Annotated in this window: 46 protein-coding genes, 4 tRNA genes and 3 pseudogenes (2 of these 53 cut by a window edge); 32 read left to right on the plus strand and 21 right to left on the minus strand. The window is 48.8% G+C overall.

The genetic code is table 11. The annotated features are described in order from the left end of the window. Window positions 1-755, minus strand: the 5' end (the start) of a protein-coding gene (gene ettA, locus ACESTD_RS07275; RefSeq protein WP_005828098.1) for an energy-dependent translational throttle protein EttA. 943 nt of this gene lie to the left of the window's left edge; the window shows 755 of its 1,698 coding nt (coding positions 1-755); the start codon lies at window positions 753-755; its stop codon lies beyond the left edge, outside the window. Between the two features lie 138 nt (window positions 756-893). On the opposite strand from ettA, the gene ACESTD_RS07280 reads away from it, so the two are divergent. Continuing rightward, a tRNA-Lys gene (locus ACESTD_RS07280) sits at window positions 894-966 on the plus strand. 343 nt (window positions 967-1,309) lie between these two features. On the opposite strand, the gene ACESTD_RS07285 is transcribed toward ACESTD_RS07280, so the two are convergent. Beyond that, entirely contained in the window at window positions 1,310-3,514 is a 2,205-nt protein-coding gene (locus ACESTD_RS07285) for an alpha-galactosidase (RefSeq protein ID WP_057097951.1), read from the minus strand. Window positions 3,515-3,614: 100 nt separating this feature from the next. Continuing rightward, complete coding sequence (locus tag ACESTD_RS07290; RefSeq protein ID WP_005836294.1) at window positions 3,615-4,376, minus strand: SDR family oxidoreductase; 762 nt, start codon at window positions 4,374-4,376, stop codon at window positions 3,615-3,617. Between the two features lie 213 nt (window positions 4,377-4,589). On the opposite strand from ACESTD_RS07290, the gene potA reads away from it, so the two are divergent. The 7 genes from potA to mtgA all read left to right on the plus strand — a co-directional run bounded on the left by potA (window position 4,590) and on the right by mtgA (window position 11,877). Next, window positions 4,590-5,996 (plus strand): polyamine ABC transporter ATP-binding protein, encoded by a 1,407-nt coding sequence (gene potA, locus ACESTD_RS07295; protein WP_005828085.1) that lies wholly within the window; start codon window positions 4,590-4,592, stop codon window positions 5,994-5,996. 16 nt (window positions 5,997-6,012) lie between these two features. Then, entirely contained in the window at window positions 6,013-6,786 is a 774-nt protein-coding gene (locus tag ACESTD_RS07300) for an ABC transporter permease (protein ID WP_035457908.1), read from the plus strand. Then, window positions 6,783-7,574 (plus strand): ABC transporter permease, encoded by a 792-nt coding sequence (locus ACESTD_RS07305; RefSeq protein WP_008663130.1) that lies wholly within the window; start codon window positions 6,783-6,785, stop codon window positions 7,572-7,574. The genes ACESTD_RS07300 and ACESTD_RS07305 overlap by 4 nt, the downstream gene beginning before the upstream one ends. A gap of 44 nt (window positions 7,575-7,618) precedes the next feature. Beyond that, a complete protein-coding gene (locus tag ACESTD_RS07310; RefSeq protein WP_171030130.1) occupies window positions 7,619-8,956 on the plus strand; it encodes an ABC transporter substrate-binding protein in 1,338 nt (445 codons plus the stop codon). Between the two features lie 32 nt (window positions 8,957-8,988). Beyond that, complete coding sequence (locus ACESTD_RS07315; protein WP_057097953.1) at window positions 8,989-10,317, plus strand: MATE family efflux transporter; 1,329 nt, start codon at window positions 8,989-8,991, stop codon at window positions 10,315-10,317. Between the two features lie 100 nt (window positions 10,318-10,417). After that, window positions 10,418-11,092 (plus strand): OmpA family protein, encoded by a 675-nt coding sequence (locus tag ACESTD_RS07320; protein ID WP_005828077.1) that lies wholly within the window; start codon window positions 10,418-10,420, stop codon window positions 11,090-11,092. A gap of 80 nt (window positions 11,093-11,172) precedes the next feature. Further along, window positions 11,173-11,877: a monofunctional biosynthetic peptidoglycan transglycosylase gene (mtgA, locus tag ACESTD_RS07325; RefSeq protein WP_005828075.1), complete on the plus strand. Its 705-nt coding sequence runs from the start codon at window positions 11,173-11,175 to the stop codon at window positions 11,875-11,877. A 75-nt stretch (window positions 11,878-11,952) separates the two neighbouring features. Here the strand turns inward: mtgA and ACESTD_RS07330 are convergent, their stop codons facing one another. The 3 genes from ACESTD_RS07330 to ACESTD_RS07340 form a co-directional block, all read right to left on the minus strand. Beyond that, on the minus strand, window positions 11,953-13,101 hold the full coding sequence (locus tag ACESTD_RS07330) for a cytochrome d ubiquinol oxidase subunit II (RefSeq protein WP_005828073.1): 1,149 nt from the start codon (window positions 13,099-13,101) through the stop codon (window positions 11,953-11,955). A 20-nt stretch (window positions 13,102-13,121) separates the two neighbouring features. After that, window positions 13,122-14,696 carry a cytochrome ubiquinol oxidase subunit I gene (locus tag ACESTD_RS07335; RefSeq protein ID WP_061412888.1) on the minus strand — a complete coding sequence of 525 codons (1,575 nt, stop codon included), beginning with the start codon at window positions 14,694-14,696 and terminating at the stop codon, window positions 13,122-13,124. Between the two features lie 109 nt (window positions 14,697-14,805). Further along, window positions 14,806-15,027: a DUF4492 domain-containing protein gene (locus ACESTD_RS07340; protein WP_005836288.1), complete on the minus strand. Its 222-nt coding sequence runs from the start codon at window positions 15,025-15,027 to the stop codon at window positions 14,806-14,808. A gap of 210 nt (window positions 15,028-15,237) precedes the next feature. Between ACESTD_RS07340 and ACESTD_RS07345 the strand changes: the two genes are divergently transcribed. The 9 genes and pseudogenes from ACESTD_RS07345 to ACESTD_RS07385 all read left to right on the plus strand — a co-directional run bounded on the left by ACESTD_RS07345 (window position 15,238) and on the right by ACESTD_RS07385 (window position 25,130). Next, window positions 15,238-16,638 (plus strand): TolC family protein, encoded by a 1,401-nt coding sequence (locus ACESTD_RS07345; RefSeq protein ID WP_120137555.1) that lies wholly within the window; start codon window positions 15,238-15,240, stop codon window positions 16,636-16,638. A 12-nt stretch (window positions 16,639-16,650) separates the two neighbouring features. Beyond that, window positions 16,651-17,880, plus strand: a complete 1,230-nt coding sequence (locus ACESTD_RS07350) for an efflux RND transporter periplasmic adaptor subunit (RefSeq protein WP_373158748.1) — start codon at window positions 16,651-16,653, stop codon at window positions 17,878-17,880. Between the two features lie 15 nt (window positions 17,881-17,895). Beyond that, window positions 17,896-18,642, plus strand: coding sequence for an ABC transporter ATP-binding protein (locus tag ACESTD_RS07355; RefSeq protein WP_098032068.1), 747 nt, complete (start codon window positions 17,896-17,898; stop codon window positions 18,640-18,642). A gap of 53 nt (window positions 18,643-18,695) precedes the next feature. Next, window positions 18,696-19,916 carry an ABC transporter permease gene (locus ACESTD_RS07360; protein ID WP_005836280.1) on the plus strand — a complete coding sequence of 407 codons (1,221 nt, stop codon included), beginning with the start codon at window positions 18,696-18,698 and terminating at the stop codon, window positions 19,914-19,916. A gap of 245 nt (window positions 19,917-20,161) precedes the next feature. After that, window positions 20,162-21,229: a sensor histidine kinase gene (locus ACESTD_RS07365; RefSeq protein WP_005836278.1), complete on the plus strand. Its 1,068-nt coding sequence runs from the start codon at window positions 20,162-20,164 to the stop codon at window positions 21,227-21,229. Further along, on the plus strand, window positions 21,226-21,927 hold the full coding sequence (locus tag ACESTD_RS07370) for a LytTR family DNA-binding domain-containing protein (protein ID WP_005836276.1): 702 nt from the start codon (window positions 21,226-21,228) through the stop codon (window positions 21,925-21,927). The genes ACESTD_RS07365 and ACESTD_RS07370 overlap by 4 nt, the downstream gene beginning before the upstream one ends. A gap of 412 nt (window positions 21,928-22,339) precedes the next feature. Further along, window positions 22,340-23,026, plus strand: coding sequence for an energy transducer TonB (locus tag ACESTD_RS07375; protein WP_009036874.1), 687 nt, complete (start codon window positions 22,340-22,342; stop codon window positions 23,024-23,026). Between the two features lie 316 nt (window positions 23,027-23,342). Further along, window positions 23,343-23,987 (plus strand): annotated as a pseudogene (gene pdxH, locus ACESTD_RS07380) (pyridoxamine 5'-phosphate oxidase). 99 nt (window positions 23,988-24,086) lie between these two features. Further along, the gene (locus ACESTD_RS07385) at window positions 24,087-25,130 is read left to right on the plus strand and encodes a DUF2776 family protein (protein WP_005828056.1); all 1,044 of its coding nucleotides are present in this window, start codon (window positions 24,087-24,089) and stop codon (window positions 25,128-25,130) included. Here ACESTD_RS07385 and pgl read toward each other — a convergent pair. The 3 genes from pgl to gnd are packed head-to-tail and all read right to left on the minus strand — an operon-like array spanning window position 25,123 to window position 28,825. Then, complete coding sequence (gene pgl, locus ACESTD_RS07390) at window positions 25,123-25,839, minus strand: 6-phosphogluconolactonase (RefSeq protein WP_005828055.1); 717 nt, start codon at window positions 25,837-25,839, stop codon at window positions 25,123-25,125. The genes ACESTD_RS07385 and pgl overlap by 8 nt on opposite strands. After that, window positions 25,836-27,332, minus strand: coding sequence for a glucose-6-phosphate dehydrogenase (zwf, locus tag ACESTD_RS07395; RefSeq protein WP_034525610.1), 1,497 nt, complete (start codon window positions 27,330-27,332; stop codon window positions 25,836-25,838). The genes pgl and zwf overlap by 4 nt, the downstream gene beginning before the upstream one ends. Before the next feature lie 17 nt (window positions 27,333-27,349). Continuing rightward, window positions 27,350-28,825: a decarboxylating NADP(+)-dependent phosphogluconate dehydrogenase gene (gene gnd, locus ACESTD_RS07400; protein ID WP_034523384.1), complete on the minus strand. Its 1,476-nt coding sequence runs from the start codon at window positions 28,823-28,825 to the stop codon at window positions 27,350-27,352. Window positions 28,826-28,953: 128 nt separating this feature from the next. Here gnd and ACESTD_RS07405 point away from each other — a divergent pair, with 128 nt between their 5' ends. The 7 genes from ACESTD_RS07405 (at window position 28,954) to ACESTD_RS07435 (ending at window position 39,460) form a co-directional block, all read left to right on the plus strand. Continuing rightward, window positions 28,954-30,114 carry a dicarboxylate/amino acid:cation symporter gene (locus tag ACESTD_RS07405; protein ID WP_005837656.1) on the plus strand — a complete coding sequence of 387 codons (1,161 nt, stop codon included), beginning with the start codon at window positions 28,954-28,956 and terminating at the stop codon, window positions 30,112-30,114. Between the two features lie 74 nt (window positions 30,115-30,188). Next, window positions 30,189-31,265 carry a GDP-mannose 4,6-dehydratase gene (gene gmd, locus ACESTD_RS07410; RefSeq protein ID WP_005836261.1) on the plus strand — a complete coding sequence of 359 codons (1,077 nt, stop codon included), beginning with the start codon at window positions 30,189-30,191 and terminating at the stop codon, window positions 31,263-31,265. Between the two features lie 26 nt (window positions 31,266-31,291). Beyond that, on the plus strand, window positions 31,292-32,368 hold the full coding sequence (locus tag ACESTD_RS07415) for a GDP-L-fucose synthase (RefSeq protein WP_005836259.1): 1,077 nt from the start codon (window positions 31,292-31,294) through the stop codon (window positions 32,366-32,368). 20 nt (window positions 32,369-32,388) lie between these two features. Next, window positions 32,389-34,803 (plus strand): TonB-dependent receptor, encoded by a 2,415-nt coding sequence (locus ACESTD_RS07420; protein WP_005836257.1) that lies wholly within the window; start codon window positions 32,389-32,391, stop codon window positions 34,801-34,803. 100 nt (window positions 34,804-34,903) lie between these two features. After that, window positions 34,904-36,562, plus strand: coding sequence for a long-chain fatty acid--CoA ligase (locus ACESTD_RS07425; RefSeq protein ID WP_005828046.1), 1,659 nt, complete (start codon window positions 34,904-34,906; stop codon window positions 36,560-36,562). Window positions 36,563-36,617: 55 nt separating this feature from the next. Then, window positions 36,618-38,165, plus strand: a complete 1,548-nt coding sequence (locus ACESTD_RS07430) for a sulfatase (protein ID WP_005828045.1) — start codon at window positions 36,618-36,620, stop codon at window positions 38,163-38,165. An 8-nt stretch (window positions 38,166-38,173) separates the two neighbouring features. Beyond that, complete coding sequence (locus ACESTD_RS07435) at window positions 38,174-39,460, plus strand: LA_2272 family surface repeat-containing protein (protein WP_005836256.1); 1,287 nt, start codon at window positions 38,174-38,176, stop codon at window positions 39,458-39,460. 1 nt (window position 39,461) lies between these two features. Here the strand turns inward: ACESTD_RS07435 and ACESTD_RS07440 are convergent, their stop codons facing one another. The 9 genes from ACESTD_RS07440 to ACESTD_RS07480 form a co-directional block, all read right to left on the minus strand. Further along, window positions 39,462-41,450 (minus strand): fructose-1,6-bisphosphatase, encoded by a 1,989-nt coding sequence (locus tag ACESTD_RS07440; RefSeq protein WP_005828043.1) that lies wholly within the window; start codon window positions 41,448-41,450, stop codon window positions 39,462-39,464. A 54-nt stretch (window positions 41,451-41,504) separates the two neighbouring features. Beyond that, window positions 41,505-43,175 (minus strand): putative transporter, encoded by a 1,671-nt coding sequence (locus tag ACESTD_RS07445; RefSeq protein ID WP_005828042.1) that lies wholly within the window; start codon window positions 43,173-43,175, stop codon window positions 41,505-41,507. A 93-nt stretch (window positions 43,176-43,268) separates the two neighbouring features. Beyond that, on the minus strand, window positions 43,269-44,282 hold the full coding sequence (locus ACESTD_RS07450; protein WP_005828041.1) for an inorganic phosphate transporter: 1,014 nt from the start codon (window positions 44,280-44,282) through the stop codon (window positions 43,269-43,271). 12 nt (window positions 44,283-44,294) lie between these two features. Then, window positions 44,295-44,942, minus strand: coding sequence for a DUF47 domain-containing protein (locus ACESTD_RS07455; RefSeq protein ID WP_195288693.1), 648 nt, complete (start codon window positions 44,940-44,942; stop codon window positions 44,295-44,297). Between the two features lie 28 nt (window positions 44,943-44,970). Continuing rightward, entirely contained in the window at window positions 44,971-45,618 is a 648-nt protein-coding gene (locus tag ACESTD_RS07460; RefSeq protein WP_005828039.1) for a DedA family protein, read from the minus strand. A 95-nt stretch (window positions 45,619-45,713) separates the two neighbouring features. Continuing rightward, window positions 45,714-46,127: a hypothetical protein gene (locus ACESTD_RS07465; RefSeq protein ID WP_005828038.1), complete on the minus strand. Its 414-nt coding sequence runs from the start codon at window positions 46,125-46,127 to the stop codon at window positions 45,714-45,716. A gap of 99 nt (window positions 46,128-46,226) precedes the next feature. Next, a tRNA-Glu gene (locus tag ACESTD_RS07470) sits at window positions 46,227-46,298 on the minus strand. Between the two features lie 15 nt (window positions 46,299-46,313). Continuing rightward, a tRNA-Lys gene (locus ACESTD_RS07475) sits at window positions 46,314-46,386 on the minus strand. A gap of 3 nt (window positions 46,387-46,389) precedes the next feature. Further along, window positions 46,390-46,479 (minus strand) — tRNA-Ser (locus ACESTD_RS07480). Between the two features lie 228 nt (window positions 46,480-46,707). Here ACESTD_RS07480 and ACESTD_RS07485 point away from each other — a divergent pair. The 7 genes and pseudogenes from ACESTD_RS07485 (at window position 46,708) to ACESTD_RS07515 (ending at window position 55,682) form a co-directional block, all read left to right on the plus strand. Then, window positions 46,708-48,051: an MATE family efflux transporter gene (locus tag ACESTD_RS07485; protein WP_005836251.1), complete on the plus strand. Its 1,344-nt coding sequence runs from the start codon at window positions 46,708-46,710 to the stop codon at window positions 48,049-48,051. 54 nt (window positions 48,052-48,105) lie between these two features. Next, complete coding sequence (locus ACESTD_RS07490; RefSeq protein WP_005828036.1) at window positions 48,106-48,690, plus strand: Crp/Fnr family transcriptional regulator; 585 nt, start codon at window positions 48,106-48,108, stop codon at window positions 48,688-48,690. A 144-nt stretch (window positions 48,691-48,834) separates the two neighbouring features. After that, window positions 48,835-49,761: a tyrosine-type recombinase/integrase gene (locus ACESTD_RS07495; protein ID WP_373158747.1), complete on the plus strand. Its 927-nt coding sequence runs from the start codon at window positions 48,835-48,837 to the stop codon at window positions 49,759-49,761. A 502-nt stretch (window positions 49,762-50,263) separates the two neighbouring features. Next, on the plus strand, window positions 50,264-51,667 hold the full coding sequence (locus ACESTD_RS07500; RefSeq protein WP_005836137.1) for an undecaprenyl-phosphate glucose phosphotransferase: 1,404 nt from the start codon (window positions 50,264-50,266) through the stop codon (window positions 51,665-51,667). A 38-nt stretch (window positions 51,668-51,705) separates the two neighbouring features. Further along, window positions 51,706-52,536, plus strand: a complete 831-nt coding sequence (locus tag ACESTD_RS07505; RefSeq protein ID WP_022401529.1) for a polysaccharide biosynthesis/export family protein — start codon at window positions 51,706-51,708, stop codon at window positions 52,534-52,536. 45 nt (window positions 52,537-52,581) lie between these two features. After that, a pseudogene (locus tag ACESTD_RS07510) lies at window positions 52,582-54,978 on the plus strand (GumC family protein). Window positions 54,979-55,142: 164 nt separating this feature from the next. Further along, window positions 55,143-55,682, plus strand: a complete 540-nt coding sequence (locus ACESTD_RS07515; RefSeq protein ID WP_329779310.1) for a UpxY family transcription antiterminator — start codon at window positions 55,143-55,145, stop codon at window positions 55,680-55,682. Here the strand turns inward: ACESTD_RS07515 and ACESTD_RS07520 are convergent. From ACESTD_RS07520 to ACESTD_RS07530, 3 genes and pseudogenes are all read right to left on the minus strand, one after another. After that, window positions 55,672-55,899: pseudogene (locus ACESTD_RS07520) on the minus strand (N-acetylmuramoyl-L-alanine amidase); the annotation flags it as partial. The gene ACESTD_RS07515 and the pseudogene ACESTD_RS07520 sit on opposite strands and share 11 nt — an antisense overlap. Before the next feature lie 101 nt (window positions 55,900-56,000). Further along, complete coding sequence (locus ACESTD_RS07525) at window positions 56,001-56,582, minus strand: hypothetical protein (protein ID WP_005837373.1); 582 nt, start codon at window positions 56,580-56,582, stop codon at window positions 56,001-56,003. 46 nt (window positions 56,583-56,628) lie between these two features. After that, window positions 56,629-56,928 (minus strand): hypothetical protein, encoded by a 300-nt coding sequence (locus tag ACESTD_RS07530; protein ID WP_005837374.1) that lies wholly within the window; start codon window positions 56,926-56,928, stop codon window positions 56,629-56,631. Window positions 56,929-57,662: 734 nt separating this feature from the next. Between ACESTD_RS07530 and ACESTD_RS07535 the strand changes: the two genes are divergently transcribed. Continuing rightward, window positions 57,663-57,671, plus strand: the 5' end (the start) of a protein-coding gene (locus ACESTD_RS07535; protein WP_005837375.1) for a hypothetical protein. 174 nt of this gene lie beyond the right edge of the window; the window shows 9 of its 183 coding nt (coding positions 1-9); it begins with the start codon at window positions 57,663-57,665; the stop codon falls past the right edge of the window.

Below are 57,671 nucleotides of genomic sequence, written 5' to 3' on the forward strand. Positions count from 1 at the left end.
TTCCAGGGAATGCCTTCACCACGGTCCAGCTCAAGAATCCAGCCGGCAACGTGGTCGAGGAAGTAACGGTCGTGCGTTACGGCAATCACCGTACCCTCGTACTGCTGCAAGTGTTGTTCCAGCCAGTCAATGGATTCGGCATCGAGGTGGTTGGTGGGCTCGTCAAGGAGAAGCACGTCAGGCTTCTGCAACAATAGGCGGCAGAGAGCCACACGACGGCGTTCACCACCGGAAAGATGTTCTACGGACTGGTCTTCGGGCGGACAACGGAGGGCGTCCATGGCGCGCTCCAGCTTGCTGTCGAGGTTCCAGGCATCGGTCGCGTCGATGATGTCCTGCAACTCGGCCTGGCGGGAGAAGAGCTTGTCCATCTTGTCCTGGTCCTCATAATATTCGGGCAAGCCAAACTTCTGATTGATTTCCTCGTATTCTGCCAGCGCGTCCACAATAGGCTGCACGCCTTCCATTACAATTTCCTTTACGGTCTTGGTGGGGTCGAGGTACGGTTCCTGGGCCAGATACCCCACAGAATATCCCGGCGAGAACACCACTTCGCCCTGATAGGACTTATCCAATCCGGCGATAATCTTCAGCAGGGTCGATTTACCCGAACCGTTCAGACCGATGATACCGATTTTTGCCCCGTAGAAGAACGAAAGGTAAATGTTCTTCAGTACCTGCTTGTTGTTCTGCTGAATGGTTTTATTCAGCCCAACCATAGAAAAGATAATCTTTTTATCGTCTACTGTTGCCATGTATTTAATGATTAATGTTCAGTGATAATGATTAATATCAAGGATTGATGGGGACAAAGATAAGAAAAAAGATGATATTATTTTGCAAATTTCAAAAAAGTATCTATCTTTGCACCCGCTTAACAGCAATGAAGGATTGAATCGCTAGCTCAGCAGGTAGAGCACAACACTTTTAATGTTGGGGTCTTGGGTTCGAGCCCCAAGCGGTTCACATAGAAACAAAGCCAGAAGGCGACAAAAAGAAAAAAGTCCTACAATATCAATGTATTGTGGGACTTTTTTTATGTTTCCATCTTACCTGAAAGTCCCAAAAGGGTACGAAAAGAAAAGTTGGACATCCAAACAGTGGTACAATTGGTACAGTGGGTACAGCGCCTCTTCTGCTTCACACACATGCGCTTATGTACATTACTTCATAACGCGTACATTATTTATATACATGCGTGTGTGAGATAGAAGAGACGCTGTACCCACTGTACCAACTGTACCCATAAACCTCACCTTTACGCCGCTCAAGTTCACCTTTACACGGCCCAACCTCACCTTTGCTTATGTCACTTCACCTCTTCCAGATAAAGCACACGGCTCGAATAGTCGTTCTGCTTGTGATAGTCCACCTTATGGTTGTAGGGAATCTCCAGCCCGTTTGCCATGAGGTAGGCACCACTGAAACTCTTTCCTTCGTAGTTCAAGGGAACATTATCTATACGGTTCAGTTCATGCACCCGGTATTGCTTGTCGGCACAGAGCCCTGCCATCTTCACACGCGGCAGGTGCTGGTTACAGAAATGTTCCGTCTTCCACCAATAGAAGACTGCCTTGTCCTTCTCCGGAGCCACGTACATCAGAGAAGCCACACCTTGCTTGTCATAAGGAGAGAGCAGGCGGTAAATGTCTCCCAACTGTACTACGGGACGAATGGTCTTGTACTCGGCAATGGCATTCTTGCAAAGAGCCTTTTCTTCTTCCGTCATATTTTTGGGCTGGATTTCCATACCCAAACGACCACTCATGGCAACGTCTATCCGATATTTCAGAGGGATGGTGCGGAACGTCTGATGATTGGGGGCAGCACTGATATGCGATGCCATAGCGATGGCGGGGAAGAAATAGGAAGTTCCCCACTGCATATAGACACGTTGCAGGGCATCGGTATTGTCGCTTACCCAGAACTCGTCGAAGTAAGGCAGCACTCCGTAGTTGGCACGACCGCCGCCACTGGCACATGCCTGGATGGTAAGGTCGGGATATTTGGCACGGATGCGCTGGCAGATTTTCTCGAAGCCGCGGTGGAATTCGATGTACATGTGGCTCTGATTATCCTTCGTCAGATATTGCGAACCGTGGTTCTGGACAGACATATTGGCGTCCCACTTGATGTAATCTATTTCAGGATAAGAGGTCATCAGGTTGTCTACCACACCGAAAACGAAGTCCTGCACGGCAGGATTGGCAAGGTCAAGCACTACCTGCGTGCCGCCGCGTCCCAACACAACGTCACGTTCGGAAGCTTTAAGTACCCAGTCGGGATGCTTCTCGTAGAGTTCGCTGGTAGTGTTCGCCATCTCCGGCTCAATCCAGATGCCAAACTTGACGCCATGTTTCTTGGCATCACTCAGCAAGCCTTCAATACCGTTCGGAAGCTTGTTCTTGTCCACCACCCAGTCGCCGAGTGATGAGCTGTCGTTCTTACGGGGATACTTGTCGCCAAACCAGCCATCGTCCATCACGAACAACTCGCCACCCATGGAGGCAATGTCCGCCATCATTTGGTCCATACCTTGCTGGTTGATGTCAAAGTACACGCCTTCCCAACTATTCAAAAGAATCTTGCGGGGGGTAGTGCCGTGCGCCAGTTTGTGCAGGCGTGCCCAGCGATGGAAGTTACGGCTGCCGCCACTCAAGCCTTCATTACTATAAGTCAGGGCAAGTTCGGGAGTGCGGAAAAGCTCGTCCTTCTTCAAGGAATAAGTAGAGTTCTCTTCGTTGATTCCGGCAAAGAAATGGTGGTATTCATCATCGTGTGTCTCAATGCGGAGTTTGTAGTTGCCGCTGTAACAGAGGGCTGCACCAATCACGTTGCCCGTGTTCTCCTGCGGACGACCGTCAAGGGAGAACATCACTTCGGCATGGTCAGTATGGGAATTGCGCACACCGTCCTTATTCTTGATAACCTTCATGCCCGGAGTGAGAGGTTCCTGCGTCAAGACCCCTTCATTGGCCCAGGAACCGGAGAGATGGGACAGCCATACATCGCCACGGCGGATGGGCAGATAGCCGGAAGCAAACTGATTGAGCACCACCGGCTTCTTCTCCTGATGGGAGATTTCAGTCCAGGATTCTATCACGTCGGCATCCTGCCAGGCACGGTAACAGACGTTGACGAAGAAGGGATACACCTTATCCTTCAGTGCCACGACAGTCGTCACGGCATTCCCTTCCTTTTCGGTAGTCACGTTCAATACTTCGAGCTGGAGGGTCATGTTACCGTCGGCATGCTTCACAGCGAGGGCCGTCTCCACGGGAGCATTCAATCCATATTCGGGATAGGCTGCATGGTTCGCTTCTGCCGCAGAGATATTCTGCAAGTCGGCTTCAGAAAGTCTATTACCATAATACAAGTGTCTCAGTGTACCGCCTTCAGGAACCGAAAGCACCAAAGAGGTTTTCGGAGTGGATACACATACGTTTTGAGCCAACAAACTGCCGGTCAGCAGCAGTGCTCCAAAGAGAAAATTTGTTCGTTTCTTGAAATTCATGCTTTTCTTGTTTAGATTCTATATTCATTTAGCTGTGAGCAAATGTAGGCGTTTCCCCGAAGATAAAATAGTATCATTTTATCATATCCTTATACAAATTCTATTTCCGGCTGACAATTGTCCCCGTGGCTTGGTTGGCAGGCATCACCAGCACTTCCGCAATCTGGATATGCTCGGGGACGGCAGCGGCGAAATAGACCACTTCGGCTATATCGTCGCCGGTCAGCGGGCGTATACCTTTATATACATTATCGGCCGCCTCCCGGTTACCACGGAAACGGACGACGGAGAAATTGGTTTCCACCAACCCCGGCTTGATATTCGTTACGCGTATCGGGGTATCCACCAGGTCGATGCGGAGTCCGTCGGAAAGGGCCTTGACGGCAGCCTTGCAGGCACAGTACACACTGCCTCCCGGATAAGCGTAATCTCCGGCAATGGACCCCATATTGATAACGTGACCACGGCCTCGCTCCACCATACCGGGAACCACGAGGCGGGTCATGGCAAGCAAGGCTTTCACGTTAGTGTCGATGACAATGTCCCATTCATCCAGGTTACCTTCATGTTCCTTGTCCACCCCAATGACGAGTCCGGCATTGTTCACCAGTATGTCTACCGCCTTCCATTCCTCCGGAAGGGATTCGAGGGCGGCACGGGCAGCCTGCCGGTCGCGGACATCGAAAGGAAGCAGATACACATCGGCTCCATATTTCTCCAACAATTCTTTCTTTACAGCATTCAGTTTCTCCACATTACGGCCATTGAGTATAAGCCGGTAACCGTTCATGGCAAATTTACGCGCGCAGCCTTCCCCTATTCCCGAGGAGGCTCCGGTGATGAGTACAATCTTCTTTTCCATCATGTTATTAAGTTTTAATATCAATACTGCCAACAAAGGTATTACTTATTATTTTAACTTCATAGGAATAATGAATTTTAGAGTAAGGCGAAAAATCCCGATAAATTATGTAACTTTGCACCCGCTTTTTGAAAGCCCGAGAAACTGTTTTGATTTTATTTCAGCTTTCTTCTGAGATTTGTTTAATTCGTTTGGATAAAGTAAAAGACGCTTATGCAAAAGTCCGATTGCATCATCGGTGTGGAGCACGTATCGAAATTTTTCGGAGATAAGGCCGTGCTGAATGATGTGAATTTGTCTGTCCGTAAGGGCGAGTTTGTAACAATACTGGGACCGTCCGGCTGCGGAAAGACAACTCTGTTGCGCCTCATTGCAGGCTTTCAGACAGCCTCGGAAGGAGTGATAACCATTGCCGGAAAGGACATCACGCAGACACCGCCGCACAAGCGTCCGGTGAACACCGTGTTCCAGAAGTACGCCCTCTTCCCCCACCTCAACGTGTTCAACAACATTGCTTTCGGGTTGAAGCTGAAGAAGCTGCCCGGTGCCACCATCGAGAAGAAGGTAAAGCAAGCCCTGCGCATGGTGGGCATGACGGACTATGAGGACCGCGACGTAGACTCCCTCTCCGGCGGGCAACAACAGCGCGTAGCCATTGCCCGAGCCATCGTCAACGAACCCGAAGTGCTGCTACTGGACGAACCCCTTGCCGCCTTGGACCTAAAAATGCGCAAGGACATGCAGATGGAGCTAAAGGAGATGCACCAGAAGCTGGGCATCACCTTCGTATATGTGACCCACGACCAGGAAGAGGCACTGACCTTGAGCGATACCATCGTCGTGATGAGCGAAGGACGCATCCAGCAAATAGGCGTGCCAACGGACATCTACAATGAACCCATCAACTCCTTCGTAGCAGACTTCATTGGTGAAAGCAACATCTTGAACGGAGTTATGATAAAGGATAAAGCCGTCACCTTCTGCGGACACGAATTTGAATGCGTGGACACGGGATTTGGCGAGCAGATGCAGGTAGACGTAGTGATTCGCCCCGAAGACATCTACATCTTCGATGTATCCGACGCCGCACAGCTGACGGGGACCGTAACCAGCTGCATCTTTAAAGGCGTACACTACGAAATGCTGGTGCAGACGCGCGAAGGCTACGAGCTGATGGTGCAGGACTACCATGCCTTCGAGGCAGGACGCGAAGTCGGCCTGCTGGTGAAACCCTTCGACATCCACGTGATGAAGAAGGAACGCACCTGCAACACCTTCGAGGGAAAGCTGGTGGACGAGACGCACGTAGACTTCCTGGGCTGTAACTTCGAGTGCCTCCCCGTGCAGGGCATCGAGCCGGGCAGCGCCGTGCAAGTGGAAGTAGACTTCCAGCACGTCATCCTCGAAGACAACGAAGAGGACGGCCGTCTGACGGGTGAAGTGAAATTCATCCTCTACAAAGGGAACCATTACCACCTGACCGTGTTTACGGACTGGGACGAAGACATCTTTGTCGACACCAACGACGTGTGGGACGACGGCGACCGCGTAGGTATCACCATCGCCCCTCAAAATATACGGATTGTTCAATCTCTTAATAAGGAAGGAAGTGCTCAATAAGTTATCCCATTTCTTCATGCGCCGGCGCAACTGGACGGTACCCTACGCGCTGTTTCTGCTTGTATTTGTCATAGTACCGCTACTGCTCATCGTGCTCTATGCCTTTACGGACGAAGGGGGAGCGTTTACGTTGGCCAACTTCCGCAAGTTCATGATGCACCCCGAAGCGATGAACACGTTTGTCTACTCCATCGGAATAGCCGTTATCACCACGCTGGTCTGCCTGCTGCTGGGCTATCCGGCAGCGTATATCCTGAGCCAGAAGCAATTCAACACCTCACGCACCATGGTGGTGCTGTTCATCCTCCCCATGTGGGTGAATATCTTGATACGTACGCTTGCCACAGTGGCGCTGTTCGACTTCCTGAACCTGCCGCTGGGCGAAGGTGCCCTTGTGTTCGGTATGGTCTACAACTTCCTGCCGTTCATGATATACCCCATTTACAACACCCTTCAGAAGATGGACCACAATCTGATTGAGGCTGCGCAGGACTTGGGAGCCTCTCCTACCCGCGTATTCGGCAAGGTGATTCTGCCGCTCTCCATGCCGGGAGTGATGAGCGGCATAGTGATGGTGTTTATGCCTACGGTTTCTACCTTTGCCATTGCCGAGTTGCTGACAATGAACAACATCAAACTGTTCGGCACCACGGTGCAAGAGAATATTTACAACGGAATGTGGAACTACGGTGCCGCCCTCTCGCTCATCATGCTGCTGCTGATAGGCATCACCATCCTCTTTACCAACGAGGAGGACGGGGCATCGAATGAAAGCGGAGGTGTGATATGATGACACGAATCTTAACCCGCGGCTACTTGTGGCTGCTGCTGGCGTTGCTCTACTCGCCCATCTTAATTATTATGATATTCTCCTTCACGGAGGCAAAGGTGCTGGGCAACTGGACGGGATTCTCCACCAAGCTGTACAGCTCCTTGTTTACGGGCGGGATGCACCACTCGCTGATAAATGCCATCTGGAACACATTCGCCATTGCCCTGCTTGCCGCCACCGCCAGTACGGCGCTGGGCAGCATTGCAGCCATCGGCATCTTCAATCTGCGCTCGCGCACACGGCAGGTAATGAACTTCGCCAATGCCATCCCGATGATGAATGCAGACATTATCACCGGTGTGTCGCTGTTCCTGCTGTTCGTCAGCTTCGGCATATCGCAAGGATTCACCACAGTGGTACTGGCACACATCACTTTCTGCACGCCCTACGTGGTGCTCAGCGTAATGCCCCGGCTCAAAAAGATGAACCAGAATGTCTACGAGGCGGCACTCGACCTGGGCGCCACACCGTTCCAAGCACTGCGCAAGGTTATTCTTCCGGAGATATTTCCGGGTATGATAAGCGGATTCATCCTTGCTTTCACGCTCTCCATCGACGACTTTGCCGTGACCATCTTCACCATCGGCAACCAGGGGCTGGAAACGCTCTCCACCTACATCTACGCCGATGCGCGCAAAGGTGGACTGACGCCGGAACTGCGGCCACTCTCCACCATCATCTTCGTGACGGTGCTGGTGCTGCTGATTGTAATCAACAAGCGGGCCGAACGGACGAAAAACGATTGATGTGAGTGATGAGTTATAAGTTATCAATTGTCAAGAACAAGATGATGAAAAGGATAATAAACATACTGATTCTACTGTGCTGTATCGCATCCCTCTCTTCTTGTGGAAACTCCACAGAAGAGCGCAGCCGTGTACTGAAGATATACAACTGGGCGGACTACATCGATGAAGATGTGCTTGCCGAATTTCCCGACTGGTACAAGCAGCAGACGGGCGAAGACCTCCGTATCATCTACCAGGTGTTCGATATCAACGAAATCATGCTCACCAAAATTGAGCGCGGGCACGAGGACTTCGACGTCGTATGCCCCTCGGAGTACATCATCGAACGCATGCTTCGCAAAGACCTCCTGCTACCCATCGACCGCAACTTCGGTCACACGCCGGACTACATCCCCAACGTGTCGCCCTACATTCGCCACGAGCTGAACAAGACCTCGCAACCGGAACGCCAGACCGAGGACTATGCCGTGCCCTACATGTGGGGCACCGCTGGTATCCTCTTCAACAAAAAGTTTATTACCGCCGAAGAGGCCGACACATGGGACATCCTCTGGGACTCCAAAAACCGCGGCAAAATACTGATGAAGGACAGCTACCGCGATGCCTACGGTACCGCCATCATCTACGCCCACGCCCGGGAGCTGGCCGACAGCACCGTCACCGTAGAGCAACTGATGAACGACAACTCCCCGCAGGCCATCGCCCTGGCCGAGCAACGCCTCAAGGAGATGAAACCCAACATCGCCGGCTGGGAAGCCGACTTCGGCAAGGAAATGATGACCAAGAACAAGGCGTGGATTAACTTCACCTGGAGCGGCGACGCCGTCTGGGCCATCGAGGAGGCCGATGCCGTGGGTGTGGAACTGGACTACACCGTCCCCTGCGAAGGCAGCAACATCTGGTACGACGGCTGGGTAATCCCCCGCTACGCCCGCAACGTGAAGGCGGCAAGCTATTTCATCAACTACCTCTGCCAGCCTTCCGTGGCACTGCGCAACATGGATGCCATCGGCTACGTCAGCGCCGTAGCCACACCGGAAATCATGGAGGCGAAGACCGACACCACGCTCGACGTGCACTCCGACCTCAGCTACTTCTTCGGCCCCCTGCCCGGAGCCGACAGCCTGCAGATAGACCCGGTCCAGTACCCTGACCGCTGTGTAGTGGAACGTTGCGCCATGATACGCGACTTCGGCGACCGCACGGAACTGGTGCTCGAGATGTGGAGCCGCGTGAAAGGTGACAATCTCAACACAGGCATCGTGCTGCTCATCTTCGCCGTTTTCGGTCTGCTCTTCATCTGGTTGGTATATGCCAAGATACGAAAGTACAAGCAGAAACGCCGCCACCGTCTCCGCAGAAAGCGGAAAAGGGGATGAACAACACATTGTTTACCTAAAAACCCGTCAACGTGCAAGGAACAAAGAATCTGACACAAGGCCCCATCAACCGCCAGCTTTTCACGCTGGCAATGCCCATCATGGCCACCTCGTTCATCCAGATGGCCTACAGCCTGACGGACATGGCATGGGTAGGGCGTCTGGGCAGTGAGTCCGTGGCTGCAGTAGGTGCGGTAGGCATACTGACGTGGATGTCCGGCTCCATCGCCTTGCTCAATAAAGTGGGCGCCGAAGTCAGCGTAGGCCAGTCCATCGGTGCACGCAGCGAAGAGGATGCACGCAGCTTTGCTTCGCACAACATTACGATTGCCCTGCTCATCTCCGTCTGCTGGGGAGGTCTGCTCTTCCTTTTCGCCCGCCCCATTCTGAACATCTTCGAGCTGAAACAGCATATCACGGACGCCGCCGTGACTTATCTGCGCATCGTGTCGACGGGACTGCCGTTTGTCTTTCTCTCCGCTGCCTTCACGGGCATCTACAACGCGGCAGGACGAAGCAAGATTCCGTTCTACATCAGCGGAACGGGACTGATTATGAATATCCTCCTCGACCCTCTGTTCATCTTCGGCTTCGGTTGGGGAACAGTGGGCGCGGCACTTGCCACATGGCTTTCCGAAGCTACAGTATTCGGCATCTTCGTCTACAAACTCCGGGGGAAAAGCGCCGTGCTCGGAGGTTTCTCCTTTATCGTTCCGCTGAAAAAGAAGTACACCCGGCGCATCTTCAAGCTCGGGCTGCCCGTGGCTACGCTGAACACGCTATTTGCCTTCGTCAACATGTTCCTCTCGCGCACCGCCTCGGAGCAGGGAGGACACATCGGACTGATGGCATTCACCACCGGTGGACAAATCGAGGCCATTACCTGGAATACTTCGCAAGGATTCTCCACGGGGCTGAGTACGTTCATCGCCCAGAACTATGCCGCGGGGCAGAAGTCGCGCGTGAAGCAAGCATGGCGCACCACCATGTGGATGACGGGCGTATTCGGAAGCCTCTGCTCACTACTGTTCATCTTCTTCGGCAGCGAGGTGTTCTCTATCTTCGTACCCGAGGCCGAAGCCTACCGTGTGGGCGGAGATTTCCTCCGCATCGACGGCTATTCGCAAATGTTCATGATGATGGAAATTACCATGCAGGGCGTGTTCTACGGACTGGGACGGACAGTGCCGCCTGCCATTGTCAGCATCGGATGCAATTACATGCGTATTCCGGTGGCGTTATTGCTGGTGCACATGGGTATGGGAGTGGACGCCATCTGGTGGGCAGTAAGTGGAACGACCGTTGCCAAAGGTCTTATACTGACAGCCTGGTTCGTCCTCATCAAAAGGAAAATTCTCTAAAAAAGGACAGAACTGGCGAACTTTAGAAAGAAGAATATGGTTATTATATACATAAATTTGCAACATTAAAGATAAAGTCAACTTTTAAAGAAAAAGAGTTATGAAGAAGATGAAATTTACAGTATTACTTTTGTGCGGCGCATTGCTGCTGGGCAGTTGCGGCACAATGAACAACAAGGCCAAAGGTGGAATAATCGGCGGTGGCTCCGGTGCAGCAGCAGGTGCCATTATCGGCGGACTGATAGGTAAAGGCAAGGGGGCAGCCATTGGAGCTGCGGTAGGTGCTGCAGTAGGTACGGGTGCCGGCGTTGCCATCGGACACAAGATGGACAAGAAGGCTGCCGAAGCTGCCAAGATTGAAGGCGCCCAAGTGGAGCAGGTGACGGATGCAAACGGCTTGCCGGCTGTCAAAGTATCCTTTGCGGCAGGTATTCTTTTCGGCTTCAACTCCGCAGCACTGAGCAACGAGGCAAAGGCTTCCCTGCGCGAACTCGCACAGATTCTGAAGGAAGACCCGACAACCGATATCGCCATCATCGGCCATACCGACAAAGTGGGTACTTACGAAGCCAACATGAAAGTTTCCAAGAACCGCGCCTATGCCGTAGAGAACTATTTGCAGGATTGCGGCGTATCTCCGGCCCAGTTCAAGAAAGTGGAAGGCGTGGGATACAACGAATACGACGAAAGTCTGTCTGCCGACCAGAACCGACGCGTAGAGGTATATATGTATGCCAGCGAACAGATGATTAAGAATGCGGAGGCAGCTAATTAATATGGTAAAGTGATTAATGTGTTAATGTGCCAATATGCATATTGGCACATTAACACATTAATCACATTGGCACTCTCTCCATGAAACTCCCGAAGCCTTTGCGGTTCCTCCGCAACATCATATTATTCTTCTTTATTTCCACTATCCTAGCGGTAGTGGCTTATCGTTTTGTACCCGTCTACATCACGCCACTGATGGTTATTCGCAGCGTGCAACAGGTCTTTAAGGGTGAAAGTCCATGCTGGCACCACACTTGGGTATCTTCCGACAAGATATCCCCTCACCTGCCTATGGCCGTCATTGCCTCGGAAGACAACCGGTTTGCCACACACAACGGATTCGATTTCATCGAGATACAGAAAGCGATAAAGGAGAATGAAACAAGAAAACGGAAACGGGGTGCAAGCACCATCAGCCAGCAGACGGCAAAGAATGTATTCCTATGGCCCCAGTCTTCCTGGGTACGTAAAGGACTGGAAGTCTACTTCACCGTACTGATAGAATTCTTCTGGTCCAAAGAACGTATCATGGAGGTCTATCTCAACTCCATCGAAATGGGAAAAGGCATCTATGGCGCACAAGCTGCCGCCAAATACAAGTTCAAGACTACAGCAGCCAAGCTCTCTGCCGGACAGTGCGCACTAATAGCGGCAACATTGCCCAACCCCATACGCTTCGACTCAGCACACCCCTCCCCTTACATAAAGAAAAGGCAAGGACAGATTCTACGATTGATGAAACTGGTACCCAAATTCCAGCTAAATGAGAAGCGGACAAAAGAATAAGAAGAGGATGTATCAAAACAGTTAATAGCACACAGATGACACATCCTCCTTTAATTTTTAATTCTTAATTTTTAATTAATACGCGTGTCCTCCCTCTTCCATCTCCTTCGCATCAATCTTGCGATTGTCGATACTGCGCCAAGCGTAGAAGATGTAGGCAAGAACGAAAGGAACAAGGATAGAGACATAAGCCATAACCTTCAGTGTGAACTGGCTCGAGCAACTGTTTGCCAACGTGAGTGAGCTTTGCAGGTCGTGGGTAGAAGGATAATAGGCCGTATTGTTATAGCCTGCCACAAGCAGCAGTGCCAATACCGTAAGCACCGTCCCTGCACCGGCAAACCAGATACCCTTGTCGAATGCCGGCTTCCACAGCGTGCGGATAATGCCCCAGAGCACAGCCACCACACCAACCAGGAATACAAGCAGCACTACCGGCATCTGCAGGAAGTTCGTCAGATACTTGTAAGGTTCCATGAACACCTCTCCCGTTTCCGGGCGTACAGCATAGCCGTCGGCAAGCAGCGTGCGGATGACGAAGGCCAGGAAGAATACCAGGAACAACGCCGTATTTCCCCAGAGTGCCCGGCGGCAGCGTTTCACCAAATCATCCTCATTGATATTATTAATAAAATAAAGCGCTCCCAAGATACGTGCCAGGAAGAACACAGCCAGCCCCAGCACCACATTCCACGGATTAAGCAACGCATCCAAACCATGCCAGCCGTTAGCCCATTGGCTGATAACCGGCATTGCCGCATCTGCGATATTCCCTTTATTGATATAGAAGTTAGACCCCGTGAAGAACGTGGCCACTGCCCCACCCAGCAATACCGGACCTACCACTCCGTTTATCACCAGGAACGTGCGATACGTTGTCTTACCCAGCAGATTTCCCGCCTTCGACTGAAACTCGTAGCTGACAGCCTGCAACACAAAGCTGAACAGAATAATCATCCACAACCAATAAGCTCCTCCGAAACTGGTACTATAGAACAACGGAAACGAAGCAAAGAACGCGCCTCCAAACGTGACGAGCGTTGTAAACGTGAACTCCCACTTCCGTCCCGTAGAATTAATCATCATCTTCTTCTGCTCCTCCGTCTTCCCCAGACAGAACAGAAGCGAATTACCTCCCTGCACGAACAGCAGGAATACCAGTAGTGCTCCCAGCAAAGAGACTACAAACCACCAATAGTGTTGAAGAAATATATAAGCATTCATTGTGAGTTATGAGTTATAAGTTATGAGTTATGTGACGGTGTGTGCGTTTCGGTTTCCGGACCTTTGCGAATGGCCTTCAGCATAATTCCCACCTCAGCAATCAGCATGACAGTGAAAAGTACCAGGAAGATAAAGAACGTGGTCTGCACGGAGCCTACATCCAGCTTAGAGATGGCGGCACTCGTGGGCAGCATATCTTGGATGGCCCACGGCTGGCGACCACACTCGGCAACCACCCATCCGGCTTGTCCAGCCAGATAGCCCAGCGGAATGGTGAGCATAGCCACCCAATGCATCCATGGCATCCGCGACAAGTCTTTCTTATAGGCCAGGAACAGCACCACAATAAAGAAGAGGATGAAGTACCCACCCAACATCACCATCACACGGAACATGTAGAACGTAAGGGGCACATTGGGCACCAGCTCGTTCACGTCCTTGATATAACCGTAACCGAAATAGGCTACATTATCTTTCAACACTTTGGCAGCCACCTCTGCATCTGCCTCATTGCCCGCAGCCTTGGCTGCACGATAGGCGGCAAACGCACCGATAGCCGTTTTTCCTTTTTCTATTTTCTCCTCTGCCGAAAGCGCTACGGTACCATCGCTCAACGGATATCCGCCTTTCAGCAGGTCATTGATACCGGGAACAAAAGCATCCATCTTGCGCTCGGCAAGCAACGACAGCATCTTCGGAATTTCCACACGGAAAAGGAATGGGTCTACTCCGTCCTGCGGTGTCTGCTTGGCAGGATTCAGCAGCCCGAACGCTACCAATCCGGCACCTTGCCGCCCTTCATAATAGCCTTCCATAGCAGCCAGCTTCATCGGCTGCTTTTGCGCCACCTGATAGCCCGAGCCATCACCCGTCCAGGCAGAGAGCACAGCGGCACACAGACCTACCCATGCGGCAATCTTTACACTTGCCAGCGCAAATTTCTTCTCGCGCTTCTTCCACAGATACCAGCAGCTTACGCCTACTACAAACACGGCAGCCAGCACCCAGCCGGACAGCACGCTGTGGAAGAACTTGTTGACAGCCATCGGCGAAGTTGCCACAGCCCAGAAGTCCACCATCTCGTTGCGTGCCGTATCGGGATTGAACTCCATACCTACGGGATTCTGCATCCACGCATTGGCAACCAGAATCCACCAGGCAGAAATCGTGGCGCCCAGCCCCGTGAGCCAAGTAGATGCCAGGTGGAAACGCTTGCTCACCTTATCCCAGCCGAAGAACATGACGGCGATAAACGTTGCTTCCATAAAGAAAGCCAAAATACCCTCGATGGCAAGCGGCGCACCGAAGATGTCGCCCACAAACCAACTGTAATTACTCCAATTCGTACCGAATTCAAATTCCAGAATAATACCGGTTGCTACACCAATAGCAAAGTTGATACCGAAAATCTTCATCCAGAATTTGGCAGTACGTTTCCAAAATTCGTCACCCGTACGGTAGTACGCTGTCTCCATGATGCCCATAATTACCGCCAGTCCAAGTGTCAGCGGCACAAAAATCCAGTGATAGATGGCGGTCAAGGCAAATTGGGCTCTCGACCAGTCAATCAGGGAAGTGTCAATGTGTCCAAGCATAAGAATCAAGTTATAAGTTATGAGTTATTAAGTTTTTAAGTTATCGGGTAAGAACAGAGAGACACAGAGAATTTATAAGGGCAAGGAAATAAACTCTGTGTCTCCGTGTTTAGTCGCCCAGACTCCGATGGATAAGCTCATTACTGACATAGCCTTCCTTGTCATCGCCCACCACGGGGGTATTCAGAAACCGTGGGAAGAAGAAAAGGCGGAGAATGAAGAACATGATGAATAACTTCACAAGAATGATAAGCCACAAAGTACGCCCTAACGTCATACTTCGAAAACCTTCCAAATAAAAACGCCAAATGTTTACCGCAGTCTGTTTCATGCCGATAAAATTATAATGATTACAAATATAAAATACTTTTATATAAAGAACAAATAAAAAGGTGAAAAGTTGAACAGAAAAAAGACTTCTCCCATTCATCGGTACAAAAAAGATTTTAGGCGAGGAAAATTCACTCTACGTCTATCACTTTTGCAATCCTTTCTCCACCCTACTACATTTGCAAATGTAAAACCATAGAATAACGAAGATATGACGAACGTAAAAAGATTGACAGTGATAGCGCTATGTATGGCAAGCTGCATGGGAGTGGCCGCCCAAAACGGCACTTCCACGCAGATACCCGGCAGTTCCGAGCAGCCAGCCGACAGCCTGCCCGCCCAATGGGACTTGCAAGCGTGCATCGACTATGCCTTGCAGCAAAACATCACCATCCGCAAGAACCGCCTCAACGCGGAAAGTGCCCAGGTAGATGTAAAGACCGCCCGAGCCGCTCTCTTCCCCAGCCTTTCGGCCAGTGTGAGCCAGCGTGTCGTGAATCGCCCGAAGAGCGAGACAAACACCATCATCGACGGCGACAACATCACCAGCAGCCAGAGCAAGACTTCCTATAACGGCAGCTACGGCATCGATGCCAACTGGACCCTCTACAACGGCGGGAAGCGCCTCAACACCATCAAACAACAGCAACTGAACAACCGCATTGCCGAACTTAGCGTAGCACAGAGCGAGAACAGCATCGAAGAAAGTATCGCACAAACCTACGTACAGATACTCTACGCCGCCGAAGCCGTGAAAGTGAACGAATCGACCCTGGAAGTGAGCCAGGCCGAATGCGAACGCGCCCGCCAGCTTCTCGAAGCAGGAAGCATAGCCAAAAGCGACCTGGCACAACTGGAAGCGCAAGTGAGTACCGACAAGTACCAGCTGGTGACAGCACAAGCCACCCTGCAAGACTACAAACTACAACTGAAACAGCTCCTGGAACTGGATGGCGAAGCCGAAATGAACCTCTACATCCCTGCCCTCGGCACGGAAAACGTACTGGCACCCCTGCCCACCAAAACGGACGTTTACCGTTCTGCCCTCGTGCTCCGTCCGGAAATAGAAGCCGGCAAACTGAATATACAGACATCCGACCTCGACATCAAAATTGCCCGCGCTGGCTATCTGCCTACGCTGAGCCTCAGCGCCGGCATCGGAACCAGCCATGCCAACGGCAATGACTTCACCTTCAGCGAGCAAGTCAAACAGAACTGGAACAACTCGCTGGGCTTCACCGTAAGCGTGCCTATCTTCAGCAACCGGCAGACCAAGAGTGCCGTAGAGAAAGCCAAGATTCAGAAGCAGACCAGCGAACTGGACCTGCTGGACGACCAAAAAACGCTGTACAAGACCATCGAAACCCTCTGGCTCGATGCCAACAGCGCCCAGCAGCGCTACGCCGCCGCCACAGAGAAACTGAAAAGTACGCAGACCAGCTATGAACTGATTCAAGAGCAGTTCAACCTGGGCATGAAGAATACCGTAGAACTGCTGACTGAGAAAAGCAATCTGCTCAGCGCACAGCAGGAGACACTGCAAGCCAAATACATGGCCATACTGAATATGCAGCTACTGAAGTTTTATCAAGGAGAAAAAATCGAATTATAATACCTTATATATATGAACAAAAAAAGAATCATCCTCATTGCCGTAGCTGCCGTAATCATAGTGGGCGGCGGCGTATGGCTCTTCGGTGGTGCCAAGGCCAAGCACAAGGTGACCTACGCCACAGCAACCATCCATAAAGGCGAGATTTCCGAATCCGTAACCGCCACGGGGACCATCGAACCGGTGACGGAAGTGGAAGTGGGTACCCAGGTGAGCGGTATCATCGACAAGATTCATGTAGACTACAATTCCGTAGTAACCAAAGGCCAACTCATTGCCGAGATGGACCGCGTGACACTGCAAAGCGAACTTGCCTCGCAACGCGCCGCCTACAACGGTGCAAAGGCCGAATACGAGTACCAGAAAAAACTCTACGAGCGCAACAAGACGCTGAACGAAAAGCAGCTCATCGCCGCCACGGACTATGAGCAGTCCGTCTATAACTACGAGAAGGCCCGCAGCAACTACGAAAGCAGCCAGGCATCACTGGCAAAGGCTGAACGCAACCTCTCCTACGCCACCATCACCTCGCCCATCGACGGTGTGGTCATCAGCCGTGACGTGGAAGCAGGACAGACCGTGGCTTCCGGCTTCGAGACACCGACACTGTTCACCATCGCTGCCGACCTGACGCAGATGCAGGTTGTGGCCGACGTGGACGAAGCGGACATAGGCGGTGTGGAAGAGGGACAGCGCGCCACGTTTACCGTAGACGCCTACCCGAATGACGTGTTCGAAGGAGTGGTCACACAAATTCGTCTGGGAGATGCCAGCTCAAGCAGCACGTCGAGCACCAGCACCAGCACGGTTGTGACCTACGAAGTAGTCATCTCCGCCCACAACCCGGACCTGAAACTGAAACCACGCCTGACAGCCAACGTCACCATCTTCACCCTCGACCGCAAAGACGTACTGTGCGCTCCTGCCCGTGCCCTGCGCTTCAACCCCGAAAAACCGCTTATCGGCGACAATGATATCGTGAAGGATTGCGAAGGGGAACATAAACTCTGGACCCGCAAAGGCAACACCTTTACCGCCCATCCAGTGAAGATAGGTATCTCCAACGGAGTCAACACGGAAATTATCAGTGGCATTAACGAAGGTACCATAGTAGTGACCGAAGCCACCATCGGCAGCATGCCCGGCAGCGGCGCTCCGGACATGAGCCAGGAAGCTCCCGGCGGTGAGAAGAGTCCGTTCATGCCTGGCCCTCCGGGAAGTAAGAAGAAGAGCGGAAAATAATACAAAAAAAGAATTATGAATAAAGCAGTCATTGAACTTCAAAATATCAAACGCAACTTCCAGGTGGGGGACGAAACCGTGCATGCCCTGCACGGCGTCTCGTTCACCATCCGTGAAGGCGAGTTTGTCACCATCATGGGTACATCGGGCTCCGGAAAGTCTACTTTGCTGAATACCCTCGGCTGCCTGGACACACCCACCAGCGGCGAATACCTGCTGGACGGTATCTCCGTACGTACCATGAGCAAGCCTCAACGCGCCGTACTACGCAACCGTAAAATCGGCTTCGTATTCCAGAGCTACAACCTGCTGCCCAAAACCACTGCCGTGGAAAATGTGGAGCTACCGCTGATGTATAACTCCTCCGTCTCGGCTTCCGAAAGGCGGAGACGTGCCATCGAAGCCCTGCAAGCCGTGGGGCTGGGCGACCGACTGGAACATAAGTCCAATCAGATGTCCGGCGGTCAGATGCAACGCGTAGCCATCGCCCGCGCCTTGGTGAACAATCCCGCCGTTATCCTGGCAGACGAAGCTACGGGTAACCTGGACACCCGTACTTCTTTCGAGATTCTGGTACTGTTCCAAAAGCTGCATGCCGAAGGGCGCACCATCATCTTCGTCACCCACAACCCCGAAATAGCCCAGTACAGCAGCCGCAACATCGTGCTGCGCGACGGACAAATCAAGGACGATACCATCAACACCCAAATCCAGAATGCAGCCGAAGCCCTGGCAGCATTGCCTAAGCAGGAGGAGGAATGAGGGATAAGGGATTAAGGATTAGGGATTAATTTTAAACTTTCCATTAAAACGATATGAACGGAACAAACCTTTTCAAAATAGCCTTGCGAGCCTTGAACAACAACAAGCTGCGCGCATTCCTCACCATGCTGGGCATCATCATCGGCGTGGCGTCCGTCATCACGATGCTTGCCATCGGACAAGGTTCGAAGAAAAGCATCCAGGCGCAAATCTCCGAGATGGGCTCCAACATGATTATGATTCACCCCGGTGCTGACATGCGCGGCGGTGTCCGCCAAGACCCCAGCGCCATGCAGACCTTGAAGCTGACCGACTACGAAGCCCTGCGAAACGAAACCAACTTTCTGGCTGCCGTCAGCCCCAATGTCTCCTCCAGCGGGCAGCTCATCGCGGGCAACAACAACTACCCCTCCTCCGTGAGCGGCGTGGGCACGGACTATCTCGAAATCCGGCAGCTCAGCGTGGAGAACGGCGAGATGTTTACCGAAGCCGACATACAGACCTCTGCCAAGGTGTGCGTCATCGGAAAGACCATCCAAGACAACCTCTTTCCCGGAGGAGAGGACCCTGTGGGACGTATCATCCGCTTCAACCAAGTGCCCTTCCGCGTGGTGGGCGTGCTGAAGTCCAAAGGCTACAACTCCATGGGCATGGACCAGGACGACGTAGTGCTTGCCCCTTACAGCACCGTGATGAAACGCCTGCTGGCACAGACCTACCTTAGCGGCATCTTCGCCTCCGCCCTCACCGAGGACATGACGGACAATGCCACCGACGAAATCACCGAGATACTGCGCCGCAACCACAAGCTGAAGGAGAGTGACGACGACGACTTCACCATTCGCAGCCAGCAGGAACTCAGCACCATGCTGAACTCCACCACCGACCTGATGACCACGCTGCTTGCCTGCATAGCCGGCATTTCGCTCGTAGTGGGCGGCATCGGCATTATGAACATCATGTACGTATCGGTGACGGAACGCACGCGCGAAATCGGCCTGCGCATGAGTGTAGGCGCCCGCGGTGTCGACATCTTGAGCCAGTTCCTCATCGAAGCTATCCTCATCAGCATCACCGGAGGCATCATCGGCGTCATCATCGGATGCGGAGCCAGCTGGATAGTGAAGAGCGTTGCCCACTGGCCCATCTTCATCCAGCCGTGGAGTGTATTCCTCTCCTTCGCCGTATGTACCGTCACCGGAGTGTTCTTCGGTTGGTATCCCGCCAAGAAAGCTGCGGACCTCGACCCGATAGAGGCCATACGCTACGAATAACCTTTTCTCCCTTGCCGGAAGTTAGCCAAATAGTTCTTAAGTATTAGGAAAAAAGTTTCCGGCAATAGGGAAAAAAGTTATGCGAAACCAAGGATAATCTCTATCCCAAGCCTTGGGATAGACATCCGCAAGCTTGGGATACATATCCGCAACCTGGAAACGCTTATCCGCAACCTGCGAACAGAGATTTGCTTCGCAGGCAGCGGATATTTCCAATATCCACCTAAAATCCGTATCTTTGTATCATGATGAAACAACAGCTCCCTAACCCACGCCGCCGCGGCATCGAAACCCTGATACACATCATTGTCTGGGGTATCGTCATCGGTTTCCCCTTTCTGATGATGACACGCAGCGGCTTCAATATCAGCCTTGCGGACTATCTGCGCCACGGTAGCAGCAGTACCCTCTCATTCTTCCTTGTATTCTACATCAACTACTGCCTCCTCATTCCCCGCTACTTGTTCGAGGGACGCATCCGGCAGTATCTCCTGCTGAACACACTGCTCATCATCTGCATTACCACCGGCGCCCACCTTTGGCAAGAATACACATTCCAAAACCATATGCGCGGCGATGATGACGGTCAGCACATGGGGCCTCCCAAATGGATATTCATCTTGCGCGACGTCTCGACCATGATTCTCACCGCCGGCCTCAGCGCTGCCATCAAGCTGAGCCGCCGCTGGGCGCAGATGGACGCCGCCCGCCGCGAAGCCGAGAAAAGCCGCACGGAAGCCGAGTTGAAGAACCTGCGCAACCAGCTCAACCCGCACTTCCTGCTCAATACGCTGAACAACATCTACGCCCTCATCGCCTTCGATGCCGACAAGGCACAGACTGCCGTGCAGGAACTGAGCCGACTGCTGCGCCATGTGCTGTATGACAATCAGCAGAACTTCGTCACCCTGGACAAGGAGATGGACTTCATCCGCAACTACATCGAACTGATGCGCATCCGTCTCTCCGCCAACGTCCGTGTGGAAACAAAGATAGACGTCCGACCGGACAGCCGTACTGAAATAGCTCCGCTCATCTTTATTTCCCTCATAGAGAATGCCTTCAAGCATGGCATCTCCCCCACCGAACCCAGCTTTATCCGTATCCACTTCAGTGAAAGCCCCGGAGAGATACATTGCGAAATAACCAACAGCTATCATCCCAAAAGCGTGGCAGACAAGAGTGGAAGCGGCATCGGGTTGGAACAAGTGCGCAAGCGTCTGGAGCTGACCTATCCCGGTCATTACGACTGGCAGCAAGGAGTGAGTGAGGACATGAAAGAGTATAAATCTATTTTAATTATAAAGATATGAATCTGAAGTGCGCCATTGTAGACGACGAGCCCCTCGCCCTGGGGTTGCTGGAAAGCTACGTCAACAAGACCCCGTTTCTAGAGTTGGTCGGTAAATACTCCAGTGCCGTACAAGCCATCAAGGAGTTGCCCGAGAAGCACATCGACCTGCTTTTCCTCGACATCCAGATGCCCGAACTGAACGGACTGGAATTTTCGAAGATGGTCGATTCCGGCACCCGCATTGTCTTTACCACCGCCTTCGACCAGTATGCCATAGACGGCTACAAAGTCAATGCGCTGGACTACCTGCTGAAACCCATCTCCTACGTCGACTTTCTGCAGGCTGCCAACAAGGCTGTGCAATGGTTTGAATTGCTGCAACAGCCCAAGGAAGAGATTCAGAGCATCTTCGTAAAGAGCGAGTATAAGCTGGTGCAAATCGAATTGAGTAAAATTCTGTACATAGAGGGGCTGAAAGACTATCTCAAAATCTACGAGGAGGATTCTCCCAAGCCTATCTTGTCTCTCATGAGCATGAAGGCAATGGAGGAACTTCTGCCTGCCTCGCGTTTCATGCGCGTCCACCGTTCCTACATTGTTCAGAAGAATAAAATACGTATTATAGACCGTGGCCGCATCGTGTTCGGAAAGAATTACATCCCGATAAGTGACAGCTATAAACAAGCTTTTCAAGAATTTTTAGACCAAAGAAGCTAAAAAAATCGACCAATCCGTCGATAAAATCGGAAAAACCGTCGATTTATTATAGAATCTTTTTGCATATTAAAATATGTTTTTTTATCTTTGCACCGAACAGATAGGAGTTGTGAAACTCCCCCAATAGAATAGTTTAGTTAAGTCTAGTTTAGTTTTTGTGTGAAGCACTTCCTCCGTAAGCGAACGTTGGAAGTGCTTTTTACATATCAACACTATTTAATCCACAAGCAGAAAAATTATCAAAGCAAATTTAAAAAACTATATATAACTACATATCAAACACCAACATAACATTCATTTTCTTATCTTTAATACAGAAACAAGTGGGCACGCATGTTTTATGATTTTACTAATCACATCTGTATAATGTTAGTTTCGCGACAACCATTATACGGTAATAATCTTGTAAATTATGGAAATCAAGAAAACATCCAAAGCAAGCCTGGAAAACAAGAAGTCAAGTTGGCTACTTGTAGGTTATGTAATTGTGCTGGTCTTCATGTTCGTTGCATTTGAATGGTCGAAGCGTGATGTTAGGATTGACATGAGCGGTGCTATTACCGAGAACGTATTTGAGCAGGAAATTGAAATTCCTATCACGGAGCAACCCGAATTAGTAGCTCCACCACCCCCTCAAGCTCCTGCAATTGCCGAGGTATTGACAATTGTGGATGATAATGACAATGTGAAAGAAACAGCCATTGCCTCTTCCGAAGAAATCGGTGAAGCTGTAATCATCAAAACCATATCTCCAACCGTAGATGAAGAGATTCCGGTAGAGGATGAGATTTTTGAAGTTGTAGAGAAGAATCCCGAGTTTTCTTATAATGGCATGAGTCTGATGCAATATCTGGGTAAGAGTATAAAATACCCGACTATTGCACAAGAGACCGGAACCCAGGGGCGCGTAATAGTACAATTCGTTGTCAACAAAGACGGCAGCATCGTAGATGTAAAAGTAGTAAGAGGCGTAGATCCCTATCTGGACAAAGAAGCTATCCGTGTGATTTCCACCATGCCCAAATGGAAACCCGGTGAGCAACGAGGCAAACCGGTCCGTTGTAAATTCACAGTTCCCGTAATGTTTAAATTACAATAGCAGACATGCCAGTGTCCACTTTCCACTTGTCTTCATAAGGTAATCTCCAATATCCGAGGGCGTGTCAAAACTGGTATTCACCACAGATTACACAGATTTGCACAGATAAGCATCTTTGATTATCAGTAGATTAAGCTCATTCTGTGTTAATCCGTGTAATCTGTGGTGAATTTTGACACACCCCCATTTTTTTAAGTATCAACACAGCCATTTCCTTCTTCCATATTTTTCTTTCCACAGAAAAACAAAAACATTCAGCCCTCTCAGACTGTTACATAGAAAAACAATATATCACTCCTGATAAAACCACACGATAATGAAATCACAACTCTTTGACATCAGAAGAGAATATAAGAAAGGCAGGCTGACACCGGGTAACCTCAACGACAATCCCTTTGAGCAATTCGACCATTGGCTGAACGATGCTATCCATAGTGATGAGTACGAGCCCACCGCCATGACGGTAGCTACAGTCTCGACAGACGGGCATCCTTCTACACGCACAGTGTTGCTGAAAGGGGTGGAAAATGGCCGTTTCATCTTCTTCACCAACTACGAAAGCAGAAAAGGCCGGCAACTGACTGCAAATCCGTATATATCCTTATCTTTCGTATGGCACAAACTGGAAAGGCAAATACACATTGAAGGAAAAGCTGAAAGATGCGCTCCTGCCGATTCTGACGCCTATTTTGCAAGCAGGCCTTACAAAAGTAAAATCGGGGCGAGGATTTCACCCCAAAGTCACGTCATCGGCAGCCGTATGGAGATAATGCGCGCGTTCGTCCGCGAAGCGGCAACATGGATAGGGCAAAGTATCAAACGTCCCGACAACTGGGGAGGTTTTGCCGTCACCCCTTTCCGTTTTGAATTCTGACAAGGACGGGAAAGCAGGCTACACGACCGTTTCCTCTATTCCCAACAAGCGGATGGCAGCTGGAAAAAGGAGAGGCTGGCTCCCTAAATACGGACAGGGAAACACTTCTCATCACAAATAAATCTTAAAAGGAGGAACAAAGCCACAGAAACGCTGTTTGAAGGGGAAACTCTAAAAACAACTGTTATGAATTACGGTATCAGTATTCTTTTCAGGGCTATACCCTTGTTGATGGCCCTTTTCTGTTTCGGCTACGGAGCCTTTGTGCTCCACGAAGGACTGGATTCGGCAAAATTTGTGGCCGGTCCGGTAGTATTTTCCTTAGGGATGATTTGCATTGCCTTGTTCGCCACAGCGGCAACAATCATTAGACAAATTATTCATACCTACAATCCGATAGCCAGATACGCACTTCCGGTTATTGGTTACCTGGCAGCCGTACTCACAGTAATCTATGGTTGGAATTATATGCACGAAGCTGCCACGGCAAGCAATTTCGTGGCAGGACACGTGATTTGCGGAGTCGGTTTCATCACAGCTTGTGTAGCTACCACAGCCACAGCCTCCACCCGCTTCACCCTCATTCCCGCCAACTCGGAACGTACCGACCAGCTACAACCTGCCGATGCATTCAATTCCTCCCAGGGATATATCCTGATAGCAGTTGCCACCCTTATGGCAGTAATGGCATGGATATGGGCCTTCTGGCTATTGTCAAAAAGCAGCGAGCACAATGCATATTATGTAGCAGGCCATGTCATGGCAGGACTTGCTTGTATCTGTTCCAGCTTGGTGGCGCTGGTTGCAACCATCGTCCGCCAGATACGCAACAACTATACAAAGTCTGAACGGAAACAATGGCCGGCCCTTGTTTTGATAATGGGCAGCATAAGCATTCTCTGGGGACTTCTGGTCTTGGCCAACAGCAATCCGGCACTCTCCTCCACAGGATATATTATGATAGGCCTGGGACTGGTATGCTACAGCATTTCCAGCAAAGTCATACTACTTGCCGCCATCTGGCGGAACACTTTCAAGCTGGCCAACCGCATCCCGCTGATTCCGGTCTTCACGGCCCTGGCTTGTCTGTTTCTCTCCGCCTTTCTGTTTGAGATGGCAAGCCTGCACAATGCCTATTTTGTCCCTGCACGCGTACTGGCAGGTTTGGGAGGCATCTGCTTTACATTATTCTCCATCGTAAGCATTCTGGAGAGCGGTACATCTAAGTAGACATTTTCCCGCCATTGGCCTGAGCATCGAGGAACAATTCCACACGCTCGGCATGGTGGGCCACATAAGCTGCCGGACCGGTATCCCCGGAATCAAGAATATCGCGGACCACATCCGCCTTATTCTTGCCGGTAACAAAGAAAATAAGATTCTTCGCAGCAAACAAAAGGCAGCCGGTCATGGCTATGCGTTTCTGCCCATTATAGGGATTGACACTCACCTCATAAGGATGAAAGGAAGAAAGCAGATATTCCTGCCCCGGAAAGATAGAGGAGGTATGCCCGTCGTCTCCAGCACCGAGCAAAACGACATCGAAGGCCGGGAAGCCACCCCAAAGCGGAACCGTGCGGCAAACCAGCGTCGAATAGTTCTTTGCTTCAATCTCCGGGCGGTTCACTCCATAAATAGGATAAACGTATTCATCGGGCATGCCTACTTCATCCAACAGCAAACGGCGCATGGTACCATAATTGCTCTCATAATCCTCTGCCGGCACACACCGTTCATCCACCCAATAAATCCGCATCCGCATCCAAGGAGTCACCTCCTTGTACTCGTTGGCCCAAATGTCAAACATCAGCGAAGGAGTACTTCCCCCACTGAATGCAAAATAAAAGGTCTTTTCCGGCTCACGCTCCATCATCGCAATCAAATGTTCAATCAACGCATGTGCCGTAGCTGTAGCCGAATGGTAAACATAACTTTTCATAACTCGCAATATTCATCTGTATTAGTCAAATTCTTACACGGATTAGTCCACTCAGCACCATGTTCGTGCATCATCGCTTCACTTTCCAAAGGTCCCCACGTACCTACGGGATACCCATATAAAGGAGCATCCGTATGCTCTTTCCAATAACGCAACACGGGATCGAAAAAGCGCCATGAAGCCTCTACCGCGTCGCTGCGGGTAAAGAGTGTAGGGTCACCTTGTATGCAGTCCTCTATCAGACGGGCATAGGCATCGCCGGTAGGCAACCCGCCCAACTGGTCATAACTGAAGTCCATCATCACCTGCTTCACGTCAAATCCGGGTCCGGGAGTCTTCATGCCGAATTTCAGCACAATACCTTCATTGGGTTGCAGGCGGAGAATCAGCTTATTCGCGCGGGGACAATGTCCACCCTCGCAACGGAACATCTGATGGGGCGTCTCACGGAAATGTACAACAATCTCAGTCACCTTTGTCGGCATTTGTTTGCCGGTACGGATATAGAAAGGAACACCCTTCCACCGCCAGTTGTTAATACCGATTTTCATGGCAATATACGTTTCGGTACGCGAATCAGGTGCCACGTTCTTCTCTTCCCTATACCCGGCTTTCGAGCCCGAAGCCGTATATTGTCCGCGGACAATGTGTTCCTCCAAATCCTCCTCTGTCAAGGGGGCCAATGACTCATAGACCTTCACCACCTCGTTGCGGAAATTATCGGCATTGAAAACGGCAGGCGGTTCCAATGCAGTGAGCGCCACAAGCTGTATGAGGTGGTTTTGTACCATATCGCGCAGGGCTCCGGCACCTTCATAGAATCCGCCACGTCCTTCGATACCCAGATTCTCTACGGCTGTAATCTCCACATAGTCTATATAATTACGGTTCCATAGCGGTTCGAAGATTCCGTTGGCAAAACGGAAGGCGAGAATGTTCTGCGCCGTTTCCTTACCCAAAAAATGGTCGATGCGGTAAATCTGATGCTCCTTGAAAACGGAAGCATAAATGCTATTCAGCTTTCTGGCTGACTCCAAATCGTAACCGAACGGCTTTTCAACGATGATACGCGTATCAGGACGGTTCAGACCGGCCGCCTTCAAGTGCAAGGGAATGACACCGTACAAGGAAGGTGGAGTAGCCAGATAGAACAGCAGGTTGTCCGGTTTCTGCTCACCGGTAAACTCTTGTAAACGTCCGTCCAGCAGATGATAGCCTTCAACCTCGGCGGGATCCAATGTCTGGTAATGCAGATGGCTGCAAAAATCCCTCATTTTATCTTCCACCTGCTCTTTGGAAGCTACGAACTTACTCAATTCACTCATTATATATTCTTGGTAACGGGCATCCGTATACTCGGTGCGTCCTATCCCCAGAATGGAGAATCCTTCCGGCAACCGCCCGCCACTATATAAAGTATAGAGCGCCGGCATCAGTTTGCGCTTCGTCAAGTCACCCGAAGCGCCGAATATAACAATCACTAATTTATTCATCATCTTCTCCCCCTTTCTCACACATTGTACGTACCCGATTTCGTATCTCCTCCGTGTCCCGTCCAATTTTCATGGAAAAACTGTCCACGCAACTCGTCTGTCCTTTCAAAGGTATGCGCACCAAAATAGTCACGTTGCGCCTGAATCATATTGGCAGGCAACTTGGCAGACACCAGCGAATAGAAATAATTCAAGGCGGACGAGAATGCAGGCACCGGAAGTTCCTCTTTCATGGATTGTGCCACCAGATGTTTCCAGCCGGAAAGCAACAGCTGCATTTCATTTTTGAAATAAGGAGCCAACAGCAGATGTTTGGGCTTGTCTTTTGCCTCGAAAGCCGTAGCTATGTCGTTCAGGAAAATACTACGGATGATGCAGCCGCCCCGCCACATGCGTGCGATGGATGCCAAATCGAGGTTCCAGGCAAAAGCGTCGGATGCACGCTGCAACACGGCGAATCCCTGAGCATATGACACTAATTTGGAAGCATAGAGTGCGGAATAGATATCCTTCACCATCTCCGACTTGTTGTACACCGCCTGCGAGCGTCGGCATACAAATTGCTTGGAAGCCGTTTCACGCAAGCCCTTCTGTGCCGACAAACTACGTTCGAACACAGCCGTAGCAATCAGCCCCAACGGCATGCCCAGCTCCATCGCATTGATAACGGACCACTTGCCCGTACCTTTCTGTCCGGCGGTATCCAATATCTTATCTATCAGGTAACCTCCTGATTTGTCCTTATGACGCAGTATGTTGGCGGTAATTTCAATGAGATAGCTACGCAACTTACCCTCATTCCAATCAGCAAAGATTTCTGCCATCTGTCCATTGTCCAGACCAAGCAGATTCTTCATCACCCAATAAGCTTCGGCAATAAGCTGCATATCTCCATATTCGATACCGTTATGTATCATCTTGACGAAATGACCGGAACCGGCAGGACCAATCCACTGGCAGCACGGAGTACCGTCAGATGCTTTTGCCGCAATACTCTGCAGGATAGGCTTCACCTCAGGCCAGGCACTTTCAGATCCTCCGGGCATGATAGACGCGCCGTTCAGCGCTCCTTCCTCTCCACCGGAAACTCCAGCTCCCACAAAACGGAAGCCTTTCTTTTCGGCCAATGCCACACGCCGGTTGGTGTCCTCATAATTGGAATTACCACCGTCAATCAGGATATCCCCTTCGGACAAATGGGGAAACAGCTGTTCCATCAGTTCATCCACCGCACTGCCGGCACGAACCATCATCATTATTTTGCGGGGTATGGCAATGGAAGTTACAAATTCGGCTATATCTGTATAGCCTTCAATTTTTTTCCCTTTGGCGCGGCCGTTCACAAAACGTTCCACCACCCCTTCTTCCACTCCCGGAACCGTACGATTATATACCGAAACATTCCATCCCTTATCTGCCATATTGAGGGCCAAATTCTCGCCCATAACTGCCAGACCGATAAGTCCAATGTCTGTTTTATTTAAATTCTTCATATTCATGTAAATTTTGTCTTTATATGGAAACAAAATGCTAACAGCATTTGTTCGTATGAATTACGAAAATAAAATAGTACTTTTGTCAGCGAAAGCCTATTTTTCAACCAGACAGAAAACCAATGCTCATGAAGAACTTCCACATCGGACTATTGCCACGCATCATCATTGCCATTATCTTAGGTATACTTTTCGGAAATTTCCTACCGGCTTCGCTGGTACGGCTGTTCGTAACATTCAATGCCATTTTCAGTGAATTCCTGAACTTCTCCATCCCCCTCATCATTGTGGGACTGGTCACGATTGCCATTGCCGACATCGGCAAAGGAGCCGGACGGATGCTGGTCGTCACGGCGCTCATTGCTTACGGAGCTACCTTATTCTCCGGCTTTCTCTCCTATTTCACCGGTATGGCGGTATTTCCTTCCCTCATAGAAACCGGGGTGCCGTTAGAAGAAGTCAGTGAGTCTCAAGGCATTCTTCCCTATTTTTCCGTGGGTATCCCGCCCTTGATGAATGTTATGACCGCACTCGTACTTGCCTTCACACTGGGGCTGGGCCTGGCTCATCTGAAAAGTGAGGTACTGAAAAATGCGGCACGCGATTTTCAAGAGATTGTCATCCGCATGATCAGTGCAGTGATATTGCCGCTGCTTCCCATCTATATTTTCGGCATTTTCCTCAACATGACGCACAGTGGACAAGTATTCGGCATCCTGATGGTCTTTATTAAGATTATCGGTGTAATCTTCCTGCTTCACATCTTTCTCCTGGTATTCCAATACAGCATTGCGGCACTGTTTGTCCGCAAGAACCCTCTCAAACTACTGGGACGAATGATGCCTGCCTACTTCACGGCTCTAGGCACTCAATCCAGTGCCGCCACTATCCCTGTAACATTGGAGCAAAGTCGGAAGAACGGCGTCTCTGCCGATATTGCCGGATTCGTCATCCCACTTTGCGCCACCATCCATCTGTCGGGCAGCACATTGAAGATTGTGGCATGCGCCCTGGCACTGATGATAATGCAAGGCATGCCCCATGATTTCCCTCTATTTGCAGGATTTATCTTCATGCTGGGCATCACTATGGTAGCCGCTCCCGGGGTACCGGGAGGCGCCATCATGGCATCACTGGGCATCCTGCAATCCATGCTGGGCTTCGACGAGTCGGCACAAGCGCTGATGATTGCACTATACATAGCGATGGACAGCTTCGGTACTGCCTGCAATGTGACGGGCGACGGGGCAATCGCACTGATTATCGACAAAGTGATGGGAAAGAAATAGTTTATATTTTGCTATCTCGTGGAAAATAACGAATATTGCAGTCCGAAAAGACATAATAACAAGAAGCATACATTATGAAGAAAGCCCTTATCTCCGGCATTACCGGGCAGGACGGCTCGTTCCTTGCCGAATTCCTCCTGCAGAAAGGATATGAAGTGCACGGTATCCTGCGTCGCTCTTCCTCTTTCAACACCGGCCGCATCGAACACCTCTACTTCGATGAGTGGGTACGCGACATGAAACAGAAACGTACCATTAACCTGCACTATGGAGACATGACAGACTCCAGCTCTCTCATCCGTATCATCCAGAGTGTGCAGCCGGACGAAATATATAACCTTGCCGCCCAAAGCCATGTCAAAGTATCCTTCGACGTGCCCGAATATACCGCCGAAACCGATGCCGTAGGCACCCTGCGCATGCTCGAAGCCGTACGCATTCTCGGTATGGAAAAGAAGACACGCATCTACCAGGCCTCCACTTCCGAGCTCTTCGGAAAAGTGCAGGAAGTGCCGCAAAGCGAAACGACCCCGTTCTATCCCCGCAGCCCCTATGGCGTAGCCAAACAGTATGGCTTTTGGATTACAAAGAACTACCGCGAAAGCTATGGCATGTTTGCTGTAAACGGCATACTCTTCAACCACGAGAGCGAACGCCGAGGTGAAACCTTCGTGACAAGAAAAATCACACTGGCGGCTGCCCGCATCGCCCAAGGCTTCCAGGACAAGCTGTATCTGGGCAATCTGGATGCCCGGCGCGACTGGGGATATGCCAAAGACTACATCGAGTGCATGTGGCTCATCCTGCAGCACGACACCCCCGAAGACTTCGTCATTGCCACCGGAGAAATGCATACCGTACGCGAATTTGCGACACTGGCATTCCGGGAGGTAGGCATCACTCTGTGCTGGGAAGGCCAGGGAGTGGATGAGAAGGGTATCGACACACAGACCGGAAAAGTCCTCGTGGAAGTCGACCCCAAATATTTCCGGCCTGCCGAAGTGGAACAATTGCTGGGCGACCCCACCAAAGCAAAAACACTGCTGGGATGGAATCCGAGGCAGACCAGTTTTGAAGAGTTGGTACGCATCATGGCAGAGCACGACATGAAATTTGTGAAGAAACTGTATTTAAGAAGCAAAGAGCTTTGAATGAACTATTAAACTTTCAGACAACAATGTTAGACAAAAATGCCAAAATATATGTAGCAGGCCACCGGGGACTGGTAGGTTCTGCCATCTGGAAAAATCTTGAGGAGAAAGGATACACCAATCTCATCGGCAAGACCCACACAGAACTCGATCTGCTCGACGGAGTTGCCGTACGCCGCTTCTTCGACGAGGAACAGCCCGAATATGTATTCCTTGCCGCCGCCTTTGTGGGTGGCATCATGGCCAACAGTATCTACCGTGCCGACTTCATCTACAAGAACTTGCAGATACAGCAGAACGTCATCGGCGAAAGCTTCCGCCACGGAGTGAAAAAACTTCTCTTTCTGGGCAGCACCTGCATCTATCCCCGTGATGCCGAACAGCCGATGAAAGAAGACGCACTCCTCACTTCTCCGCTGGAATACACGAACGAACCCTATGCCATCGCCAAAATAGCCGGACTGAAAATGTGCGAAAGCTTCAATCTTCAATACAGTACGAACTACATTGCCGTGATGCCCACCAACCTTTACGGTCCCAACGACAACTTCGACCTGGAACGCAGCCACGTGCTCCCTGCCATGATACGCAAGATACACCTCGCCCACTGCCTGAAACAAGGCGACTGGGATGCCGTACGCCACGACATGAACCTGCGTCCGGTGGAAGGCATCAACGGCGACAGCAGCAAAGAGGACATTCTGAATATCCTCCGGAAATACGGCATCAGCGAAGAAGAAGTGAGATTATGGGGTACCGGCACCCCCTTGCGCGAATTCCTCTGGAGCGAGGAGATGGCAGATGCCAGCGTCTTCGTCATGGAACACGTCGACTTCAAAGATACCTTCAAGCCGGGCGACAAGGAAATCCGCAACTGTCACATCAATATCGGTACGGGCAAGGAAATCACTATCCGCCAGTTGGCAGAGCTGATTGTCAACACCGTAGGCTATCAGGGCCGGTTGACCTTCGACACTTCCAAACCCGACGGCACCATGCGCAAACTGACCGATCCCGGTAAGTTACATGCATTGGGATGGCATCATAAGATTGATATCGAGGAAGGTGTGCAACGCATGTACCGATGGTACTTGGGAAAGTAATTAGTGACGTCTGATTAGCCATGAATGCCATACGGTACAAGGTGGGAACTGTATTGTTTATATTGCTGATACTTTTATCAGGTATCAGCCCAACCATGAATGCCATGATAGCTCCCGTGACCTATTCCGTTCGCGGCAAAGTCATCGACAGACAGTCCAGACAACCCGTGGCCTACGCCAACGTTTTCGTTGCCGGCATCCCCGGGAAAGGGGTATCCACCGATTCACTCGGCACATTCAAGATAGAGCAGGTACCTCCGGGCATTTATAGCCTTGAGGCATCCTGCATAGGATACCAGACTGTTTCCACCCCCGAATATATCGTTTCAGCCTCAACCCCGTTCATCGAGATAGAGATGGAAGAGGATGCCAATCTGCTGAACACAGTAGTGGTGGTGCCTTCCCCCTTCCGGCGAAATATCGAAAGCCCGGTCAGCATGCGTATCATCGGCTTGCAGGAAATAGAGAAAAGTCCCGGAGCCAACCGGGATGTTTCGCGCATCGTACGCTCCTATCCCGGCGTCTCTTTCTCTCCCATCGGCTATCGCAACGACTTGATTGTTCGGGGCGGTTCTCCTTCCGAAAACCGCTTTTATATGGATGGCATCGAAATCCCCAACATCAACCACTTTGCCACTCAGGGTGCATCCGGAGGACCGGTAAGTATTGTCAATGCCGACCTGATACGCGAGATTACATTTTATACGGGCGCCTTCCCCGCCAACCGCTCCGGAGCCTTGAGTTCCGTCCTCGACTTCCGCCTCAAGGACGGAAATCCGGACAAGCAGGCGTTCAAAGCCACCATCGGCGCATCGGAAGTCTCGCTCAGCGGAGCAGGCCATCTGGGGCAGCGCACCACTTATCTGTTCTCCGCACGCCAGTCCTACCTGCAACTTTTGTTCAAGGCTTTGGGACTGCCCTTCCTGCCCAATTTCATTGACGGACAATTCAAAACAAAAACCCGTTTCAACGAGCACAGCGAGCTGACCCTGCTTGGTCTTGCAGGCATTGACAAGATGAAACTGAATACCGATGAAAAAGGAGAAGATGCCGAATATCTGCTCAGCTATCTCCCCACTATCCATCAGGAAACATTCACTTTCGGAGCCTCTTACAGACACTACAATGGAAGGCACGTACAATCCCTTATACTGAGCCATAACTACCTGAACAACCGCAATCTGAAATACCGCAACAACGATGACTCTTCCGAAGACAACCTGACCCTGCGCCTACGCTCCACAGAACAAAAGACCACCCTGCGTTTCGAAAACCAAACGCGCTTGGGAGCATGGACCCTAAAAGAAGGAGCAGAACTGAACAACTCCATCTATACAAACCACAGCAGGCAAAGACTATACGGCAGTCATTCGGGTACGCTTTCCATCTACGAAACCTCACTCAACATCTTCGGCTGGGGGGCTTTCTTCTCTTCCAACTATACCACCGCCGACAAGCGTCTGGCCCTTTCTGCCGGTATCCGTATGGATGGCAACACTTACAACCGAAAGATGCGGCAGCTATGGAAACAGTTCTCCCCACGCCTCTCTGCATCCTACAAACTCTCGGAACAATGGACCCTGAGCGGAAGTACCGGCCTCTACCACCAATTGCCTCCCTACACCGCTTTGGGATATAAAGACAATGAAGGGCAATATCTCAACAAAAACCTGAAGTACATGCAGGTCTTTGAAAGCAGCCTCGGTGTGGACTGGCACCTGCAAGACCGGTTCATGGTTTCTGCAGAAGGTTTCTTCAAGCGTTACAGCCGTATGCCACTTTCCCTTCAAGACAACATTCCGTTGGCATGCAAAGGAAACGATTACGGTGTCACCGGCAACGAAGCACTCGTCCCTACAGCCAGCGGCAGGGCCTACGGACTGGAAACCATGTTCCGCTGGCAGGCATCCGGCAAGTTCAATCTCGTATCCTCCTTCACCTTATACCGCAGCGAATACCGCAACCGCCCAGATGGAGACTTCATTCCATCTGCCTGGGACAACCGTTTCATACTCAACATGAGCGGTACATACAACCTGCCCCGGCGCTGGAGCATAGGAGGCAAGCTAAGCTATATAGGCGGCAGCCCCTACACTCCCTATGATGAAGACAAATCATCACTCGTAGAAGCATGGGATGCCAAAGGACAGCCCTACTACGACTATGCGTACTATAATACCGGGCGACTTCCCAACTTTGCCCAGTTAGACTTGCGTGTGGACAAGTCCTTCTACTTCCATCACTGCATGATAGGAATCTATCTGGACATACAGAATATCACCGGCAACAAACTGAAGCAACCGGATGTGATAATGAGTACGGGCATCATCGAAAATCCGTCTGCTCCTGTTACCGAACAGCGCTATAAAATGAAATACCTCAAGCAGGAAAGCGGCACTATCCTGCCTACTTTAGGTATAACTGTCGAGTTTTAGCAAATAGCCGCCATAAAAACTATTTTCCCTATAAAAGTTTGCTTTCTATATATAAACCCTTATATTTGCACAATTTTCAACCAAATGTGCAATTAATATCATGGAACAAAGTTTTATCGCCTATATAGAGAATAGCATAAAGGAAAATTGGGATTTAGACGCTCTGACCGACTATAAGGGAGCAACCCTACAATATAAGGACGTAGCCCGCAAAATAGAAAAGCTGCATATCATTTTCGAGGCAAGCGGCATCAAGAAAGGCGATAAGATTGCCGTCTGTGGCCGCAACAGTTCCCACTGGGGCGTAACGTTCCTCGCAACATTGACCTACGGTGCGGTAATCGTCCCCATCCTTCACGAGTTCAAGGCAGACAATGTACACAACATCGTGAACCATTCCGAAGCCAAACTGCTTTTCGTAGGCGACCAGGTTTGGGAAAACCTCAACGAAAGTGCCATGCCGCTGCTGGAGGGCATCATGATGATGGCAGACTTCTACATTCTTGTCTCCCGTAGCGAAAAGTTGGACTATGCCCGCGAACATCTCAACGAAATGTTCGGTAAGAAATACCCCAAGAACTTCCGCAAGGAGCATGTCAGTTATCACAAGGACCAGCCCGACGAACTGGCGGTCATCAACTATACATCCGGCACCACCAGTTACTCCAAAGGAGTGATGCTGCCCTACCGCAGCCTTTGGTCAAACACCACTTTTGCTTTCGAAGTATTGCCGCTGAAAGCCGGTGACAAGATTGTCTCCATGCTGCCAATGGCACATATGTACGGACTTGCATTCGAGTTTCTGTATGAATTCGCCGTAGGTTGCCACATATTCTTCCTCACTCGTATGCCCAGCCCCAAAATCATTTTCCAGGCTTTCACCGAAGTGAAGCCTAACCTGATTGTGGCTGTTCCGCTCATTATCGAAAAGATTATAAAGAAGAGCGTACTGCCCAAGCTGGAAACTCCTGCCATGAAGCTGTTGCTGAAAGTACCCATCATCAATGACAAGATAAAGGCGACCGTACGCGAACAAATGATTCAAGCCTTTGGCGGAAACTTTGCAGAAATCATTGTAGGAGGAGCTGCCTTCAACCAGGAAGTGGAGCAGTTCTTAAAGATGATAGATTTCCCCTATACGGTAGGCTATGGAATGACGGAATGCGGCCCCATCATCTGTTACGAGGATTGGACCCGCTTCAAACCCGGTTCTTGCGGAAAGGCCGCACCGCGTATGGAGGTGAAAATCCTATCATCCGATCCCGAAAACATTCCGGGAGAGATTGTCTGCCGTGGTCCCAATGTCATGCTGGGTTACTACAAGAACGACGAGGCCACCGTACAGGTACTCGACAAAGACGGCTGGCTGCACACCGGAGACCTTGCCCTGATGGATGCCGAAGGCAACGTAAGCATCAAGGGACGCAGCAAGAACATGCTCCTTGGTCCGAGCGGTCAGAATATCTACCCGGAAGAGATAGAAGACAAACTGAACAATATGCCGTATGTAGCCGAAAGCATCATCGTGCAGCAGAATGAGAAACTGGTAGGTCTGGTTTACCCCGACTTCGATGATGCCTTTGCCCATGGGCTGAACAATGACGACATCGAACGCGTCATGGAGGAAAACCGTGTGGCACTGAATGCAGAACTGCCCGCATACAGCCAGATATTCAAAATGAAAATCTATCCTGAAGAATTTGAAAAAACGCCGAAGAAATCTATCAAACGCTTCTTGTATCAGGAGGCCAAAGGATAATGTAAAAAAACAATTAAACTACAACCTATCTAACCCTTTCTAAATTATTATCTAAATGAGAAACGAATTATTATTATCCGCCATGCTTCCGATATGCGGAATGGCGGGAGAAGCGTATGGCATGCCGCCTGGGGATGCCGTACCTGCTCCAAAAGAGCAGCCAAACATCATTCTGTTCCTAGTGGATGACATGGGATGGCAAGACACGTCCCTCCCCTTTTGGACACAGCGTACCAAGTACAACGATACGTACCATACTCCCAACATGGAACGGATGGCTACACAAGGCAAAATGTTTACGCAGGCCTATGCATGCAGCATCAGTTCACCTACGCGTGTCAGCCTTTTTACGGGAATGAATGCTGCCAGGCATCGAGTCACCAGTTGGACCCTCCGCAAGAACACTACCCATGAACAACCCGACTCGGTCATGATTTATCCGGAATGGAACGTTAACGGCATTTGTCAAGAGCCTGGCGTGGAACGGACCACACAAGTCACCTCCCTGGCCGAAGTGCTCAAAGACCATGGCTATCACACCATTCATTGCGGAAAAGCCCACTTCGGTGCTGAAGGCACTCCCGGAGCCGACCCGTTGAAAATGGGGTTTGAAGTGAACATAGCCGGACATGCTGCCGGTTCACCTGCCAGCTACTATGGCAAGGAGAATTTCGGCAACAAAACAGACGGTAAAAGCCCGCTGGCTGCCGTACCCGGTCTGGAGAAATATCATGGAACCGACACTTTCCTAAGTGAAGCCCTTACCATAGAGGCCATGAAGGCCCTGGACGATGCACAGCAGACTGACAAGCCATTCTTTCTGTACATGGCACACTATGCCATCCATACCCCTATACAACCTGACATGCGTTTCTACCAGAAGTACCTGGACAAAGGCCTTCCTCCGGTAGAAGCTGCCTATGCTACTCTCATTGAGGGTATGGACAAAAGTCTGGGAGACATTATGGATTATCTGGACAAGAACAACCTGACGGAAAACACTATCCTCATCTTCATGTCCGACAATGGCGGTTTGGCGGCCCATACCCGCGCCGGACAACTGCATGTCCAGAACTATCCGCTCAACAGTGGTAAAGGTTCCGCCTACGAAGGAGGCATACGTGAACCGATGATTGTCCGCTGGCCGGGCATCGTAGCGCCCCAAACCCAATGCGACCATTACCTGATGATAGAGGACTTCTTCCCCACCATCCTTGAGATGGCAGGCGTAGACAACTATACAACCGTACAGCAACGCGACGGCATCAGTTTCATGCCATTGCTCACCGGAAAAGGTAAAATGAAAGACCGTGATATCTACTGGCATTATCCCAATAGCTGGGGTCCTTCCGGCCCGGGCATCGGAGCCACTTGCTCCATCCGTTCGGGCGAGTGGAAGCTGGTGTATTATTTCGGTGACGGTAGACGGGAACTTTTCAACATCCCCGCCGACATCAGTGAAAAACATGATATGGCCCGAGAGAAGCCTGAAGTTGTCAAAGAGTTGTCACGGAAATTAAGTAATTACCTCCGGTCTGTGGATGCGCAGCGCCCTCTGTTGCGTGCCACCCGCCAACCAGCTCCCTGGCCGGACGAAATATAGAAAAAAGTATGAAACGAAACCTTTCCCTCCTCCTTGTGTCCCTGCTTTTTGCAGGGACAGCTCTTGCCCAAGAACATAATCCGGGCAGCGTACAGCCGGATACGATTCAGAAATCCTCCGAGAAATCTTTCCGGAAACAACGCTCTCCACGAACAGACCATGGCCCGGTAGGTATCAATATCTCCTTATGGAAAAACATCTCCACACAGCGGACTGATACCATAGGAAGCACCTGCTTCAATCTGGGTGTGTTCTCCTCCATGAACCGTCTGAATGGCCTCGGCATGAATATTCTTGGCAGTGTAACCGGCAGGGATGTGAACGGTGTACAGATGGCAGGTCTGTCAAATATGGTGGGGGGAAGCATGCGAGGCATGCAGATAGCAGGAATTACCAACATCAATGGCAACAACCTTATCGGAGTATCCGTTTCGGGACTGGTAGGTATCACCGGAAACCATGCGCAAGGCGTCATCATTTCCGGTCTGGCAAACATCAGTGGGGACTATAATCGTGGCGCCTCCATAGGCGGCCTGTTGAATATCAGCGGAGAAGGTGCTTCCGGCATACACTTTGCCGGACTCGCCAATATTTCCGGTGGAAATTTCAAAGGATTTTCAGGGGCCGGCCTGCTAAGTGTAATCGGTGAAGACTTGAATGGCATGCAGATGTCCGCCCTTACCAACATCACCGCCGGAGATATGACCGGTGTTCAGGTTTCCGGCCTGGGCAATGTGGTGGGTGGTACAGCCCGAGGATTACAAATAGGCGCTGCCAATATGGCCATACGTGCCAAAGGGCTTCAAATAGGTCTATTCAACTACTACAAAGAAAAATTAGATGGTTTCCAATTGGGATTAGTCAATGCCAATCCCCAAACAAAAGTTCAACTGATGTTTTTCGGTGGTAATGCCACCAAGCTGAATGTAGGTGCCCGTTTCAAGAACCGGCTCTTCTATACCATCCTCGGTGGCGGTACCCATTATCTGGATTTTGGCGATAAGTTTTCCGCTGCCCTCTTCTACCGTGCCGGTCTTGAATTACCGCTCTACAAACAGCTGTTCATCAGCGGAGATCTGGGATACCAACATATAGAAACCTTCAAGAACAAGGACTACGGCATTCCGGCACGTCTCTATGCCCTCCAGGCACGTGTCAATCTGGAATACCACCTGACCGACCGCTTTGGCATATTCCTCACCGGCGGTTATGGCGGCAGCCGCTACTACACCCAAGGGAAAACCTATGACAAAGGCATCATTGTAGAGGGCGGGGTGACGATACTGAAATTATAAATTATTGTTTCTCCTTAATCAGCCCCGTCCTATACGCCACCAGCAGTTTCATCAAATCCTGAATCTGCGTAACGAGTTCACTTCCTTTATCCGTATCCTTCACCATCATACGCTGCGAATTGAATTCGACAACCAGGGTTGTAGACTTGATGTCTTGTCCTTCTTCAATGGCTTTCTGACGGCTCTGGAACGGCTCATGCTGCACCAACTGCAAGCCGTGGGAATGATATACCAGCGTATATCCCGCAATTCCCGTTTCCGGCTGATAGGCTTTTGAAAAACCACCGTCAATCACCAGCAGCTTACCATCCGCTTTGATGGGTTTCTCACCTTTAATGGTCTTTACCGGTACATGTCCGTTGATGATATGCGAATGTGGCCCCGGCTTCACGCCGAACTCTTCAAGAATGCGGTCACACACCTCAGCCTCGTTGCGCAAAGCATAGTAATGCCCTTTCGTCTCCTTATGCAATGTTTTGTCGGCCACAAAATAGCGTTCAAAGGTAGCCATCTTGTCTTTATCGAAGGAAGGGGCATCCGGTCCGCACCACATGTACCAGACATAATCCAGTGCAAACTGTTTCTCGTCCGAACCGTCCTCGTCAAAGTAAGCGGTACGTATCAGCTGGTCGGTCTTTTTCAGCAACTTACGTCCCCAGTATTCCTTTTGGCCGATGCGGACATGTTTAAAACTGCCGTCCGCATTCAGAGGCACGGAAGCATGATAAAGCAGGTTACTGTTGCACACCAGATACATGCCGCCATACGTAAACAAGCAGCGCATGTGCTTCTTCATCTTCTCGCTGTTCATGAAAGAAGAATGAATCCGGTGCATCAGTTCGCGCTCTTCGTCCGACAGACGATACGGGTCCGCCGGGTCTACGGTGGGGAAATTCACATCGCGCAACGGATATTCCTTGCCTTCGTATACAAACACACCACGCTCGAAATCCACCAGATGCAGCAGTTTCCGGTTCTCCATACCGAACTCAGGACGGCGGCTGATGATTTCCGCTTCCAGTTTCAACTGGATAACCGTAATTGCCTTATGCATCTGTGTAATCAGCCGCAAGGTCTTCTCATTGTATTCCGCATCGGCAAAGTTCATTTTCGGTGCAAAGATGGTGCAAGGGTCATCCGCATAGGTATCCATGGCAAACGTTGCAAGCGGCAACAGATTGATGCCATAACCATCCTCCAGCGTTGCTAAATTGGCATAGCGCATCGACATACGGATTACGTTGGCTATACAAGCATCATTACCCGATGCGGCACCCATCCACAGAATATCGTGGTTACCCCATTGGATGTCGAAATTATGATAATCACAGAGAGTATCCATGATAATATGCGCACCCGGTCCGCGGTCGTATATATCGCCCACGATATGCAGCGAGTCGATGGTCAAGCGCTGGATAAGGTTGCACATCGCCACAATAAAATCATCCGCACGCTTCGTAGAGATAATGGTACTGATTATGACATTGATATAGGCATGCTTGTTAGGTTCGATGCTCGATTCGTGCAACAGCTCTTGAATGATATACGAGAACTCTGCCGGAAGTGCCTTGCGTACTTTCGAACGGGTATATTTGGACGAAACGTTCTGGCATACTTTTACCAACTGGTTCAGTGTTATCAAATACCAGTCATCCAGGTCCGTTTCCTGCTCCTTGATAAGTTGCAGCTTCTCTTCCGGATAATAAATTAACGTACAGATTTCCTTCTTCTCACTTTCGCGCAGTGTATGCCCGAATATTTCGTTCACCTTACGTTTCACTGCCCCCGATGCATTCTTCAGCACATGCTGAAAAGCCTCATACTCGCCATGAATATCCGTCAGAAAATGCTCTGTACCTTTCGGCAGATTCAGAATGGCCTCCAGATTGATGATTTCTGTACTGGCATCAGCAATGGTAGGAAAACTGCGTGATAATAATTGCAAATAACGCAAGTCATTGACAATACTTTCCGGAGTTATATTTCCCATAGTTATTTAATTGATAGTTGATAATTGACAGTTGATAATATCCCTCATTCTTCATTATCCATTAATGAAGAACATGAGCAGCACTTGGGCTATAATTACCCGTAGAAACATGCACAGCGGATAAACCGTAGCATAAGCTACAGACGGATTGTCTCCCGGAATGGTGTCGTTGGCGTAGTTCAGCGCCATGGGGTTTGCCATGCTTCCGCACAGCATACCCGCCATTGTTCCGAAATCTATCTTCAGCCACTTGAAGGTAACGATACCCATAATCAATACCGGAACCACAGTCAACGCAAAACCCGTAGCAATCCATAACAGCCCTTCCGGCCGGAATACCGTATCGAAGAAATGGGCACCTGCATCCAGTCCCAGGCAAGCCAGGTAAAGAGACAATCCCAATGCACGGAGCATCAGGTTCGCACTGCGCGTAGTATAAGTCACCATGTGCATCCTCGGACCGAATGTCCCGATAAGAATACCTACGATGATAGGGCCTCCTGCCAATCCGAGCCGCACGGGAGCGCTGATGCCGGGAATGGAAATAGGAATTGCTCCCAAAGCCAGACCGATGACAATGCCGATAAATACCGCCACCAAGTTCGGTTCCTTCAGGCTTTTCACAGCATTGCCCAGCACCTTCTCCACATTTTGTATAGCAGCGGCTTCGCCCACTACGGTCAGGCGGTCACCCAATTGCAAGGTCAGTTCCGCTGTGGCCAGCAGCTGCACGCCGCTACGATAAACCCGGCTGATATTGATACCGTAATGATTACGCAGATGGAGAGAACCCAGCTTCTTGCCGTTCAACTCCGGGCGCGTCACCACGATACGTTGCGAAATCAACTGGCTGTCTATGGCATTCCAGTCTATATCTTCCTTGTTCCAATCAGTATGCTCCTGCTCGCCGAAAAGCACGGTCAGAGCCGGCGTATTTTTCTCCGAGGTAATCACCAGCAGGCGGTCACCTTCCTTTATAATCTTTTCCGAGGTAGGAATACTCACATTCCCATCCCGCCACAAGCGGGAAATCACGAACTTCGGATAGCTGTTCAGCCCGCCTATTTCCTTGATACTCTTGTTGAAGATGGCAGGATTGTGCACCTGGAACGCAACAATGTAAGGCTTGTTCACGTCATCCTTCTCTTTCAATTCCAGGTCTTCCTTATGCGCCAGCGTCTTACGGATGAACAGTACGGCCAGAATGACCCCTACCACCCCCAGCGGATATGCCACCGCACACCCCAAAGCAGGGGTACTGGACTCCAATCCCATCTGTTTCAATGTCTGCTGTGCCGCACCGAGTGCCGGTGTGTTTGTCGTGGCACCGCAAAGTATGCCCACCATATCCGGCAGGGATACTCCCAACCCATAGCTGCCCAGTACAGTCAGCAGGGTGCCGATAAGCACTACACCCGTGGCGAGCATATTCAGTTGTACCCCTCCTTTACGGAAAGAGCTGAAAAAGCCCGGTCCCACCTGCAAACCCAAAGCATACACAAATATCACCAGCCCGAAGCTTTCCGCATAATTCAGCATCTGCGGGTCTATGGACAACCCGAAATGCCCGGCAATGATGCCGGCAAAGAATACAAACGTCACTCCCAATGAAATGCCGCAAACATGTATCTTCCCCAATCCCAATCCGATAGCGGAAATCAGTGAGAGTACCACAACCGCCTGCAAGGCGGAGTGCTCGACGAATAAACTATATAGCCAGTCCAATGTGCATTCTATTTTACAGTTTCAGGCTGCAAAGATAGTGCAAACCTCATGCAAAATAAAACGAACCCGTCTATTTTTTATGCGGCAGCACTTCTAAAAAAGGGATACGATACAATAAATCCCTGCTGCCAGCAAAGCACTGACGGGGATAGTCAGCACCCAAGCGGTCATCAGACTCTTCGTAACTCCCCAACGCACAGCCGAAAGCCGCTTCGTGGCCCCTACTCCGATAATAGCTCCCGTAATGGTGTGTGTCGTACTTACCGGAATCTTCAGATACTCCGTCAGATAAAGCGTAAACGCACCGGCAGTTTCCGCAATCACCCCTTCCAGTGGCGTCACCTTCGTAATCTTAGTCCCCATGGTCTTCACAATCTTCCACCCGCCGGACATGGTACCGAGTGAAATGGCCGTAAAACAAGAGAATGCCACCCAGTCCGGCAGGTCATCAATACTGTTTATCCCCATTCCCAGTCCTTCCGAATGTCCGGCTATCATAGCCGCAGCAATGATACCCATTACCTTCTGTGAATCATTCAGACCGTGCCCGATGCTGAACAAAGCCGAAGACACCAGCTGCAGTTTCTTGAACCACACCTCGGCCGTATGGGGATGCGCCCTGCGGCAAATGTACAAGACCAACAACGTAAAACCGAATGCCACCACCATACCAATCAAGGGAGCCAGAAAAATGAATGCCGCAATCTTCAGAATGATACTCAACTGGATGGCCTCAAAACCGTGTGCCATGATGGCAGCTCCGGCAAAACCTCCGATAAGCGTGTGCGAAGAAGAGGAAGGGATTCCCTTCCACCAAGTGAACAGATTCCAGGCAATGGCCGCAATCACGCCGGCCAGAATGATAGGCAAAGTAATGTAAGGCTCCATCACCGTTTTCGATACGGTGTTGGCAATGCCGAAACCGCCGATGACACACTTGGCGATGAAAAAGGCCACAAAATTGAAGAAAGCCGCCCATATCACCGCCTGAAACGGTGTAAGCACTTTGGTAGACACAATGGTGGCAATAGAATTGGCCGCATCATGAAAACCGTTGATATAATCGAATATCAGAGCCAGTACAATGATAATCACTAATAGTTCCATGCGTCCGTTCGTTTATGCGTATTTCACAATCAGGCTCCTCAAAATCTTGCCCACGTGTTCGGCTGCGTCCGTCGTTTTTTCCAACTCATACATAATCTCCTTGATTTTGATGAGTTCAATGCAGTCCTTCTCTTCTTCAAAAAGCCTGGTGATGAAAAATTCATAAATATCATCTGCCCGGTTTTCTATGTCATGCATCTGGTTGCAATATGCGCGCAGCTTATCCGGACTCTTGCGGAATGCCTCCAGTTCATCCATGGCCTGGCCGATGAGGGCCGCTTCTTGTTGAACCATATGTCCCAGCTCTTTCCCCTTGTCCGAAATAGGATGCGGATTATAGATAGTGATACGCTTGGCACAGCTGTTTATTCCATCAATCACATCATCCATGCCCGAAGCCAGGTCGTGGATATCCTCCCGGTCAAAAGGAGTAATGAAAGTAGTGCCCAGTTCATCCAGAATCAGATTGGTCAGCTTATCGCCCTCGCGCTCCAAATCTTTGATTCGTTTATAATCTTCCGCCCTCTTCTCAGGCAAGTCATGGCCCAATATTTCTATCAACAGAGCCGACGAGGACAATAAAATCTCAGACAATTGCTTCAGTAAAGGAAAGAATTTCGGTTCTTTCGGTGTGAACCGGCTAAAAAAAGAATTCTTCATAATGGATAAATGTACTAAGTATATTAATTTATTTTTGTTTTCGTTGTTTCAGTCTTGCACGCAGCACTTCTACCACGGCCGGCAGTATGGAAACCACAATAATGGCCACAATCAGCAGTTTGAGGTTCTCTTGTACAAACGGAAGGTCACCGAAGAAATAACCCGCATAACAGAAGATGGCAATCCAGCAGGCACCCCCAATCAGGTTGTACAGCATGAAGTAATAGTAATGCATCTTACCCATCCCCGCCACGAATGGCGCAAACGTACGGACGATAGGCACAAAACGGGCTATGATAATTGTCTTGCCTCCATACTTCTTATAGAACTCATGGGTCTTGTCGAGATGGCTTTGCTTGAATATTCTGGAATCGGGATTATTGAAGAGCCTTTGCCCGAAGAAATGCCCTATCATGTAGTTGCAAGAGTCGCCCAATACCGCGGCAACAAACAATATCAAAGCCAGCACATTGACCTCGAGAGGCATGTCGGGCAGTGCGGCAATAGCTCCCGCCACAAAAAGCAGGGAATCGCCCGGCAGGAAAGGTGTGACCACCAGCCCCGTTTCGCAGAAAATAATCAGAAACAATATGGCATACGCCCACATATGATATTCCTGCACTATATCAATCATATACTGATCGATATGGAGAATAAAATCCAATAGAAAATCCATTATATATTGATTATCAGTACTTAAAAAATAGAAAAAAACTCGGCATGGGGAGACGGGCAATCTCTCCGGCTCCCGAAAGAGAGGAAGGGAAAGTACTAAATAAGAATACGCCTCAGCGTATATACATAATATCTATATGAAATCTTATGGGGATGGAAAGTAAAGGGGAAAGAAGTTGTCTTTTCTTCCGGGAGCAGAGTTTTCAGGGTTCTCGCAACCTTGGCGGCAATGAAGTCCGGATTAAGCCTCAACAATTTCGAACAAGAGGCATGCCGTAATGAGAAGGTATTTCCTATGCAACCGGCATCTGCCAGGCAATTATAATTCGCGTCCTCCCCTTTTTCCTGGCATTGTCTGCCATCTGCCCCCGACAAGCTGTGCTGGGCTCCGGAGAAATAATGCACATCCGCAGTAGGGAGTGTCTTACATCCCTCCATATCATCAGAAACGGAAGTGAACTTCGATATGAGGAACAACCCTAACAAGATATAGAATATACATTTCGCCATAGCGGGTGCAAATATAGAAACTATTTTCGGATTACAACAGAAAAATGAAAAACAAAAAGCGGTTAACCGTTTCATCAGTCAACCGCTTTCTTGTTTTTGTAGTGGGTACGAGAATCGAACTCGTATACCATGCGTGAGAGGCATGTATCCTAACCGTTAGATGAACCCACCCTCGCATTTGTCTTGTACACCCTCAGGGATTCGAACCCTGGACCCACTGATTAAGAGTCAGTTGCTCTACCAACTGAGCTAAGAGTGCATCTGGCGGAAGCTGGGGGATTCGAACCCCCGGTACGGTTACCCGTACGTCAGTTTAGCAAACTGGTGGTTTCAGCCACTCACCCAAACTTCCTTTTTTATAACCAGCATTCTTTTCAAATGCGGTGCAAATGTAGGGCAAACTTTTGGACTGTGCAAATCTTTCCTACATATTTTTTTCACCGTTTTCATACAATTTGAGATAACACGTTAACACTCAAACCCTAAAACAAGAAAAAAAATTTGATACATATCAAACCGTCCTTTTCAACCTTTCCTTATCTTTGCGCGATTTTTAAAGTATAGTGCACATACACGGACAATGATACAACAAGAAAGCCTAAAAAAGCGGCTTGCCAAGCTGGCCGCCCCCATTTTTATAGAGACACTTCTCATCATGATGCTCGGTGCGGTGGACACCATCATGCTGAGCCGCCACTCGGACAACAGTGTTGCCGCCGTAGGGGTAGTCAACCAAATTATCATGCTCACTTTCCTCGTTTTCGAAGTCATCAACCTCGGAACGTCCGTTCTGTGTTCCCAGTATCTCGGTGCGAAACTACACAAGAAAGTAGTGCAAGTAGTCGGCGTATCCATCCTCGTCAACCTGGCGGTAGGTATCACGGTCAGCCTGGTACTGTTCTCCTGCGCCCATCCCATCCTCCGGCTGATGGGGCTCACCGCTGAACTGATGCAGGACGGCATGGACTATATGCGTATCGTAGGCGCTTTCGCCTTCTTCCAGGCACTATCCCTCACCCTCTCCGCCTCCCTGCGCAGTGCCAACAAGGCCATCTACCCGATGATGGTCACCGTCGTAGTCAATATCCTCAATATCATCGGCAACTACTCCCTCATCTTCGGCCGCTTCGGCTTTCCGGAACTGGGCGTGGAAGGCGCCGCCATCTCCACAGCCTTCAGCCGGGGTGTCTCCATGATTATACTGTTCGTCATACTGTTCCGCAAGCACATCCACCGTTTCCCACCGGCATACTTCCGCCCTTTTCCGTGGATAGAACTAAAGAACCTGATGAAGGTAGGCCTGCCCTCTGCCGGCGAACAATTGTCGTACAGCTCGTCGCAAGTCGTCATCACCTACTTCATCAACATGCTGGGAGTGGAAGCGCTCGCCACCCGTACCTATTGTGTCAACATCATCATGTTCGCTTATCTGTTCAGCATCTCCATGGCACAAGGCGGCGCCATCTGTATCGGGCATCTGATAGGCGAGAAGAAACCTCACGCAGCCTTCCTTATGGGAAAATACGTCATGAAGAAATCCGTCATGATTACCGTCATGCTGTCCTGCATCCTCGCCCTTTCGGGGCATGCCATCTTTGGCTGGCTCACGTCCAACCCCGACATCATACGTATGGGTGCCACCATCCTTATCATAGATGTACTCCTCGAAATAGGCCGCCCCATCAACATCTTCGCCACCAACGCCCTTCGTGCGGCAGGAGATGTCAACTACCCCTTCTACGTAGGGTTGGTGGTGCAGTGGAGTGTAGCTGTAGGTGTGGGATACCTTTTCGGCTTCCCCTTCGGCTGGGGTATCTGCGGCATGTGGGTAGCCTTCCTGTTGGACGAGAATATCCGCGGCTTCATTTTCGTCCGCCGCTGGTATGGCATGAAATGGGTAAACAAAAGTTTCATACGGAGCTGATTTTTTCTCGTAAAAACCTTATCTTTGCCCCTCGAACAAACAAATTATGGCTTTATGGATGCACTATTGAAAGAAACCGTAGATGCCGCTATCAACTCCCGCTATCCAGGCATGGCCCCCGAGGGAAGAAGGTTGATAGAGGAAATCCTCATTCGCAAGGAAGTAGAAAAGGGCGCATTATTACTCAATGAAGGGCAGATAAGCCATAATATCGTATTTGTAGGAAAAGGCATGTTGCGCCAATTCTATTATAAAAACGGTAAAGACGTCACCGAACACTTTTCCTATGAAGGCTGCATCATCATCTGCATAGAAAGTACCTTGAAGCAGGAACCCACCCACCTCATGATTGAGGCACTCGAACCGAGTGTCGTATACCTGCTGCCATACAACAAGCTGCTGACACTTACCGAAATCTCATGGGAAATAAACATGTTCTATCGGAAGATTCTGGAATATTCCCTGATTGTTTCACAGATAAAGGCTGACTCCTGGCGGTTTGAGACTGCACGCGAGCGCTATAACCAGCTCATGGAACATCAGCCCGAAGTCATCAAGCGGGCTCCTTTGTCGCACATTGCGTCCTATCTGCTGATGACCCCCGAAACACTGAGTCGGGTACGTTCGGGCATACTGTAACCCTCCTCCTGTCTGCCCGGAGAATACATATCTGAATTTATATAGAAATTTTACCATTTCTCCCCTAAGCGTGCATTGATTGCCATACAATCATTTCATGCTCAAGGTTGTTTTATATGTATTTAAAATATTAAAATTCAGATTATGAATACTATACATAATTTTTCCGCTTCCCTGATACAGCGGACAAAACAAGCCGGACGATACAGTACATCCGGTATATATACCAGTACAGTGAACAGCTTTTTCCGCTTCATCGGCCACCGTTCCATCACTTTTGCAGATCTCACCCCCAGCCTCATCAAGCAATACGAAGACCGGCTGCTCGGCGAAGGGCGGCGCCATAATACCATATCCACCTATATGCGTATGCTCCGTTCCATCTCTCACCAAGCTGCCGAACAAGGCATTCCATTCACACACAGTATAGACGATTTGTTCGCCTATGTATTCACTGGCTATGAGCCTACCGCCAAACGGGCCATCTCTCCTTTACTAATCCGGCGCTTGGTAAATCTTGATTTGGAGAAGAAACCCGCCTTGCGTTTCAGCCGCGACATGTTTCTGTTAAGTTTTTACTTACGAGGCATTCCGTTCGTAGACCTTGTACATCTCCGCAAAACGGATGTCAAGCACAATACCATTTATTATTACCGCCATAAGACCCGTCAGCAATTGTCCGTACATATAGAGTCGTATGTCGCACAGATTATAAATAGGTATAAAAACGAAGCCGCCTCTTCCCCCTATTTGCTACTGATATTATCACTGACCGGGGAAGATGGTTACAGACAATACAAAAGTGCTTTACGGCTCTACAACCAACATTTACACACACTTTCGAAGATGTTACGGTTAAGCATTCCATTAACATCTTATGTAGCCCGCCATAGCTGGGCCACCACTGCCAAAGACGAAGGAGTGGCCATTTCTGTGATTAGTGAAAGCTTAGGACATACTTCTGAAAAGGTAACTCATGTTTACCTCGCTTCTTTTGACAACAATGCGATGAGTAAAGCAAATAAAAAAGTGATTGCGACAATTCATCCAAACAAAAAGAAAAAGCCCTAAAAGCAAGAATTTGTAAAAGTATTCCTATTTGTATAGGAGTACTTTTATTCGTCAATTTTATTCTCTTACTTACAAGGTAAGAGAATATATTTTGTGGCTGCAAAGATATGAAAAAGATTACTACAATCGTAAAAAATAGATTTATTTTTTAATTCATATTTATCTCATATATAGATATAAGACACATTGCAGCCACTTGTATTTCAGTCTTATATATTTACATAAACACATCTATTTTTAATTCAAAAATTAAATTTAATTATGAGATAAAATATCGTTTTACATTTTAATTACATATATAGTCTTTTAATGTAAAACACCTTTTAATGGCTGATTTATAAGATTATCTTCTAAATAAAACACGACCTCTTACCTTGTAAGTAAGAGAGTATTGGTATCCATTACCTTGTAAGTAAGAGAATTATTAAACAAACAGAAATGAACAGGTTTTTCTCTTTCCATACCATTGAGAGAGCAAAAAGCTATTGAATTAGTGTGAATTATGAAACAAGTTCTCCATTTCAATAAAGTGATTAAGTTCGTCATTATCTTTGGCGACTTATGCTTACTGAACATCATTTTCATCTCGCTATATCACATTTTTGACTACCAAACACTGGGCAATGAATTTACACATTCATTGCCACAGTTATTGGTATTATTAAATCTCGTCTATCTACTTTGCAATTATTCTAACGGAGTCATACTGCATGAACGCATTGTACGACCAGAACGAATTGTACGTCGAGCTTTCCGCAACACGATTTTCCACGCAGCCTTATTTATAAGTCTGGCTACTCTAGCGGAAATCGGCACCAGTTCACTCCGCTTTTTCGCTTGTTTTTATGGTATATTTTTTATCTGTCTTGCTGTTTATAGACTTATGTTTCGGTATCTTCTCAAAAGATATAGGGAATATGGAGGTAATTCACGTACTGTCGTTCTGGTTGGTAGCAACAAGAATATGGCCGAACTTTATCAAGAAATGGCAGGAGATCCTACTACCGGTTTCCGCATTAGCGGCTATTTCTGCGATTTACCCTCCAATGATTTTCCTGAAAGTATCCCCTATTTAGGTCAACCTAAAGAAGTCGTCACTTATTTACAGCAACATCATATAGAGCAAGTCTATTGCTGTCTACCCTCTGCACGCAGTCATGAGATAGTTCCTATCATCAACTATTGCGAGAATCACTTGATTCGCTTCTACAGTGTGCCTAATATCCGCAATTACCTGCATCGCCGCATGCACTTCGAGCTGTTCGGCAATATTCCCGTACTAACTATCCGTGAGGAACCTTTGACACAAATGGAAAATCGTCTGCTGAAAAGAGCCTTCGACCTCTTTTTCTCCCTCTCTTTCCTTTGTACCGTATTTCCCTTTGTCTATATCATCATAGGTACAACCATCAAGCTATCTTCTTCCGGCCCCATCTTCTTCAAACAAAAACGAAGCGGAGAAAACGGAAAAGAATTCTGGTGTTACAAATTTCGCTCAATGCGTGTCAACATAGATAGTGACAAACTACAAGCCACAGCCAATGACCCGCGCAAAACAAAAATCGGAGATTTCATCCGTAAAACCAGTATTGACGAACTTCCCCAATTCATCAATGTATTATTGGGACAAATGTCCGTTGTAGGGCCACGCCCCCATATGCTGAAACACACTGAAGAATATTCACACCTTATCGACAAATATATGGTCAGACATCTGGTAAAGCCCGGCATCACCGGTTGGGCCCAAGTCACCGGCTACCGTGGTGAAACCAAAGAACTCTGGCAGATGGAGGGACGTGTACAGCGTGATGTCTGGTACCTGGAACACTGGACTTTCCTATTGGATTTGTACATCATATACAAGACAGTCAGAAATGCCGTCCGGGGCGAGAAGGAAGCCTATTAAAATAAAAAAATGAGAATTAAAATAAAAAAGACATAGTGATGAAAAACAAGAAAAGCATAACTATCCTAATGGTGGCATTTACATTGGCAAGTTGCCAATCCTATAAAAGAGTACCTTATTTGCAAAGCTACGAATCACTTACAGATAAGGGTTATAAGGAAATTGTCATTAATGAAGTAAACCAGCAGGATACCCTCTATGATGCACGCATTCAGCCGAAAGACCTGTTGAGCATCACGGTCAACACTAGCGACCCGCAAGCAGCGGCACCGTTCAACCTAACCATGCAGACCTCTATCAATGTGGCTCAAGCCAATAGTACCTATGTCACATCACAGCCCACCCTACAGCAATACCTGGTCAATAATGAAGGTGAGATAGACTTTCCCGTCATAGGTAAATTAAAGATAGGCGGATTGACTAAAACCGCAGCGGAAAAACTGGTTCGTGAGCAACTTCGCCCTTACCTCAAAGAGACTCCCATCGTCACCGTACGCATGTCCAACTACAAAATATCAGTTATCGGAGAAGTGAACCATCCCGGTACATTTACCATCAACAACGAGAAAGTAAATCTCTTTGAGGCACTCGCCATGGCAGGAGACATGACGGTCTACGGTATACGCAGTAACGTCAAGCTTATCCGCGAAGACAATAACGGACAGCGGAATATCATAAGCTTGAATCTAAATGAGCAAAATATCCTTCATTCTCCTTATTATTATCTGCAACAAAATGACATTCTTTATGTCACTCCAAACAAGACCAAAGCTAAAAATGCCAGTATCAGCAACAGCACCACCATCTGGTTCTCCGTAGTAGGTACACTCGTTTCGCTGGCAAGCTTGATTGTGACGATAGCAAGATAATTAAAAGTTAAAAGTTAAACGCTAATCATTAATCCCTACATATCGATGAAAGAAGATTTATACGATGACCTTTTTGATGAGAAAGAGGAAAAGACAGATTTTCAAGCCCTCTTTTTTAAATATGTCATCCACTGGCCCTGGTTTATTGCAAGTATACTGATATGCATGGCTCTCGCCTTCATTTATCTACGCTATCAGGCTCCTGTATACGAAGTAGCCTCTTCTGTACTTATTAAAGAAGATGACAATAAGAAGAGCGCTAACAATGCTTTAGCCGCTATGCAGGATTTCGGTATGTTTTCCATGACCAGCAATTTTGACAATGAAGTGGAAATCCTAAAATCACGCACGCTCATCAAGAAAGTCGTATCACACCTGAATCTTTATATAAACATAGCACAAAAACAGCCATTCGGTTACGATATTCCACTTTATAAAGATACTCCCTTTGACGTCTTCATGACTGCCGAGGAGGCAGATAAACTGGATGAAAACATTCTATTGGACCTGACTTACGATACACTCGGCAAACTGTCTGCCGAAGTCAGTTACACACAAGACAACGAGAAGCAGAAAGCACAAAAGTCTTTTGACAAACTCCCCGCTATTCTGCCGCTTCCCATCGGTGTAATCACCATCTCGGGCAGAGACTCTTTGTCAATCCCGACCTAACCCATCAAGTTAAAAGTCACCATCAGCAAACCTACTGCCGTAGCCATTGGCTACAGTTCTGCCCTCACCATAGAGCCTACTTCTAAAACTAGTACTATTGCAGCTGTCAGCCTAAAGAATACGAATGTACAGCGGGCCATTGACTTCATCAATGATTTGATAGCAGTCTATAATATAGACACCAACACCGAAAAGAATGAAGTAGCACAGAAAAGCGCTGACTTCATTGAAGAGCGTATAGGCATTATCAACAACGAGCTGGGTACGACTGAAAATGAGTTGGCGGCATTCAAACAACGTGCCGGTCTGACCGACCTCAGCAGCGATGCACAGCTTGCCCTGCAGGAAAGCTCCAAATACGAACAGCAATATGCCGAAAACGCCACTCAAATCAATTTAGTGACTTATCTACGCGACTATATCAATAACCCCGACAATAATGACGAAGTCATCCCTGCCAATGTAGGCTTGAGCGATGTCAACCTGGCATCTGCCATTGAGAAATACAATAATCTCGTCGTAGAGCGTAAGCGTCTGCTCCGCACTTCATCAGAAAGTAACCCCGCCATTATCAATCTAAATACGGGTATCGAAGCCATGCGCCACAATGTGAAAACTACGGTGAACAGTGTACTGAAAGGACTGCAAATCACACGGAACAATATCGACCGGCAATCGCGCAAATACGAAAGCCGCATCAGCAATGCCCCCAAGCAAGAGCAAGAATTTATGACCATTTCCCGCCAGCAGGAAATCAAAGCCACCCTTTACATCATGTTGTTGCAGAAACGTGAGGAAAATGCCATTACACTGGCCGCCACCGCCAATAATGGACGGATTATCGAAGAGCCCATCCCTGGCGGTATCGTCTCTCCTAAAGGCAAACTAATTTACATAATTGCTCTTGTCATCGGTATAGGCATCCCCATAAGCATCATCTACCTCCTCAACCTACTCCGTTTTCGTATCGAAGGGCACACCGACGTGGAAAAGCTTACAACCGTCCCCATTATTGGTGACATACCTCTTACCGATGCTGGTAAAAATGGAACACCGACTATCGCCGTCCGCGAAAACGACAATAATATCATGGCAGAAACTTTCCGTAGCCTGCGCACCAACCTGCTCTTCATCATGGGTGACCCGGACAAGAAAGTAATCCTCGTCACCTCCACCATAAGCGGTGAAGGTAAGACATTCATGGCTTCCAATCTTGCCGTCAGCTTGGCACTGCTCGGCAAAAAGGTCATTCTGGTAGGATTGGATATACGCAAACCGGGATTGAACAAGATATTCCATCTTTCACACAAAGAAAAGGGAATCACGCAATATCTTGCTGCTCCTCAATCTACGGACTTGCATGCGCTGATACAGCCTTCCGGCATAACTTCCAACCTTGACTTGCTATTGGGCGGTCCCATCCCACCCAATCCTACGGAACTACTGGCACGCCAGTCACTGGAAGACACCATCAGTACATTACGCAAAGAATATGACTATATCGTACTGGATACAGCCCCTATCGGCATGGTGACCGACACGCTCATCCTTTCGCGCGTAGCGGACGCCAGCATCTACGTCTGTCGTGCAGATTATACGCATAAGACTGATTACCAGCTCATCAACGAGCTTCAGGAGCATCATCGCCTCCCCAACTTATGCACAGTAGTCAACGGAATCGATATGAAGAAGAAAAAATACGGTTATTACTACGGCTATGGTAAATACGGAAAGTATTACGGCTACGGTAAGAAATACGGATACAGTTGAGTTAGCGACTAGCTATTAAGAGTTGAGAGTAAATAATCGAGTGTCTAATTTTTAATTTCTAATTTTTAATTAACCCCGCCCCTCCAATGTGACAGGCGACCGCGTAGCGCGCCCGAACCTCAACTATTTATGAACCATAGAAATACACCTTTAAAGGATTTTACATGAACCATACTGATATCACCCCTCATATTATTCCTCGTCGCCAATGGCTGGTGGCATACGTGCAGTCTTGTCTGGAAAAGAAGACTGCCGAACGGCTGAAAGCTATGGGAGTGGAATGCTACCTACCCATACAAAGCGAAATACGCCAATGGAGCGACCGGCGCAAGAAAGTGGACCGCCTGGTCATCCCGATGATGATTTTCGTGCATGTCACTCCGCAGGAACGCCCCCTGCCGCTTACCTTACAAGCTATCAGTCGATACATGGTATTGCGCGGTGAAAGCCGTCCCGCCGTCATTCCCGAGGAACAGATGGAACGTTTCCGCTTTATGCTGGATTATAGCCCGGAGGCTGTAGAGATTTGCAGTACACCTCTGGCAGCAGGTGATGCCGTGAAAGTAATAAAAGGCCCCCTTGCCGGATTGGAGGGAGAACTGGTCATGATAGGGGGAAAAAGCAAAGTGGCAGTCCGGCTGGATATGCTGGGCTGCGCACATGTGGACATGCCGATAGGATACGTGGAGAAAATTAATTTTTAATTGTCTCGTATTCGCTTTTGGCGTCAAAACAAGGACAAGCCTTATGGATAGAGGAACTGAGTTGCCGATGCCCTGAAATACGGGCATTGGGATAGTCGGTCTTCAGCTGCCGGAGCAAGTCGAGCAAAGAGCATTTCTGCGCATAGGTACGTGTATCGGCAGGGACACCATTCTCGTCGAGCCCACCCTCATAGCAGATGCCGATACTCTTGTCGTTCTATTCTTAGTATTTATTTAACCATCTTGTTACTTAGTGTACAAAAGTACTATCTATTATACATTACATAATACGTGGGAAAATGTGGCAGGATAAACTGGTTATTCTTTCAATAAGTTATGTTCTAGCAACTTGGAGTGAACACTATCCCATAACTCCTTTTGCTTCTCATTCAACATATCTACAGATATGAACGTAGTACCACAAAACACAATATCGCTATATCTTATTACTGGTATTAGTCCGAATTTAGTCCAAGCAAAATAATTATCGTTATATTTATCTGATATGCCAGTGTTACATAGATACATTTCTTCATTGATATTAATAAGCGTCTGTATGGAGTGTTCCAGTATATCGAACATCCGACCTCTTAAATCATACTTTATGCCATTTGCCACTACTCTTTTACGGAATCTGGATAACAAATGCTGCGATAGAATAAAGGTATTATTCAAATTGATATAAACAAAGTCGGTAGTATTATTACCTCTTCTCATATATCCTACTATAAAGAACTGGTTAGTATTCTTATAGAATACAAAGAAGTAATATCCTCGTATGGCAGTAACTTTCATACGCCATTCATCACTACTAGTATCGCCTAGATTAGTAATGAAATCTATCATTTCTTGGCTATATGCCAGATTAAATAAATTCTCTGCGTATTCTGTTATATTCATGCCTTATAAATTAAAAAGGCTACCACCGAAGTAGTAGCCTAAAACATTAGTTGCGGTATTTGGAAAGAAAGGCTTCTCTAACTTCTGGTGAAGCATCCTGCAATATGCTATCAAATTTGGAAAGATTCAGTTCCATATCCAAATCGTTAGGATTCAGTTTTACAACTTTCTCCAAAAATTCAACATACTTTCTATAGGCTTCCAGATACTGTTCCGCTTTTCGGATTAGCTGTTCACCAGTTTCTTTAGCAGAAAACCACCTTCCACACAAATCGGCTTGCTTTTGGCGACCTTCATTGATAACCTGTACAAATGTTTTAGCTGACACGTTTAAATTCTGATTCATAATAAATATGTATTAAAATGTTATACGGCAAAATTACCGCTAAAGCAAATGCCGCCGTATCAGCATTACAAAGGTATGTAATATATCTATATGTGTGGTAATTTTGCACCATTAGATTATCATATATTAACAAAAACGTCTTGTTAGGCATAATATGAACCACATACTAAAAAGTACTATAAGACATTTTTATCAACTAGTAGTAGTAATCTATTCCAATCCAGTACTAAAATCAATGTACTATTAAAACACTAGTAGTACTACTGTAACCACTTATCTAGCTAATGAATCTGATACTCTAGAGGACACAAAGACAACCGGGTAACTGACTGCCTTTTTTTATTGCCGTTTTTTACCTACTAATCAAGTTATATAGCACCTACTTCAATATATCCGCTAGTCGCTAATATACAACCATTTAACTATCTATTCCGAATATCGCCTATCCGTCAATAGCCATAAATATAAACTATTGACAAAAGAAGTGCATAAAGTCACTATTCTTGTCTGTTAGCTTGCTTACAGAAGAAAATAACGGCAATATGGAGATATAGGTAAGCTGGCTATAGAAAGTGTTCCTTTGATTAGGTACACCGCCCAGAGGTGAGTATAATCGTACAGAGATAAAAAGATTGGAATTACCACGAGCAGAGGTATAACCAGAACCGCCTAGAGTAATTCAAGCACTATAGATTTTACAGTATATAATGAAACTAACCTAAAACAATTCAATTATGGAGTAT

Source organism: Bacteroides sp. AR20 (assembly GCF_964250605.1).
GTDB lineage: Bacteria > Bacteroidota > Bacteroidia > Bacteroidales > Bacteroidaceae > Bacteroides > Bacteroides uniformis.

Excerpts from the sequence above, each read along its gene's own strand:
- ACESTD_RS07515 (WP_329779310.1), top strand. The coding sequence starts at position 55,143 with ATGAACCATACTGATATCACCCCTCATATTATTCCTCGTCGCCAATGG.
- ACESTD_RS07360 (WP_005836280.1), top strand. The coding sequence starts at position 18,696 with ATGAACGGAACAAACCTTTTCAAAATAGCCTTGCGAGCCTTGAACAAC.
- potA (WP_005828085.1), top strand. The coding sequence starts at position 4,590 with ATGCAAAAGTCCGATTGCATCATCGGTGTGGAGCACGTATCGAAATTT.
- ACESTD_RS07350 (WP_373158748.1), top strand. The coding sequence starts at position 16,651 with ATGAACAAAAAAAGAATCATCCTCATTGCCGTAGCTGCCGTAATCATA.
- ACESTD_RS07340 (WP_005836288.1), bottom strand. The coding sequence starts at position 15,027 with ATGAAACAGACTGCGGTAAACATTTGGCGTTTTTATTTGGAAGGTTTT.
- ACESTD_RS07345 (WP_120137555.1), top strand. The coding sequence starts at position 15,238 with ATGACGAACGTAAAAAGATTGACAGTGATAGCGCTATGTATGGCAAGC.
- ACESTD_RS07525 (WP_005837373.1), bottom strand. The coding sequence starts at position 56,582 with ATGAATATAACAGAATACGCAGAGAATTTATTTAATCTGGCATATAGC.
- ACESTD_RS07505 (WP_022401529.1), top strand. The coding sequence starts at position 51,706 with ATGAAAAACAAGAAAAGCATAACTATCCTAATGGTGGCATTTACATTG.
- ACESTD_RS07430 (WP_005828045.1), top strand. The coding sequence starts at position 36,618 with ATGAGAAACGAATTATTATTATCCGCCATGCTTCCGATATGCGGAATG.
- ACESTD_RS07495 (WP_373158747.1), top strand. The coding sequence starts at position 48,835 with ATGAATACTATACATAATTTTTCCGCTTCCCTGATACAGCGGACAAAA.
- ACESTD_RS07425 (WP_005828046.1), top strand. The coding sequence starts at position 34,904 with ATGGAACAAAGTTTTATCGCCTATATAGAGAATAGCATAAAGGAAAAT.
- ACESTD_RS07300 (WP_035457908.1), top strand. The coding sequence starts at position 6,013 with ATGCGCCGGCGCAACTGGACGGTACCCTACGCGCTGTTTCTGCTTGTA.
- ACESTD_RS07485 (WP_005836251.1), top strand. The coding sequence starts at position 46,708 with ATGATACAACAAGAAAGCCTAAAAAAGCGGCTTGCCAAGCTGGCCGCC.
- ACESTD_RS07455 (WP_195288693.1), bottom strand. The coding sequence starts at position 44,942 with ATGAAGAATTCTTTTTTTAGCCGGTTCACACCGAAAGAACCGAAATTC.
- ACESTD_RS07290 (WP_005836294.1), bottom strand. The coding sequence starts at position 4,376 with ATGGAAAAGAAGATTGTACTCATCACCGGAGCCTCCTCGGGAATAGGG.
- pgl (WP_005828055.1), bottom strand. The coding sequence starts at position 25,839 with ATGAAAAGTTATGTTTACCATTCGGCTACAGCTACGGCACATGCGTTG.
- ACESTD_RS07530 (WP_005837374.1), bottom strand. The coding sequence starts at position 56,928 with ATGAATCAGAATTTAAACGTGTCAGCTAAAACATTTGTACAGGTTATC.
- ACESTD_RS07370 (WP_005836276.1), top strand. The coding sequence starts at position 21,226 with ATGAATCTGAAGTGCGCCATTGTAGACGACGAGCCCCTCGCCCTGGGG.
- ACESTD_RS07330 (WP_005828073.1), bottom strand. The coding sequence starts at position 13,101 with ATGAATGCTTATATATTTCTTCAACACTATTGGTGGTTTGTAGTCTCT.
- mtgA (WP_005828075.1), top strand. The coding sequence starts at position 11,173 with ATGAAACTCCCGAAGCCTTTGCGGTTCCTCCGCAACATCATATTATTC.
- ACESTD_RS07490 (WP_005828036.1), top strand. The coding sequence starts at position 48,106 with ATGGATGCACTATTGAAAGAAACCGTAGATGCCGCTATCAACTCCCGC.
- ACESTD_RS07305 (WP_008663130.1), top strand. The coding sequence starts at position 6,783 with ATGATGACACGAATCTTAACCCGCGGCTACTTGTGGCTGCTGCTGGCG.
- ACESTD_RS07465 (WP_005828038.1), bottom strand. The coding sequence starts at position 46,127 with ATGGCGAAATGTATATTCTATATCTTGTTAGGGTTGTTCCTCATATCG.
- ACESTD_RS07415 (WP_005836259.1), top strand. The coding sequence starts at position 31,292 with ATGTTAGACAAAAATGCCAAAATATATGTAGCAGGCCACCGGGGACTG.
- ACESTD_RS07440 (WP_005828043.1), bottom strand. The coding sequence starts at position 41,450 with ATGGGAAATATAACTCCGGAAAGTATTGTCAATGACTTGCGTTATTTG.
- ACESTD_RS07335 (WP_061412888.1), bottom strand. The coding sequence starts at position 14,696 with ATGCTTGGACACATTGACACTTCCCTGATTGACTGGTCGAGAGCCCAA.
- ACESTD_RS07500 (WP_005836137.1), top strand. The coding sequence starts at position 50,264 with ATGAAACAAGTTCTCCATTTCAATAAAGTGATTAAGTTCGTCATTATC.
- ACESTD_RS07375 (WP_009036874.1), top strand. The coding sequence starts at position 22,340 with ATGGAAATCAAGAAAACATCCAAAGCAAGCCTGGAAAACAAGAAGTCA.
- ACESTD_RS07365 (WP_005836278.1), top strand. The coding sequence starts at position 20,162 with ATGATGAAACAACAGCTCCCTAACCCACGCCGCCGCGGCATCGAAACC.
- ACESTD_RS07355 (WP_098032068.1), top strand. The coding sequence starts at position 17,896 with ATGAATAAAGCAGTCATTGAACTTCAAAATATCAAACGCAACTTCCAG.
- gnd (WP_034523384.1), bottom strand. The coding sequence starts at position 28,825 with ATGAAGAATTTAAATAAAACAGACATTGGACTTATCGGTCTGGCAGTT.
- gmd (WP_005836261.1), top strand. The coding sequence starts at position 30,189 with ATGAAGAAAGCCCTTATCTCCGGCATTACCGGGCAGGACGGCTCGTTC.
- ACESTD_RS07460 (WP_005828039.1), bottom strand. The coding sequence starts at position 45,618 with ATGGATTTTCTATTGGATTTTATTCTCCATATCGATCAGTATATGATT.
- zwf (WP_034525610.1), bottom strand. The coding sequence starts at position 27,332 with ATGAATAAATTAGTGATTGTTATATTCGGCGCTTCGGGTGACTTGACG.
- ACESTD_RS07435 (WP_005836256.1), top strand. The coding sequence starts at position 38,174 with ATGAAACGAAACCTTTCCCTCCTCCTTGTGTCCCTGCTTTTTGCAGGG.
- ACESTD_RS07405 (WP_005837656.1), top strand. The coding sequence starts at position 28,954 with ATGAAGAACTTCCACATCGGACTATTGCCACGCATCATCATTGCCATT.
- ACESTD_RS07285 (WP_057097951.1), bottom strand. The coding sequence starts at position 3,514 with ATGAATTTCAAGAAACGAACAAATTTTCTCTTTGGAGCACTGCTGCTG.
- ACESTD_RS07310 (WP_171030130.1), top strand. The coding sequence starts at position 7,619 with ATGAAAAGGATAATAAACATACTGATTCTACTGTGCTGTATCGCATCC.
- ACESTD_RS07385 (WP_005828056.1), top strand. The coding sequence starts at position 24,087 with ATGAATTACGGTATCAGTATTCTTTTCAGGGCTATACCCTTGTTGATG.
- ACESTD_RS07420 (WP_005836257.1), top strand. The coding sequence starts at position 32,389 with ATGAATGCCATACGGTACAAGGTGGGAACTGTATTGTTTATATTGCTG.
- ACESTD_RS07450 (WP_005828041.1), bottom strand. The coding sequence starts at position 44,282 with ATGGAACTATTAGTGATTATCATTGTACTGGCTCTGATATTCGATTAT.
- ACESTD_RS07320 (WP_005828077.1), top strand. The coding sequence starts at position 10,418 with ATGAAGAAGATGAAATTTACAGTATTACTTTTGTGCGGCGCATTGCTG.